Here is a 57,671-nt window from a genome sequence, read left to right on the forward strand (position 1 = left end):
TGTCATTGAGACGGAAGGCTACGCCAATGCCAAGGAAGTCTGGGATGAGCTGCGCAAAAAAATGAACGATGTCCAATCCGCACTGCCTGCAGACGCGCAAAAGCCTGTCGTTTACGATGATTTGAACAAGGTATTTATCCATTCTTATGCCATCACGGCGGATTCGGCGAAGCAATTATATCAATTAAATGATATGGTGAAATCCTGGCGAGATCAGTTAAAAACGGTCCCCGGCGTGTCAGAAGTGATTATCAAGGGATTGCCGGAGCAAGAGGTGCAGATTCAAATCGATGCCCAAAAGCTCCAGCAGTACCATATCAGCTGGGAACAGCTGATGAATGCGGTACAAAAGGAAAATGAGCAAAATCCGATCGGTAATCTGGATTACAATGAACGCACATACCGAATGAATGTGTACCAGTCCAAGAATGCACAGGATTTGAATAAAGTCATCATTTCCAGAACCGAAAGTGGAGCGCCTGTCTATCTCCAAGATGTCGGGACCGTATTGCTTACACATAATACCAGCAGCTATATGGCCTTTTTTAACGGTAAACCGGCCATTACCCTGACGATTAACGGTAACACCGGCTCGGACGTTGAGACCATTTATGGCAAAATAAATGAAGAAATGAAGCTGTTACAACCGGAACTGCCGAATACGTACCAATTGAATACGTTATTTTCACAAACCGAGCGGATCAATCATATTTTTTCAAACTTGACCCGTGAATTGCTGTTTGCGATTGCAGCTGTTATTCTCGTATGTACCCTGGGCTTGAATCTGATGACCTCCGCCTTTGTGGCGCTCGCGATTCCGATTTCGATCGGCATCGGCTTTATCCTTCTTCCCCTGCTCGGTGTGACGCTGAATCAGGTTACGGTCATCGGCTTGATTATCGTAATGGGGATTCTCGTCGATGATGCTGTAGTGGTCAATGACAATATCGAACGCAGAATGGTAACGATGGGAGAGAGTCCCAAAATCGCTGCAATACATGGAACCAAGGAAGTGGCCGTTTCGATTCGGACCGCCACTCTGGCCACTGTCGCCTCCTTCGCTCCGCTTTTCTTTATATCCGGAGATGCCGGTTCCTTTGCCAAACCATTGCCTTTTTCTGTTATCCTTACTTTGTTGTCTTCCATGCTTATGGCTCTTACTGTCATCCCGATCTTTAGAGAATGGTATGGACAGCGAAGTCAAAAAACAAACGGCTCCACAAAGCCGTCCGGACTTTTGGGTAAACAAATTGACGCTCTACGTAATGTATATGCCGGCAAGCTGATTCCCAAGGTGCTGAAACGTCCTGCCTTATATGCCGCCTCGGGATTGTTGATCAGTACCACATTATATGGTGTGCTTGCGTTTATTCCGGTCGACCTGTTCCCCAGAACAAACGATCCGCAATTAAGCATTAATGTACGCATGCCGACCGGAACTTCTATAGAAGAAACCAGACAGGTAACCGAAGATATTGCCAAATGGGTGAAACAGCAGCCTCATGTGCGTACCATCAGCTATGCCGCCGGCGGGGATGCTCCTCCGTTGTTTCAGGATATGACCGCTGATGCCAAAACAGGCACAACCGTGGGGCAGATTGCTGTCGTCGGTGAAGAAGGCGAGTTTGATCCGGATGAAATGGCGGAGCGCTGGTCCACTGTTTTAAAGGATCGCTATCCGGGGCAATCCATCTCCGTCAAAATAGCCAAAGTCGGGCTGCCGCTCGGCAAGCCAATCTCCATTCGGATTTTGGGTAATGATGTGAACCAACTCCGTACCTTGTCCCAACAGCTTAAAGAAGCCGTTATGGCTACAAAAGGAACCCAGGACGTTAATGACAATATGGAGAATGAAGGGTATACACTGGATTTCCAATTGAACAAACAAGCCATGGACCAGTATCTGGTAAGCAATAATGATCTGACACGGACACTCCTGCTCATGGGCAATGGGGTCAGCTTCAGCAGGTTTGATACCGGCAATGATTTAATTAATATTAAGTTAAAGGTCGATCAGGCGGACCAGAATCCGGAAATATTGTTCCAGCAATTGAATGTGACCAATGCCAACGGGGTTCAGATTCCCTTATCCCAACTAGCGGAGTTAAAGCCATCATTTGCAACGCAAAAAATGAACCATTATAATTTAAAGCGTTCCATTGCGGTAGAAGCGGAAGTTCACGGACGGACGGCTTCCGAAGTTATGAAGGATGTCGAGCTGAAATTGCAGGACATCAAATTCCCTCCGGGATACACTTGGGAAATCGGCGGAGAGCTTTCAGAACAATATGATATCTTGGCAGAATTGGGATCACTATATGTGGTCGTCCTATTTTTAATCTTCATGCTTATATTTCTGCAATTTTATTCCTTCACGACCCCGCTTATCATTCTGACCACGGTATATATGGCGGCTGCAGGCGGATTTCTCGGCCTGTTCCTCCTGAATATACCGATCACTTTTATGGGTGTGCTGGGCTTGATGACCCTGGCGGGCATTATCGTGCGTAACGGCGTTGTACTGATTGAATTTATTGAGGAGGCCAGACGCGAAGGGACAGATCTGAAAGAGGCTGTAATTGCGGCGACCAAAGCACGTTTTCGTCCTATACTGCTTACGTCAGTGACGGCCATTGTCGGGCTGCTCCCGATTGCCCTTATTGGAGAACACATGTTTAGACCTCTGGCGTATACCGTTATATCTGGATTAATGTATTCCACAATCCTTACTATGTTTGTAGTACCTTCCCTGTATATGGTTATAGCCCGGTGGAAATTAAAAAGACAGAGCAAAGGGGGATACAATGAAGAAAATAACGAGTGAGGATATCATTTATGCTGCCCTTTCCCTATTCTCGGAAAAGGGATACGATGCCACCTCGGTCGATGAGATTGCACGTAAAAGCGGAATGGTGAAGGCTTCCTTTTATAAACACTTTCAAAGTAAAGAAGAGTTGTTATTGGGGACAATCGTCCTGATTGAAAAACTTCTTGATACAGATATTAAAGAGCTATATTTGAAGCATCAGCTATCCCCGCGTGAAAAGTTGAGGCAACTATACTTGATTGCTTTGGGTCGAATTTATAAAAACAAGATTCATTTGCTGGTGTACTCTGTTCCCTTAATCGGTTCAAAGGAAGTAACAATCGCCCAAGCCATTGATCGTCTTGAACATCATTTTTCTAACCTGATCGTTGAATTCTTAATTGAGGCTTATGGACCATCTATACGCGTCTATGCGTACGATATTGTTTTTATCGTTAAAAGTATCATTATTAATGCCTTCCGAATGAGCAGCTCAGAGCTGTCCCAGACGGAGCACCAAGCACTGGCTGAATTCATCGTCAGTATTGAGGACATGATGGCTCAAGGAATGCTGAACCCGAATCATCAGCACCAGATTATGTGGAGCCCTGACACCAGCCTATATGAAGGCTCCGACCAGTTCTGGACCAAGGGAAAACAAATCTCCTATGCGCTGCAGCGTATGGATACGGTTCTGAAACAAACTGAATTAAGTGAAGCTACCCGAAATGAATATGTGCAAATCCTAAGCAGATTACAGAGTGAACTCTCGGAAGAAAACGTGGAAATAGCTCACGTGAAAGCCCTCCTTCTATTTTTGGGGCAGCTGCCCGAGTTACAGGAAGACTGTACCAGGCTGAAGGCTATATTGGAAGTTTAGCACGCCGAAATGCATAAAAAGAGGTTCATGATCGTCAGATCTACTGCCATCATGAACCTCTTTCTTTAATATGCATATTGTACGATCAAAAGCTTCCTCCCACGCTCACCGTAATGGCGCATACCCAAGCCGATTCAGCTCTTCTGCAATCACGCGATAACCACGACTGTTCGGATGTATCCGATCCAGCGACAGCAGCGCCCGTTCATTACCCTCAAACGCAGGATAAATATTCGCCACCCGGTAATTCGGTCCGCCCAACGTATGGAGGAACGAGTTGTACTGGCGCACATATACCCCCGCTTCCCTGACTCCTGGAAAAGGATTATACAATCCTACCATTCGTATGATAAATGGCTCACGCTGACCGGACTTTATCTGATACAGGGCATGCACTATTTGGCGTACATGCTCTTTGGTGCGGTTCAGGGCTTGCGGAATGGAAGAACCCGACGAACCGGGGCCTCCAGCAAGTGCGCTGATATATGGTCGCAAATCATTTCCACCGATCGTTACCGTTATGAGTTCAGCTCGGCTGAGCGCCGACCGAAAAAGCGGATTGTTGCGGATCAACGACAGCAGTTCCTGCGATGTCAGTCCGTTGATTCCCAAATTCTCGTAGCTGACTGGCGTATAGAGATGTCTTTCCGCCATTCGTCGATAGATGGATGTAAATCCGCCGCTCAGCAGTGTGCCTGCACCTGTCGTTAAAGAATCTCCAATTGCTGTGTAGTGGTACGCCAATGAAACCTACCTCCCTCCGACATAATCTATCTTATGTGGAAAAAGGGAGGCGCGACCCGGAGATTCGCTTATTCTTCGTCTATTTCATATATACAATGGAATTGCCCACCACCCGGCAAATCCTCCGCTCCATACACAGCGAATCCCACATTGCGAAAGAAATCCGCCCCTTCCGCATCTGTTTCTACCGTGAGTCGTTTCGGGTTACGCTCCTTAATGAGCGTAAGCAGCATGCCTCTGCCATAGCCTCGATGACGATTTTCAGGCAATACAGCCAGATGATGGAGCACGATCGTTCCATCCTCCCGCTCCTCAAATCCGACAACACCTACGATAAGTCCTTCATCTTCCACACCGAACAGCTTCCATTCATCCGAGGTTTGGTAGAAACGTAAAGCTTCCTCTCCCTGTTCAGGACGATCCAGCACCGCATAAGTCAGCAGCTCCAGAACCTCCTCTTGATCCAAATCATTTTTTATATCTTTAAACATTGTTAATCGTCTCTCCTTATCCTGCTGGCTCATAGTATCTAATTCTCCACAATAAGCAAAGGCCAGTTATCCAGCCACTGCTTCTCAAATACACGCTGACGAAAAGCCGTCGTGTGACGGAACAATGGACTTTGACGTACCCGCATATCCAGCAGATCGTTTAATCCATGCGGACAAATGACCTCCATTTGGTCCTCGTCATTCAGTCTAATGGCTACTGCCGTCGCCGTCTCTGGCCAGTGGCTCATGGCATCCTCTATTGAGGAATACGGGGCTTCCCCGTTGCGGATATGCATCCGCGCCTGATTTTTGACAGACCAGTTACGCCCAGCCTGCTTACGATTCAAGGACAGCTCCAGATGCTCATCTCGTTCCTCCAGCGTATTTTTCGAATCAAAATAAATGACATCTATATCATTGAGAGGTGTAGCGGTCGTATAACCATGCAGTTTATCCCACACCCGATTACGTACATAGCCTGCGGCAATACAGCCTTGAGGCAGCCTCAGTGACCGTACATAGCGCAAGTCTTCAAGAACCTGCGGATCATTCATCATGTGTATGATTCGCTGTATATCTTCTTCCAGCTTCATGCTGCACTCAGCTCCTTAGTTTAAGATGACAGTTGTTGTACGGGCTCTCCAGTCTCAGCCGCAATCCGGGCTGTACGCTGAGCCAGACGGCGGTGGGCTACCAGCAAAAACGGAATGCCCAATACGACCGACAGCGTAATCGGAACAAAAACGGCAAGCGGTGCCGTTTGGCCATAGCTATCCAGCAACCAGCCGCCAAACAAAGGAGCCAGCACACTGCCCAGATTATTAAAGCCAATCGTACCAAAGTAGGTCCCTTTATATTGAGCATCTGCAATCTGATCTATCAGCACATCCAGCATCGTGAACAACAACACTTCACCTATTGTAAACAGCACCATATCCAGTATAAACAACCAGCCTGAATTTAGCATACTGAACAGCAACAAACTGACCGCAATGCATAGATTTCCTGCAATCAAGGAATTCACTGGGGAAAAACGGCTTGCCAGCCGCACCAGCGGATATTGGAAAGCCAATACGCAAATCGCGTTGGCCGTAAGCATGTATGTAAACCACCGGGTTCCTTCCGCGAAGGATAACGATAAAAATTGAGGCATCGTGGAATTGGAATGAGCATAGCCCATCACGCAAAATACGGTTCCCAGCAAAATCGGCATAAATATTGGATCACGGCTGGCTGTACGGAACGCTTCCCCCATCCGCAGCGGAGCTTCTCCCGTCGTGGTTCCTACATGCAGATCGGAGGCATACCGGGCAAATTGAATCAACAGCAACACCCCATACAAGGCGTATACACCAGCTGCTACCATAAATGGCGTTCCCGTAGATGCAGAGCCCAGCAGCAAACCGAGCAGCGGTCCTGCCACCACACCTACATTAATGGCCGCATACCTCATATTGTAGATAAGCAGCCTTTTTTCCTTGGGAGTCACATCCGATAACAGTGCCCGCGAGGTTGGCTCGAACAAGGACTTGCACAGTCCATTTAGGGCATTAATGACAAAAAAGGCCCAAGCCGCTTCAGCCAACGCAAACGCAACGAAAACAAGCGCCCAACTGGCGATGGACACCAGCATCACTTTACGTCGTCCGATGCGATCCGAAATATATCCACCGTAAAAGCTGGCAAAAATACCGACCAGCGAGCTGACCGATACGATCACACCCGTATGAAAGGGAGATACCCCCAGACGAGTGGTCAAATAAATGGACAAAAACGGTATACTCATCGATGTCGCCATCCGACCAAAGATAGTACCAGCAATAATCGTCCATGCCAGTGGGTGAATCGAACGTAGCTGTTCTTTCATGTATGTCTCTTGTGCCCCCCTTCTCTGTCCCGACTCCTTAAAAAAACCTGCACACCACATAGAAGCGTTGTGTGCAAGTCCAATAAGGGGGAATGATCTCAATTTTGGCCGATAAATCGTTCCAGTTCTACACACGTTGCCTGATAGACAGACTGGAGCGCAGGAGCTGGGGAATACATCCGAGCGTGACTATTAGATAATTATACCTGATTTGCGTCTCTACATTAACCCTACTTCCCCAAAATGCGACAAAAAAAATAAAATACCGGAAATACGGTATTTTATCTAAAAGCATAGCATACTTAACCTGCAGTCTGAACGTGTACAGCTTATGATTAGTCGTTACTTTTTTTGTCTCTCAGCTCTCTCTCAGCTTTGCCCCTCAGCTCTCTCTCTCAGCTTTGCCCCTCAGCTCTGTCTCTCAGCGGTTAGTCCAAGCTTTTTTAGCAAACGAATGGCCTGTTCCTTCTCTTCCACAGACAGACCATCCACCGTCTCCATAATAACACGATGATGCTGTGGAAATATTTGCTCAAAGAAATGGCGTCCTTCGTCGGTCAATTCTGCATAAATCACACGTCGATCATCTTGTGACGCACGCCGGGTGAGCAAGTTTTTTTTCTGGAGTTTATCCACGACATACGTTATATTCCCACTGGAGATGAGAACCTTTTCTCCGATTTTTTGCAAGGGCTGCGGTCCGCGATAATATAACAGATCAAGTACACCAAATTCTGTTGTATTCAATCCATGACTATGAATATCGCGATTTGTGCGGGACGTGACCGAATTATAAGCACGGGCCAGCACAACAAACAAGTTAAGCGCCAAGTCCTGATCATCTGGTTTTACAGACATAGTAACAGCCTCCGTTAGTCATATCTTTATTCAAAGATATCTTAATTGCAAACTTTTGTCAAGTTTAAGCGTTTATCCCTACCGATCATTACAATTCATTATGTAAAAAAGCCCACTCCCCACCAGTCATGTGGCACTGGCGCGCGGAGCAGGACTTTTATGATGCAATCCCTAACCTGTTTCGTAAAAGCACATAGCCAGCTCGGCCACAACATACACCCACAACATTCAGGATGATATCGTCCACATCCATTGTACCTGCGCCGAGAAGCATTTGGGACACTTCAAGAATGACCAGCGCGGCCACCACCGTTAACAGCAGCCTGCCTATCCTGCGCATGGACACCCAAATGATCGGCAAAAGAACGCCGAAGGGAATGAATACGCCAATATTACCCAGCAAATTAACACCCCATACCCGAAAAGGGAACGACTGCATCGCCCGCCAATATTGTCTAATTGTATCAAACGGAACGATATTGTACGAATACGGAGGTCCCGGTCGCAGGGTACGCCCAAACCCGAGAAACATCCAGTATAACAGAAGCGCTGTATATAAAATGAATAGCACAAATGCCACATTACGAAGCAGTCGGGTACCTGGCATTACTTGTTACGAATGTCGATCTGTCCATTAGCTCGTGCGATAATGACCTGATCCGCCATATTAATGAACAATCCGTTTTCGACGACCCCCGGAATTTGATTCAAGCGGATTTCCAGCTCTTGCGGGTTCTCAATCGTTCCATAGCGGCAATCGGCAATATAATTACCGTTATCCGTCAGATAACGCTCTCCGTCTTGGATACGCCATTCCGCTTGGCAGCCTGTCTGCCGCAAGGCCTCCAACGTCCATTCACTGGCAAAAGGTACGACTTCAACAGGCAGAGGAAATGCGCCTAGCACCTTTACATCCTTCGACTCATCCACAATAACGATTAATCGGTCGCTGTTGCTCTCCACGATTTTTTCTCTCAGCAGAGCTCCGCCCCCGCCCTTCACCAGCACCAGTTGCTCATTCACTTCGTCTGCCCCATCAATGGTAACGTCGAGCCTTCCAATCTGATCAAACGGAATGATGGGAATTCCCAGTTCTCTGGCCAAATCCTCCGAGGCTTGGGATGTAGCTACAGCCTGTATATGTAATCCTTGCGCTACACGCTCACCGATTTTTTGAATTGCCCAATAAGCTGTCGAGCCTGTGCCAAGTCCTACTTTCATGCCATCCTGAATCGCCTCTACTGCTTTTTCAGCCGCTTTTTGCTTCAAATTCATGCTCATCTCTCCTGCTATATAGGCTAGTATTGATTCACTATTCATTGTATATGAAAACGTTTTATAAAGACAGAGGCAGGTTTTTACCATAACAAAGACTGTTAACATCGTGTTCATACTCACCGAATCGTTCAATCGGCTCGTAACCCTGCTTCGTATAAAAAGCAATCGCTTCAGGTTGAGGCGCGCCGGTCTCCAGCTTAATCCTTACGATTCCCCGCTTTCGAGCCTCATCCTCCAAAAAGGATAACAAGCTGACAGCAATTCCTTGCCTGCGATAAGAGGGGTCAACATAAAATCTTTTAAGCTCCATCTCTTCTGCATCTATAGGTCTAAGCCCTCCACAAGCAACAGGTTTTGCATCCATGTACACAACAGCGAAAATCATTTCCTTCACTTTCGGATTGGAAAAATCAACCAAATATATTTCGTCGGCAGGATACCTTTTCAGCAAATCCTCATCCAGCTTTTGAATTAATTCATGCAGATCCGCATGGTCACTCTGAACCTTTACAATCGTAAGCTTGGACATTCTTCTCCTCCCTCTTCCCTATACATAGATATATTGACTCATTTCGCAAACAATTCACAAAAAACGCGACAATTCGAGCATTTAGGACGCCTGCTATGAAAAATGTCCCAAATTGACAAGTGCAATTAACTCTATTATAAAGTATGATGGTTTCTGTTGAATAGTCGCTTATGGACTGAAACAAATTCGAATTTCAAGTTGAAGTATAAATTGGAAAATACTGAAACACACACAGCGTTTACCTATTAAATTTTATTTTTTTATGGTGTGAAGTATTCATTTCATGGGCTTTTTGTACGACATATATATAAGGATACATACTTGTTCGAAGAAGGACTAAAGACCTAATACATAGAATTCAAGGGTCTATTTTCTCTATTATTACGTTTGTAAGGGGAACTTGATTATCTCATTAGATAAGCGGTTCAACACCATATACAAAAATACAACCAGGGAGTGAGCATTTTGAAAAAGTGGAGTAGCTTATCATTCTTCACCAAGAACTTATTATTATCATTCTTCAACATCGTATTGATCGGGCTAGTCCTCATCGTGTCCAGCTATCTGATCCAACGTACGATTTTGATAGACCAACTGCACGGGCAAGTAGAGAAAATCACATTGAAGTGGGCCCAAGGCATTAAGGCGGATGAAGTATCCCAAGCCGTTCAAGAAAAAAATTATGACGGACCCGTTCAAGTCAAACTCCGTGCCTACCTGGATAATATTATGGCAACGAATCCGAATATCGCTCATGCCTATATTTTCGGGACGGAGCTGGAAGGCGGCGATCAGACATCCATTGTTGCGATGCCGACCGATCTGAGAGAATCATTTGAAAAAGATAAAATGGGTGTTGGCGCTATGTACCAGCAGCCTAACGTCGTAGCAGTAAGCCTGGCCGATATGCTGGACAGCGGCAAACCAACCTTCACCAGCTTCTACGATGACTCTTTTGGTACATGGACCACTTTGATGACTCCGATTAAAGATCCAAGTGGCAAAATCTTTGCATATTTTGCTGTCGATGCAGATGCCGGTGCTGTACCTGCCGGATTGACCAAGCTGCTCATTAGCGGTGCAACCATTTTGGTCATTTTCCTACTGATCTGTCTGGGGCTTCAATATTGGGTTGTAAGACGTACGTTGACGCCGATTAAGCAACTCATGTACGGCATCAGCGAAGTAAGCAAAGGAAATCTGGACGTTCAAATTCATGCAGGCCAGGATGATTTGGGATTGGTGAATCAGAACTTCAATGACATGGTGAGCCATATTAACAGCATCATGACCAAAGTGAAGCAGACAACGGATGAAGTCAATGAATCGGCGAAGGAACTGCTCGCAATCTGCGAACAAAACGGTGTTAATTCAAACATCATTAATCAGAATATCAATGAAATTACGGATAACATCCGTGCACAAGAAAAAGCAACAGGGGATAGCGCACGAGCCATGTCTGAAATGGCTTCAGTCATCCAAAATATCGCAGCCAGCTCTGCTACTGTTGCAGAAGAAGCAAATTCGGTCGAGAAGCGCTCTAACGAAGGTAACGAAATTATAGGCAAGGTTTCTTCGCAAATGCATTTAATTACAGACTCTGTTACCAATACATCCCGTATCATCAAGCTGCTGGATAGCCGTTCGCAAGAAATTGGCAACATTATCGGTACGATTTCAGGTATTTCCAGCCAGACGAATCTGCTTGCCTTGAATGCTTCTATTGAAGCAGCGCGTGTCGGTGAAGAAGGCAAAGGCTTTGCCGTCGTTGCCAGTGAGGTGCGCAAGCTGGCAGAGCAATCTGCAGAAGCAACCAAACAAATTACAACCCTAATAGAAGAAATCCAAAGTGAAATCGGGCAAGCGGTAATTTCCATGGGGAAAGGTAACGTTGAAGTTCAGAATGGGATCGTTGTAGCTGGGCAAGCTGGTGAGCTGTTCAATGACATTTTGCATGCAACTAAAAATGTAGCATTGCAAATTCAAGAAGTATCCAGTGCTACGGAGGAAATTTCTGCAGGTACACAAGAAATGACAGCAACTGCAGACGATCTCTCTTCCACTGTAAGCAAAACAGCTAGCAACAGCATTCATATTGCACAAACGGTTGATGAACAAAAAGCTTCTCTGGACTCCATCATAGATTCGTCCTATAAATTGTCATCTATGTCTGAAGAGCTTCAGGAAATTACTTCTTATTTTAAAATTAAGGACACCAACCGTACCAAATCATAACAACCATTCTATCGACTCCAATGCTTTTTCATAAGCAAGTCGCTCAGTAATGCCTCCCTCCTGTTCATGCATTTGAAGGGATGGGAGGTATTGCTGACTTTGCCCATATATGAAGATATCAAACATTCAGGAGGTAAGCGTAATGGCTTCAATACTACAAAACAGTTCACAAACAGCGCCGTCCCCGTTCCTGGTTCCCTTGGATTTTGCACGTATACAACGCAAGCATACATACTCTACTTATCGAGTAGAGCTAGAACCGTCCATCTCTGAGCTGCTGAGCCAGCAAACAGCAGCGGAAGTCAAACACGCGTTGCTATTATCAGCGTATACCGCATGGGTATACCGTCTGTCCGCAGAAGAAGAAGTTTCTTTTTCTACTTTTGTGCCTCAATCGGGTCTGCTTACAGCCTCACTGACGATCGAAAAGGAAACGACTTTCCATGGACTGACAGGCTTGTTTCAGGAAATGCTTCGTAAGTCTGACGCTTACCTGGCAGAACCGCAAGCCGATACGTCATTTTCGGCAAATCTGCCTACAGACGGCGGTGCAGAATCCCGTATTCTGGACTGGGCTGTCAGCGAAAACAGCGGCTCTTATCAAATACAGATACGGTATGATGATTCACTCCTTCTGGAAACAACGATTGTCCGGTATGCAGAATATTTCGAAACCCTTCTGCGTGGCGCACTAATCAGCAGCCATGCTCTTGTGAATTCAATTGATATATTATCTGATGCCGATCGAGCTGCTCATGAAGCTTTAAATAATACAGTCGTGAAGTATCCTGAGCATCAAACCATTCACGGAATGTTTGAGGAGGCGGCTTCACAATATCCTGATCGTCCGGCTATCGCTTCCCATGCCGGAGAGTATACGTACCGGGAGCTGAACGAACGTGCTAACCAGGTCGCACGTGTGTTATTGTCCAAGGGTCTTGCCAAAGGCGAATTCGTGACCATCTTCATGGAACGGAGCCTGGAGACCGTTATTTCCCTGCTCGGCATCCTGAAAGCCGGTGGTGTGTACGTACCTGTCGATCCAGCCCATCCCGCTGACCGGAGTAGCTACATTGTTGAGGATACGCGTTCTCCCTTTGTCCTAACGACTTCCGCACTGATGGAGCAAGCGACTGAACTGTGCGGTTCCATTGATACAGTAAAAGAAATTCTAGCCATTAACGGACCACTCGCGGGCTATGCCGCAAGCAATCCGAACGTTAATGTAGGTCCGGATGATCTCGCTTATGTTATCTATACATCCGGCTCGACAGGCAAACCGAAAGGTGCCTTGATCGCTCACCGCGGGGTCGTTAACCTGGGGGCTGTTGTGCAACGCGATTGCGATATCACACCTCAGGATGTATTGACCCAATTCGCGACCTATAGCTTCGATGCATCCGTTTGGGATACGATTGGAGCCTTGTTCTACGGTGCAAAGCTGTACCTGCTGTCTTCCGAAGAACGCGTATCCGTTGAAGAATTCGCAGAAGCCATCGCACGTACCGGAACGACGATTATTACCATTTTGCCGACGGTATTCTTTAATCAGCTGTCTACGTACTTATCAGACGAAGGCTATCGCAAACTTGCCAAAGTACGGATTGTTACCGTGGCAGGCGAAGCGCTGTACGGCTCACAGGTTCGAGCGTTCCAGAGCAAGTTCGGCACAGATACAGACATTGTCAACGTATATGGACCGACCGAGTGCACCGTGGCGACGACGACCCACCGTGTTCGTGGTGCTGTGCCTGAGCATGTCGTTAACATTCCGATTGGCAAACCCATTTACAATTACAAAGTCTACATCGTCAACGAGGGTAACAAGCTGTGCCCTGTCAATATTCCAGGTGAAGTGTGCATTGCTACTCCTGCGCTGGCCCATGGCTACCTCCATCAGCCGGAGCGTACAGCCCAATCGTTCGTGGACAACCCTTTTGTTCCGGGTGAAAAAATGTACCGCTCGGGTGATATCGCCAAGCTGCTGCCAGACGGCACGATTGAATACGTAAGCCGGAAGGATTCGCAGCTCAAAATTCGGGGAAACCGGATCGAAATCGGGGAGATTGAGGACCATTTCTCCAAGCATCCGGGCGTTCAGGACGTGGCTGTCGTAGCCGTTAAGGATCATACAGATCAAAATATGCTGGTGGGCTATTTCACCACTTCAGACGGACAATCCATCCCGCAGGATGTGATTCAGTCTTATATCGGGAGCAAGCTGCCTTCCTATTTTGTACCGAGCCATGTCGTGCATCTGGAAGCCATGCCGATTTCACCGACTGGCAAGATTGACCGAAAAAAACTGGCCCTGCGCCCGCTTCCCGAAGTATCTGACCTTTCATTTGGCGGAGAGCCTGTCCGGGAAGGGACCGAAACGCTCATTGCGGGAGCATGGGCACAAGTGCTTGGCAAAAACAATATTGGCGCAACCGATGATTTCTTCCTGATCGGCGGCGATTCGCTTCGTGTCATTCATGTACTGGCTATTTTGAAGCCGCGTTATGGCGCACTGCGTATCGGAGATTTTTTCCGCTATAAAACCATTCGCGAGCTTGCAGAATACGTAGAGCAATTAGGGACAGAACAAGTGCCACAACGCAAAGCAGGGACGGTTCCTCAAGAAAAAACAGACCTGAATGAGCATCCGATCGAGCTGTCCAGCAATTCGGATATCGCTGAAGTGCGCGACATGCGTGTTATTTTGTTGACCGGAGCTACAGGCTATCTTGGTTCACACATTCTGTATGACCTGCTTCAACGGACAGAAGCCCAAGTATACGCGATGGTACGCCCTTCCCAGGACGGTCCATCCGGTATCGAGCGTATTCAATCTGTCATGACAGGATATTTCGGACCCGGTATCTCTGACTTGATCGAGGGACGAGTCAAAGTCGTATATGGAGATCTGGAGCAGACAGGCCTTGGCCTCTCTTCTGTAGACCGTCATATGCTGGAGCATCAAATCGACGGCATCATTCACAGCGCCGCTGACGTCCGCCATTTTGGCGATTCAGCAGCCTTTGATCGTACGAATGTGACCGGGACGCTGGAGCTGCTGAAAATCGCCCAAGCGAAGCCGGGAGTATCCTTCCATCATGTCTCAACGATGGGCATACCTGAGGATCTGGCAAACGAGGGAAAATGGGAATCCGTATTGGATCTGTCTTCCTTCACGGATAATCTGAACGTGGACAACCTGTACACGAACAGTAAACTGGCGGCAGAAAAGCTGTTGTTCCAAGCGGCTCAGGCAGGTACGCCTGTCTCCATCTATCGTGCAGGTAATTTGACGGCCCACTCGGCGAACGGACGCTTCCAGCGTAATATCGACAGCAATGCTTACTACCGTATGATGAAAGCGATGCTGCTGCTGGGCAAGGCGCCGCAGGCTGATTGGCATACAGACTTCACGCCGATTGATTATGCCAGCCGCGCGATCGTAGAGCTGTCCGTTCATCAAAAAAGCGCGAACCGCATTTTCCATATCTGCAATCCGAACCCACTTCCGTATGACGAACTGATTGCTATGGTCAACCAGCTTGGCTATGTTGTGGAAACCCTGCCTTTTGACGATTACAGTGCTTGGCTGCTGAATCCGTCTTCCGGTATTCAGGAGGATGCGCTTCATCTGGCTATGGGGCAGCTTGAAGGCGACGGAGCCAAGGATTCTGCTTATAGGTACGGATGCACTGTAACCGCGGCGCTGCTGGAGCAGGCGGGCGTCCAATGCCCGGTAACCGACCTGAAATTTATTCGAAACATGATCCAGCATGCCGTTGAGATCGGTTATTTCCCGGCTTCATCATCGGTATCCGCAAAAGCAACACAGAGGTAACAAAGTTGTGATATTTCCCCCGCGTGTATTAGGTATGATAGACTAGATTTTGCTAGTTTTAAATTTAGCATTAACCTCTTATACTCAGAATTTTTGCATGCGGGGGATGTCATTCAAATGAAACACATTTTTTTAAAAAGAACGCTGCTGATCATAAGCTTGATGGCTGTTCTGGGAATTTTGGTGTATGAAGCACGTACCATATATCACACACCTGTGGCTAAAGGAACTCACCGGACACGCACGGCTCATGCAGACCGACTGGTACGCCATTTGTTCTCACTTACACCTACGCCGGATAAAGTATATTACCAAAACAAAGTCATTGTCCTGATGTATCATGAGGTGACCAAGACTCCACCTGATCCCGGTGCTCTTAAGCTAAGTAATTTTACGAAGCAATTGGACGAAATGAAGGCGAACGGCTTTCGCTGGATTACCATGAAAGAGTACACGGACTTTATTTTACATAAAGCCAAGGTCCCCGATAATGCGGTGCTTATGACATTTGACGATGGTTATGAATCCTTTTATACGGACACCTTTCCGGTGTTGAAAAGATACCGTGTACCGGCGACCAATTTTCTCATCACGTCCACCATCAGCAATCCCAAGCACATTGGTATTCGAAAGCTGACATGGGATCAAATTCAGCAAATGCATGCCGAGGGGATTGATTTTTATAATCATACCAATGACCAGCATGCATACGGATATACCAACACAGCACGCACCAAGCAAAAACCGCTGCTGATGGGTCCGGTGTATTCGAAAAAGCTGGAACGAATGGAAACCGAGGAAGAGTTTAAACAGCGGGTATACACCGATCTGGATACGGCTGACAAGAAGCTGTTCAAGCATCTGCACAATGATCAGAACGTTCTTGCCTTCCCTTACGGCGGATATACCGAGGAAACGCTGAAGATTTGCCGTTCCCTGGGCATTAACGTCACGTTCACGGTGAAGCGTGGCATTAATTCGCCCGGACAAATGAACGGCTATCGCGTCAATGCAGGCGGAATACACAACATTCCGGAAGTCTTGGTGCAATATATGAAGGAGGGCGCTCCCCTTCGGCCATTGCCTTTTGCCCAAGGTCCCAACAAGGTATCATAAATGTTGTCCAGTTCATTTTAAGATAAAAAAAGAACCTTTAAACCATGTATGGGGCCAGTCCCGTCCCTATGCTCTGGTTTAAAGGTTCTTTTGGGTTGATGAGATTAAAATTAGAGCCAAATGCGAATCGCCGCAATAACAGCCAAATGCACCGGGTAAAAGCTGCGCCACAGCCAACGCGGAACCCGACTATAAAATCCGCTCTCTCCAGTTGCAAAACATGCGATCAGAATGCTGGACAGCAGACTAAAATGCTGGATATTCGCATGATGCACCAGATCATACACCACGTTCAAAGCAAAATGGGCAGCAACCATCATATATGAACGTGTGTACCGATATATAAGGACAAGCAGCAGGCCATAGGCTCCGTAATCCATCATGCTAAGCTCCATGATCAGAGCTGTCAGGACATACAGGCACGTAATTGCCGCCCAATGCTTCAAGCGGGACGCGGCAGTCAGCGCCAGCAATGAAACCAACAGCGTCCAGATCACATTCGGTCTGTACACATCAAATGCCAGCATATAGGGTAATTGGGAAATCAGAGCGAGCCCAAGTAGACGGAACATGTAGCTTCGCATATCTTTTGTCCGGGCATACCCCAAATACAACGCGTACGCATAGATGGGAAAAGCAAGCCTGCCGGCAATTCTCCAAGCCGGATCTGCCGGGAAAAATACAAGTCCGACATGGTCAATCAGCATCGTCAGCATGGCCAACCAGTACATATAAGGCCCCCTTATTGTTTTATGTCCTTTCCTCCGTCAGGCTCAAAATGGCGTTCATGATGTCCGTTTTTGTAACCCGTCCCACCAGCCCCTGAATTTGAGTTGGGAAGGCACATTGCTCGTCCAGAACCGGAAGGCAATTGACCTGATGACGCACCAGCCTCGATATGGCCTCCAGCAAGGAATCCCCCGGAAGCAGCGTTGTCATCTGTGCCCGTCGCGTCATAGCCATAGTCACGGGAACAGTGTGAAGATCCGTATGTCCCAGCATGACCTTCAGCAAATCCTTGCGGGTAACAATGCCAATGAACTCCTGCTCCTCCCCTGTAACCATTAGCGTCCCTGTATTTTGCTGAAATAGCATCAACACGGCATCATAGGCGGTAGCATCGCCGGATATCAAGATCGGTTCACTAAGTATATCAGCCACAGTCAGCTTTTTCAGCATACTGCCGACATGGCTATCATATTTTGGGTAACGCCCTGGCAAGTACCCTACCTTGGGCTTGGCATCCACCAGCCCGAGCATCACGAGCAATGCCAGATCAGAACGGAGTGTCGGTCGTGTCAGCCCCAGCTCTTCGGCAATTTTGTCCCCCGTAACAGGCGCCAGGCGCTGGACAATATCAACGATTTCACGCTGTCTTTCGGACAGTTGAATCATGATTACCTCCTTATAAAATGGGGTAGTATACATTATAGATGAGCATAGATCGGCAAATTTCAGCATTTTCCGACAATTCATCAAATTTTAATCATGTACCGCTTGTTTTCAAATTTAAAATGTGTCACAATTAAAAATGTAATACATACTAATTATAAGTTTAACGTGTGCAATAAGCTACATTTAAATATGTTCATGCACATCGTGCTTGATATGTATTATGTATGATAAAACCCTGAGGAGGAAATCAAATGAAATTTTTCCTGGATACTGGTAACATTGAAGAAATCAAACGTATTGAACGTTTGGGTCTGGTTGATGGTGTAACAACGAACCCTTCGCTGATCGCCAAGGAAGGCCGAGTGTTCAAGGAAGTCATTCAGGAGATTTGCAGTATCGTCGAAGGCCCTGTAAGCGCTGAGGTTATTGGCCTGAAGGCTGAAGATATGCTCAAGGAAGCTTATGACATTGCGAAATGGGCACCTAACGTCGTTATCAAGCTGCCTATGACCGAAGACGGCTTGTACGCTTGTAACGAGCTGACCAAGAACGGAATCAAAACGAATGTAACACTGATTTTCTCCGCAGCTCAAGGTCTGATGGCTGCCAAAGCTGGCGCTACTTTTATCAGCCCATTCGTAGGCCGTCTGGACGATATTGCTGTTGACGGTATGAAGCTGATTCGTGATCTGAGACAAATTTTGGATTTCCATGATCTGAAATCCGAAATCATCGCAGCTTCGATCCGTAACATCAAGCATGTGGAAGATGCTGCTCTGGCTGGAGCGCATATCGCCACGATTCCAGGTTCCTTGCTTCCTTCCCTGTGGAAACACCCACTGACAGACAGCGGTATTGAACGCTTCCTGAAGGACTGGGAAACTGTACCTAAAGCTTAATTCGCCATTCATGGCAAACTATATTGCGTTACACGAACAGCCCGTATATTGCGGGCTGTTTTTTGCTCATTTCCCCTCCCTCTTCCTCAAGGCGGCTACAATGGCAACATTCATCACTTCCCTCCTTACACAAATTTTTTTGACAAAACAATTTGTTTTACATATAATTGTTTTAACAATTAATTGATTTCGGAATAATTTATTTAGGGAAAAAACAGAAAGGGGTAGCTTAATGCATAACTTGCCTCCCGATTGTTCCATTGGCATGCTGCTGGGGATTACTCATCGGAAAATGAGTCAACAGCTCACAAATCGCCTTAAACCTTATGATATTTCCCCAGAGCAATGGTCGGTTCTGTACCAAATCTATCAGGCCGAGGGTTTAAATCAGAAAGAAATTGCAGCCAAGGCCGTAAAGGATCAGCCTACTACGACTCGAATTATTGATTTGCTCGACAAGAAGGGCTGGGTGCGACGTGTGAATAGTCCCCAGGATCGCCGGGCTTATTTGCTTCATTTGACTGTGGCGGGACGCCAGTTGGTTGAGAAGACGCTTCCTTTGGAACGTGATGTGAACCTCGATTTTGTAAAGGGAATTTCTTCTGACGAGCTGCAGCAATTCCGCCAAACGCTTTTACAAATTCACGCCAACATAAGCGAATCAGAGAAACAAGGAGAGAACGATTAATATGCAACAAGGCAAGCAACCTCTTTGGACCAAGGAATTCATCGTTCTTACGGTTTCCAATCTATTTTTGTTTCTGGAATTACAGATGATCGTATCTTCCATTCCTTCCTATGTGAAAAATGCATTCCACGCCACCTCCATTCAGGTCAGTCTCGTTACGACATTGTTCGCATTAAGCGCAATAGCAGCAAGGCTTTTTTCTGCCCGCATGCTGGAAAAAGGACACCGCAGCACCCTGATTTTTGTCGGACTGCTGTTTGCTCTCGTAGCAACGCTGGGATACAGTGTTTCACCAACGATTGCGGTACTCCTGCTCATGCGTATGCTGTTTGGGATCGGCTTTGGCATGAGCAGCACCGCCTTTCCAACGATGGCCTCTAACGTGATCCCGCCCAAACGTCTTGGTGAAGGAATGGGATTTTTCAGTTTGTCCACCAGCTTATCCATGTCCATTGGACCGACTATAGGCATATCCATGCTTCAAAACGGCAGCTTTAACCTGCTTGTATTTACAACATCAGCCGTGATTGTTGTTATTTTTCCACTGGCTTACTGGCTGGTTCGTACATTGCCCAAGGGGCATATCGAACCGCCGATGGTTCCTTTGGAAGAGGGGCGAAAACCTGCATTTAATCGCAAATTATGGATTCCCGCCTTGCTGAATATGCTGATGTCGATCACATATGGCGGATTAATCAGCTTTATGGCGCTTTACGGGGATGAAGCTCATCTTTCGCACCCGGCTTACTTTTTCCTGTTCAATGCGCTATCCGTACTGATTGTCCGCCCCTTCTCAGGCCGTATTTATGATAAAAAAGGGGCAAAAGCACTGCTCATCCCCGGCTCCCTGTTTCTGATTGGCGGGCTGATCCTACTTTCCTACGCTCACAGTGACGCCTTCATGTATCTGTCTGCTCTTTGCTACGGTATCGGCTTCGGTGTTATACAACCGACCCTGCAAACCTGGATGATTCAAGTCGTATCTCCCAAGCAGAGGGGCATGGCAAACGGTATGTTTCTCAATTCCCTCGATTTCGGGGTCGCTACCGGAGCGCTGATCCTTGGCATTATCGCCAAAGCAAGCGACTATGCGTGGATGTACCGTCTTTCCTCTCTGTTTATTGTGCTGTTCCTGCTGATCTATGTCATGCAAATCATCGCAAGCCGCAGGTCTAAAACGCATGTACCTCTTGAGGGGTAATAAAAAAGCATCCGTTACCATGCTTTATGGTTTCGGCTGCTTTTTTATTTGGAAACATATGTGCTTTTATTTGGCAGGAGTTTTACGTCTTCGCTTGGAAGAAAGTGGCTTATTTGGCGTCACTCCTGTCAGCCCTTCGGTCGTTTTCACATGATTAACGGATGCGTCATCTGCCGTTTCATCCTGCTCCGGTTTGACCGCAAGCAGCATCAACAGAGCGGCCACCCCTCCCACTCCGGCCATTACGCCAAAAAGCAGAGCATGTCCGCTGCGACCCTGCAGTAAGGATACAACCGGCGGACCTAACGACACCCCAACAAAGCGCATGCTGCTGTACAAGGCAGTAATGGTTCCGCGCTCCTCTTTTTCAATCCCCTTTGTAATCAAGGCATCCAAACAAGGCAGTGCCAGCCCAATTCCCCCGCCCCCTAGTGTGAACAATCCGATCACCACATAGATATGTTCAAAAAAGCCGAGAATACCAAAGCTAATCGTCAATATCGCCAGACCGCTCAAGCCAATCCATTTCATGCGCTTTTTATGCTTGCCAATGATCTTGCCCCCCAAATAAGAGCACAGACAAAGGGAAATCAGCGGGATAGCCAGCACAAAGCCTTTCCAGACTCCATGAAGGTGGTAACGACTTTCCAGTATGTCGGACAAGTAGAATAAGACGCCAAAAATGACGAACATACAAATACCGCCCATGGCAAAAATGGCATAAAGCCAGCGTCCTTTTTCGGCAAGCACCTGCTTTACTTTTCCAGCAAATTCTCGAAACGTAATCGGTTGATTCTTGCGCATAGGCACATGGATCAGCCAAAGCACTAAAATAAGCGAAATCAGACAGAGGACTGGAATCACCGCCAGTGGCAAAAACCACAGAACTGCTCCCAATGCGGCACCGAGTATCGGACTTAACACTTTTCCAAATGTATTATAGGTCTCGACCACACCCAGGTTCTTGCTGGCCTCATTCTCGTCCTCATACAAATCACCCACAAGCGGAATGACGATTGGAAAAGCTCCTGCCGCTCCCGCGCCCTGAAGTAGACGACCTCCTATAATGGTCCAATACGCTGCCAGATCTTGAAGCAGCCATGCTCCCACCGCAGAAATTCCCCCTCCAATAACCGTCAGTATCAGACTGGGAACGATCACTGCTTTGCGTCCAAATCGGTCGGAGAGATAACCTGCAATCGGGATCAGCAAAATAGCCACAACTGCATATACTGTAATCAACATGCTTATGCGAAAAGAATTTACATGCAGCTTACGTCCAATTTCCGGCAATACAGGAATCAGCATTGAATTACCTAGCGTCATCATCAGCGGGATGGAACCTAATGCAAGCAGAATTCTTTTATTTTGTTGCATCCCGTTACCACCTTTGTACAAGTAATAACACAGCTGTACAGATTCTTGGAACAGGTATTATTGTGTTTACATAGGTGTGGATTTATGCGGCTATACCTTAAATCCTCCGACCCTTGCATTCAGAAGCTGCGACATATCCGCCAGCGTGTGAATAGATGATGCAATTTCCTCCATGGAAGCCATCTGCTCTTCAGCCGCTGCGCTGACGCTCTGCGTTCCCCCTGCAGTCTGCTCCGCAACCTCGCGAATCCGTTCTACGGCTTCCACCATCCGTTCTGATCCGCTGGACATCTGTTCCACAGACCGATTTACACTGTGAATCTGTTCGCTGACCTGGTGAATGGAACTTCCAATCTGACGAAATGCTGTTTCGGCGGATTGCATGACCTTTACACCGGACTGCACTTCAACCGTCCCGGCCTCCATACTGGATGACACATTTCCGACATGATCCTGAATATTTTGCACAAATTGTGTGATTTCCGCTGCCGAGACTGTTACCTGCTCAGCCAATGTTCTGACTTCTGAGGCTACCACAGCAAATCCTTTGCCCTGCTCTCCCGCTCTTGCCGCTTCAATAGATGCGTTAAGCGCGAGCATTCCTGTCTGCTTGGCAATTCCGGTAATGACGGAGCCGATCATTCCAATTTGTTCGGCCTGTTCACTAAGCAAACGTACTGCACGTGCAGAGCTGTCTACGCTCTCGCTTACTTTTTCCATCTGGCGCATGGCCTGACCTATCGATTGTTCCCCCGCTTTCGCATCTTTGGCAGCTGAATCAGACAGCTCATACACCTGTTGGCTCGTCACTGCAATATGCTCCAGTTCATGGGCCAGTTCCTTCACAGTATCTGTGGTTTGTGTAATATCATTGACCTGATGCTCCATACCAGTCGCAAGCTCTTCCATGACACCGGACGTATGACGATTAGCCTGGTTCATTTCCCCGGTACTTACGCTAACCCGCTCAGCGGTGACGGATAATGTACGAGCCGTATCCTGAGCATCCACTATAATATTGCGAAATCCCTCGATAAGCTTATTGTAAGAGCTGGCAATCATGCCAATCTCATCTTTGGACGTAATATCAAGTCGGCCGCGCAAATCTCCTCCACCTTTTGACATTTCCAACAACTGCTCATTCATATGGTGTAACGGACGAATAGAACGAATCAAAATGATGGATTGAGCAATACTATAAATGATAATAAGAAATCCTACGATGCTCGTAATCAAGGTTGTGTTCGTCATCGTTCGATGTGCCTGTTGCACTTTCGCCGTCACCATGTCCTCTTGAGCTTTGACGAAGGCTATCATCTTTACATCAAGCTGCTTGCGCAGAACCCGTTCATTTTCAAAATCGCCCAGCAAATCGGAAAATGGCGGGAACGTGTCTTTTGTACTCCGATATCCCGCTGTATTCATTAAGCTATGAACCTGGTTCATATAGCCATTAATCCCTGTCTTGAGATCAGCCATTTTTTTCTTCATATCCTCACTGCCTGTATCCAGCAAAGTTTCTGTCTCCTGCAGCAGCTTTACAATTTCACTCTGCTTGTTTTCAATCCCTCGCCCGTACTGCTCGTCCCGAGTCAGCAAATATCCCCGCTCATCATTGGATATTCCGTTCAACAAAAATTGAAGCGACTTTGAGTTATATGCAATCTTCTCCTCACGGTTCAAAATATGCTTGTACTCGTTCTCGCTATGTACGCTTAAAATGTAATTTGTCAGCAGCATGGCCGCAATCACACCTGGAATAAGCAGCGCGCTAAGAATCATCTTGGTCTTGATTGTTACATTCATAAATCTGTCCCCCAGTTATGTCTGATTAAAATGTCAACTTATTATATATCGTTTAATTCCGTGTTTTTTTGAAGTTTTCAGGCTTTTATTTGTCGGATTTAAATGATTAAAATGATATACTATGTATTTGTATGCCATAAGCCTCAAGGAGGACCTGCATGAAAAGTTTGGAGCTTACCTCGCTTATTCACGAGCTTCACGAGTTGGAAACCCGTAGTTGCCTGATTGAGCAACAGGGGAAGATGATATTGGAATACTATCGTGAGCCTGAAATCGCAAACGAACTCTATAAAATAAATTCCTGTACTAAAAGCGTGTTGTCGGCATTAATCTGTATTGCCATGGACCAACAGCTCGTACCGCAATCGGACACACCAATCCTCGAATTTTTCCCCAGTCTTGCTGCGGACATCGACCCTCAAAAGCGTGATATTACGATTGAGCATCTGCTAACGATGTCGGCAGGCTTTAGCTGGACGGAATTTGGCGGACAAAATTCTTTTCCGACCATGAGCAAAACGTCAGATTGGGTGCAATTTGTACTTTCGCAGCCATTATCAGATCTACCGGGTACACGAATGGAGTACAGTTCTGGCTGTTCCCAGCTTTTGGCCACCATACTGCGTCATGCTTCCGGACAAACGGTAGCTGAATTCGCCGAGCAGCAATTATTCCAACCACTCGGTATCGAAAGCTATTATTGGGAAACCGACCCTCAAGGCACTCATACTGGAGGCTTCGGGCTACGTCTCAAGCCGATGGACATGCTCAAATTCGGACGGCTTTATCTGAACGAAGGAGGCTGGGATGGACGCCAGCTCATCCAAACGGAAACGGCCCGTTACTCCACCCGTCCGTTCCTTCCGGCCGCCAAACCACAAAAAGCATTCTACGGCTGGCACTGGTGGACTTCTTCCTTTTTGGACGATACAGGTTTAGACAAAAAAGCAAAAAATACTGAAACAGCGTATTATTACGCACTCGGCTTTGGTGGTCAATATATTGTTGTCGTCCCATCATATGACATGGTAGTTGTCGTTACCGCTGATAAATTCAAAAAGAAACGGACCCCTGTGGATATTTTCCGGCAGTATATTGTACCGCTGCTGCTCCAGCAAGCATAGACGGCAACGGCAATTCAAAGTCAAAGTTGAAAATCCCCTTATAGACAACCCAGGAGCAAAAAAGGGCCTGCCCGTATAATCAGGCAAACCCTTTTTTGCGATCCAATCGCTATACTATGCAAGTTATACTATGCAATTTTTACCCGCAAACGAGCGCCTTTACCTAGCCCAAGTGAATGATAAGCTCCTGCTGTCCGCTGGAGGCGGGTGTAATGATTAACCCTTGGTCCCCCGGACGGCTGGTGCCATCTTCCACTTGAACAGCCCCATGGATTCCGCGCAGAACTAATGACCAAGGCTTAACGGCACCCTCTGCCTTCACCGTAATGGTCGAATCCTTGCGGCTGGCAGTGACCGTCAGCTCTTCTTGACCTGACGTATTCACGATAACAGTCCGAGCCTGCTGGCCTTCACCGAGCTCAAACAAATGGAGTGCCACTTGCTCCGCGTAATCATAATCCGGACGGCTGTCTTCATGACCGATCGCGAGCAGCGTATTCGGCTTCACAAGTACAGGCAGGGTTGTAAAATCGTGATGCTCGTTGACCCAGCGTCCACCCGTTACGCTTTCATTCGTCAATAAGTTGGTCCACTGACCCTCTGGTGCGTAATACTGTACGTCTCCTTGTTTATTAAAGATCGGGGCCACCAGGATGGAATCTCCCAGCATATATTGCAGATCCAGTGTTGCACAGGTTGGGTCCTGCGGGAACTCCAGTACCATAGCCCGCATCATCGGCAGTCCCTTCACCGAAGATTCCACAGCCGACGAGTACAGGTACGGCATCAGCGAGCATTTGAGTTTGGTAAAGCTGCGCACCACATCCACCGATTCTTCATCAAACAGCCAAGGCACACGGTACGACTCATTCCCGTGCAGACGGCTGTGGGAGGACAACAGTCCAAACTGTACCCACCGTTTGTACACGTCTGGCGCAGCCGTTAGCTCAAAGCCGCTAATGTCATGGCTCCAGAAGCCAAAGCCGCTCAAGCCAAGCGATAAGCCGCCCCGCAATGATTCTGCCATCGACTCATACGTCGACGAGCAGTCGCCGCCCCAGTGAACCGGAAACTGTTGTCCCCCGGCTGTAGCAGAACGCGCAAATAACGCTGCTTCATTTTTGCCCAGCTTTTCCTCCAGTACATCAAAAACAGCCTTGTTGTACAAATGTGTATAGTAGTTATGCATTTTCATCGGATCGGAGCCGTCATGATAAACCCCATGCGTAGGAATACGCTCACCAAAGTCGGTTTTGAAGCAATCCACGCCCTGATCCAGCAGCACCTTCAGCTTATCCTGATACCAAGCTACGGCAGCCGGATTCGTGAAGTCAACCAGCGCCATTCCTGCCTGCCACATATCCCATTGCCAGACGCTGCCATCGGCGGTTTTGACCAGATAGCCGTTCTCCATGCCTTCATCGAACAAAATAGATTTTTCCGCAATATACGGGTTGATCCATGCGCAAATTTTGAGGCCCTTGGCTTTCAATCGTTGCAGCATGCCTTCCGGGTCTGGGAACATATCTTGATCCCACTGGAAATCGCACCATTGGTATTCCTTCATCCAGAAGCAGTCAAAATGGAAGACCGAAAGTGGCAAATCCCGCTCAGCCATTCCGTCTACAAAATGATTCACTGTCGCTTCATCATAATCTGTCGTGAATGAAGTCGTCAGCCACAAACCAAAGGTCCAGGCAGGCGGCAAAGCAGGTTTCCCCGTCAGCTTGGTGTAATTATCCAGCACCTCTTTAGGATTGGCTCCGCCAATAATAAAATACTCCAACGATTCGCCGGAGACGCTAAACTGTACCTTCGAGACATTTTCCGATGCTATCTCATAGGATACCTTTTCAGGATGATTCACAAATACACCGTACCCTTTGTTAGACAGATAAAATGGAATATTTTTATACGCCTGCTCACTGCTCGTGCCGCCGTCTTCATTCCATATATCGACCACTTGTCCGTTTTTCACAAACGGAGTGAACCGCTCCCCAAGGCCATATATATACTCCCCGATACCCAACTCCAGCTGCTCCCGGAAAAAAGGCTGCTCCTGCGGGTCTGTAATATAGCCAGGTCCTCGATGTCCACTGCCTGTGATTTTGCGATCCCCCACATAAAAGCCTACGTCCCAGCTCTTTCCACGCCCGACCCGCACGCTCAAGTCGCCGCTTTTCAGCACTGCTTCGTTCTCATCGACCGCAATGTCCACTTCTGTCGGCAAGGTGTGAATCTCAAAATCCGGTCCTAGATGCACCCGTCCCTTATGGTGGTTCAGACGCACCCGAATAACATTCGGCATAGGCGAGCTATAGGTCACTTTCAGCAACGCCCCATTCAGTGTATCTCCTTTATGCTCGATCCGGTGGGTCGCCGCGTATACCGTCATGGAAGCATCATCCGTCACAATATCACGGATTTCAGCAGGATTTTGTATTTCATAGCCCTTGCGAACCAACCAATAGCCATCTGTAAATTTCATCTGTTTGTTCCTCCGTTCCCATCTTTAAAATTGTTGACTTCCAATCGCCTGTTGGATTTTTTCAAAATCCTTACTATAATAATATTGATTTATGTAAGGGTTTACTTCTTTTATTTTGACGTATTGTATCAATATTTTGATATTTGAGGTTTTTACAAAAATTAGAATTTCGTTATAAATCATTGAACAGCATAGGAGGGATTGAATTGAAAAGGGAAATGCTGCGGGAAAACCGCATTCACGGCAATCCCATGTATCCAGTCAGCGTGTATCCGAGCGTAGAGCAGTTAAACGGAAACAGTGTGCTGGAGTCCCATTGGCATGAGGAAATGGAGTTTATTGTCGTGGAACAGGGCAGCGCCGTATTTCAGACGGATATGATTTATACGGAGGTTTGTGAAGGCGAGGCTCTTTTTGTCAATAGCGGCGAGCTTCATGCCGGATATTTGAAGAAAAGTCCCCGCTGCGTGTTCTCTGCTGTGGTGTTTCACCCAGACTTGCTGCACAGCCGTACACAGGATACGGTGCAGACGCAATTCATTGATCCATTGATCAGCAAAAAGCTTGTCCCTCCCGCCCACATTCGCGGAGTGAAGCCTTGGGAGCAGGAGGTGCTGACTGCGTTGCGGCGCATCATCACCAGCCATGAACAGAATACACCTGCCCGTGAGCTGACGACCAAAGCACAGCTGTACAGCATGATCGCCAGCCTATATCCACATATGAGACCCGCCAACGGAGAGGACGTCATCATGGCAGGTCAGCGCAGCAAGGTTGAACGGATCAAAAAAGCGCTGGCGTACATCAACACTCATGCCCATGAACCCATTCGTTTACGGGAAATTGCCGATGAGATCGGGATGAGCGAGGGACATTTTTGCCGTTTCTTTAAAAAGATGGTGCAGAAAAGCCCGGTTGAATATATCAATTATCATCGGGTTCAAAAGGCTTGCAGGCTGCTGGAGCAAAGTGACCGCAAGGTGGTCGATATTGCACTCGACGTGGGCTTTGACAACCTGAGCTATTTTATTGCGACCTTTAAAAAATGGAACGGTCTGACTCCTTCGCAATACCGCAAGCAGCACGAAACAGATCAGACATTTACAGTAGCTCCCTATGTAACAGACATGAATGAAGCCAGCGCAAAAAGGTAAAAGGTGAACTTAAAAGTCACCTAGCGTGCCACTCCGCAGGCAGATGGTGCTTCCCATCGCCACCGCCCCCGGATTTCTTGAATTAAACATATTATCAGGGAAGAAATCCGGGGAAGTGATGCTTCCGAAGCGAGCTTTCCTACGGAAAGCTTTGAAAGCGACCGCTTCGCTTGTACAGCACCATTCCGCCTACTTCGTTTTTGTGTTCATTTATCAATTGTAAAGGTCGATGCTTCACACTTGACTATAGCCCCGTAAGAGGTTACGTAATCATCCTCTAGCGAAAAACCAACATTATACGCTCTGCCGTCGCCCAATGTATAGAACAAACGGAATAGCCCCTCCCTCAAAATACGTATACAGATCAAGGCTGATACAGAAACAGGGGCTATCCCTCAGGTCTTAACAGACCTTGTTGGGACAACCCCCGCAAGCGTATATGATCAGGCTTCCGCTGCATCCTCTTCCACGAAAAGCGATACCTTACGGATACCATCCGCTCCAATCACGACAAGCCCCTGATCCGACAAGCGGATTTCAGGGATGACGACCAGCGCGAGCAGTGACAGTGTCATCAGCGCGTTGTTCAGCATGCAGCCGGATTGCTGAAGTGCCCGGCTAATGCTCTCGGACTGCGCAGCCACCTCAGCAAACGGGGCCGGGGACATCAGCCCCGCGATAGGCAGCGGGAAGCGCGTCTCGCCTGAGGCCGATACGACCACCACGCCACCACGCATGGCAACAGCCTGCTTTGCCGCCTGAGTCATAAGCTCGTCATCGTTGCCAATGACGAGCAGGTTGTGGCTGTCATGCGCCACGGTCATGGCTATCGCGGCCGGCTCGGTGAAGCCGACGCCGGTCACAAGTGCCACCGCGTGGCTGCCACTGGCATGATGCCGCTCGAAAACGGCTATTTTGCACAAATCCTGCGCGGGATCTGCCGTGACTTCGCCTCCGCGGACCGGAACGGTCATCCGTACTTCCTTCGTGTCCACGTGATTTTCCGTGACACGAATCACCCGGACAGGTACATTCCCCTCCTGTACTGGAGCCGCAATGCGGAAATCTACAGTACTCAGTTCGTGTCCCAGATTGATCGTGTCCATCACTTCTGCAGGATACACGAAGCTCTCCCAGTCAGCGACCATTTGGCCGTACTCGGCTACCAGTTGGCCTGCTGCAATGGTGGCCGTCACGTTCACCTCGGCCAGTCGGCCATCCAGCAAAATAATGTCGGCAATCGCCCCCGGAATGATCGAGCCGATGTCCCGGGCTACGCCGAAGCGTTCTGCCGTATTCAGCGTCGCCATTTGAAATGCGGTCACGGGCTTAACGCCCTGCGCAATGGCGTGACGCACGACAAAATCCATCTGCCCCTCATGGAGCAAGGATTCCGCGCTGCGATCATCCGTCACCAGCATCATGCGGCGCGTATCGAGGCCCATTTCCGTGCTGGCGCGAATCGTCTCGGCCACATCATGCCATGCGGAGCCCTGCCGCATTTTGGCATACATGCCGAGCCGGATACGCTCGGCTACATCCTCGGGCGTAACACATTCGTGATCGCCCGTAATTCCCGCGGCTGCATAAACCGGCAGCCGCCAATCATCGGAGGCCCATGTAAAATGGCCGTCCGCTACCTTGCCCGCGCGCAGCGTGGCCTGAATTTCCCCGATCATCACATCGTCTCCATAGACGACGCCAGGGAAATTCATGACTTCGCCGAGCCCGATCATATCCGGGCCCCAGCTTAACGCCTCTGCGACTTCCGCCGGGCCGAAGGAGGCACCTGTCGTTTCCAGCTCCGGCCCAGTGGATGGCACGCAGGAAGCCACCTGCATGTAAGCAGCCAGCGGTGTCGTACGCGCTTCGTCCAGCATCAGACGAAGCCCTTTTAGACCCAGTACATTGGAAATTTCATGTGGGTCAAAAAAGCCGCCCGTCACACCCAGCGGCAGTACAGCCTTCGCGAATTCGGTTACCGTGAGCTGCGTGCTTTCGATGTGACAATGTCCGTCCAGCAATCCGGGTGCCATATAGCGGCCTTCCGCTTCAATGATTACGGTGTCCTCGCCGATCGTATGACTGACGTCCCGACCGACGTATGCAATACGAGAACCTTGCACAGCAATAGACATGCCTGGCAGCAACTCGCCCGATACCACATTCACCAGCGTTCCTCCGCGGATAACCAGCGATGCCTTGCGTTCTCCTCTAGCTGTAGCCACCAGCTCGGGTACACAGTCCGCCAGCGGCGGGCGTTGAAATATACTCTTCATGTCCATTACGTTTGTAACCTCCGTTTTTACTTCTTGCCTGTTTTGCTTATTTGCTTATGTTACTGGAATACACACAATTATGCCAGTCGGCCCTGATGAATCCAAGCATCGCATGGTATTTTACAGGCTCACTTCTCTTCTTTCAATGTGTACATATACGTATTCGATGCCTGCGAACTTACAAAGGGGGTAATCTCGCCCAGTGTATAAACATGCAGCAAATGCATCGCTCGTGTACAGGCGGTGTAGAACAGCTTGCGTTCACTTTCACGTCGATATTGCTCAGCCGATCCGTCATAGATCAGGACCGCATCAAACTCCACGCCCTTTGCCAGGTAGGCCGGAATGATATGAATCCCTTTTTCAAAGGCAGGGGTTGTTTTCTTGATTAATTTTGGCTTCACTGGCAATAGTCCTTCCAGCGCTTCGTGGGCTGCTGCGCTTTCACCGGCATTTTTACAGATGACTGCGATGGATTCATAGCCTTCCGCCAACAATTCCGTGATATTCCCGGCAATCCGTTGATGCAATTGTTCACGCGAACGCACCTCGGTTACACGAGGCTTCTCCCCCTTGCGGTTGAACGGTATGATATGCTCGCCCCCAGCTACCATTCCCCGAGTAAACTCCACAATTTCCTGTGTAGAGCGATAGCTGCGTGTCAGCGAAATCATCTCGGTTTGTTCTGCTCCATACAGGTCATACAAAGGCTCAGCATCCTGAAGCACTGAGGCATGAGCATAGATCGCCTGATTAAAATCGCCCAATGCCGTCATTTTCGCCTGTGGAAACAAGCGCTTGAAAAAGGCCAGCTGGAAGGGGGAATAGTCCTGTGCCTCATCAATAAACACGTGACGGATGTTGCTATTGGAACGGAAGCCCAGCATCAGCTCGCGCAGGTATAAAAAGGGCGTCACATCCTCATACGCCAGTTCCCCGGCCTGAATACGCTCCAGCGTTTGCCGACTAATTTCACTCCAGCTGCCAGGCAGCTCTGCATGATCCGCCAGTTGACCGAGCAGCGTCTCATTCAGGAACAGCTCACCGTATAAACGGGTAGTGTCCACAAAGCGAAGCGCCTTGATCCATTTGCGCAAGGGCTTCAAGCGGTCACTAACCACTATACGCGCCAATATTTCCCGCTCACGTGTAAAATCGTCGAACGTATCGCCCTTGTTCTTCGATTTGCGACGCATACGATTATATGCACGCTGATAATCCTCCGGCTCCATCAAATCCATCTGCTGATCCACCCATGGGGCGGAGCATTCCTCCTTACCGAAGCGGGCCAGCTCCTTGAGCATCCATTCCCTTAGCAGCTCCAGTCGGTTCGCCAGCCGTACAGCAGGGTCAAACTCATAAAACTTGCGGGCCATTTGCTCTACAGAAATCACCTCGCGCCCCTGGAAGCGTACGGGTTTAAAATGCATTCCTTCCTGTTCCAAATATGCCTTGTATCCCGTGATCACACGTAAAAACGTCTTGGACGACTTAAAGCGAATACCTTCCATTCTCGCTTCGTACCCAGGCTGTGACGATGCTGAAAGCACATATTCCAGCTGCACAAAAGGATCTTCCAGCTGAAACTCCCGACCCAGGCGCCGCTCCAAGTATTCTTGAAAAGTAGCCTGGAGCATATTTTCCTCACCCAGTTCAGGCAATACCGTCGAAACATAGCTGTTAAACATCGGGTTAGGCGAAAATAGCACGACCTGATCCGCTCGCAAGCGATCACGATACTTATACAGCAAATACGCTACTCTCTGAAGCGCAGCGGATGTTTTACCGCTTCCTGCTGCTCCCTGTACAATGAGCATTCGGCTTCGATCATTACGGATGATGCGATTCTGCTCTTTTTGGATGGTAGCAACAATACTCTTCATTTGGGCATCCGAGCTACGGCTCAATACCGCCTGAAGAAGTTCGTCTCCAATCGTTACTCCTGTATCGAACATAAAACGAATCTGTCCATCATGGATCGAAAATTGGCGCTTGAGCGTCAGTTCTCCTTCCATCTCGCCTGCCGGAGTCTTATAAGAAGCGGGACCCGGCATATGATCGTAATAGAGATTGGAAATAGGCGCACGCCAGTCATAGATCAGAAATTCCTCGTCCTGATTATCCAACAGGGAGGCGATCCCGAGATAAATACGTTCCGCCGCCTGACCTTGCTCAGCAAAATCAATACGTGCAAAATAGGGGGATTCGAGCAGCTTTTTTAACTGGCCTAACGCCTCGGTGGAATGCTTGTGTCTGCGCTCCCGTTCGGACAAAATCTCAGACTGCTGACGCAAGCTGGTGGACGTCTCGCCCACATCATCCGCCTCACTAAAATTGATCGTTACCTCATCCCAAAAATCCTTCCGCATATCTACGACATCTCCGCGCACAGAGCCAACCTCGGTCTCCAGCTTCCGAATACGTCCGCTGATGACTGCGGTCACATCTTCTACTCTTCGTTGCTCCTCATTCCATTGCTGCTCAGTAGCCAATTGGATTCACTCCTGTTCCGTTTCCTCCTGCTCCACGCAGGGCTCCCTTGCGTCAAACTATGCACTATTATGGACCCGGGCATACATTCGTCATCCCCCTGATCCGAGAAAATTGACTAACTCTTTTAAGTATGCTATACTGTCATAAGAAGTGTAGTATGCAATTTAGAATCATGTTTTCATCCTAAAACATAGTATCCTCTATTGTAGCAAGTTCAGTCCCTGTTCGCAACCAGCGGGCTTTTTTTGTATTCTTTTTATGCGCTGCGCTTCGATAAGCCGTGTAGCCTTTTCTTCAATATCTGAATTTATTACATAAAAAAGCGACCGTTCATCTGATTGATGCATACGGTCGCTTTTGCTTTGGGTTCATCACGATCTGCTCTCTTCCACAGGATGAATATGATCGGCCAGTCTGCTTAACCGCTCCAGCTGGTGACCATAGTCGTACATGGCCGCAGCCACAATGGAGAGACGCAGCATGCCCTCCTGGCAATGGTCAAAACGTGTAATCGCATGCTTCATAAATTCACTGTTCGCCTGCTGGAACATCTCACTCTCGTCCTCGTTCGGTTTGAGCTTGTTTTCAAATTTCAGCAGCGCATGCTCATGAAACCGAATTAGCTGCTCCAGGTGACCATCAAAAAACGCATCCGTTCCCTCTGGTCGTAAAGACTGAAAGTAGTGCCTTTCCACCGCATCCAGTACCTCGTACCCTTTGTGCAAGCTTTCGAGCATTTGCTTGTATACTACCATCTGTCTCGTCTGACTGAACCGGGAGCGCTTGAGCTTCTTCTGCTCTTCCTCGAACAAATGATATTTATCCGACAGCGTTTTAATAGCCCCCTCCAGATTCCCTTTTTCCTCTCTAAAGACAGACTCCTTAATTTCATCGGAAATGGCGGTACGCAGCAGCAAGGACATGGTGTTAAATACACTTTGAATCTGATTGATAAACTGTCTTTTTGGTTTTGGAGGAAACACAGTAATATTAATAACAAAAGCAGAAACAATCCCGATTAAAGTAAGCACAAAACGGGTCACGGCAAATTTCCAGTCGTCCGAGGCTTCCATGACAGAAACAACGGTAACCAGTGTTAGTCCTACCGTATCAGCCATATTTAATTTCAGACATATCATAAGTACCAGTACACATACCAACCCGACCGCAATTGGCTCATTCGAAAATACCATTCCGCCCAGCAAAGCCATGATTGCACCTAGTGTGCTTGTTTGGAGTTGATCCAGAAAATAACGCCACGACCTGTATATCGACGGTTGCATGGCAAAAATAGCGGCTATCGCTGCCCCCACAGGCGAATGGGTGTTCAAAAGCATGCTCAGAAAAAGGGCAAGCGTCACCGCAATTCCCGTTTTTAACACCCGTGCTCCAAAAGCCAAAGCCATCCCTCCTGCTTACCCTTCAAATTTATTCATACCGAATTACTATAATGAAATTTCAAAATAAAGTCTATGCCTTATTATTACCCAAAACAATCGGCGACAAGGAATATTTATGAAATGTATGGAATGTTCCGAGAAAAACGCCCGTCCGCGGGCCAGCTTTTACAAAACCCGGCAAGCCCGTAAACAAAATCATGACATAATTAAAACCGGAGCTTCCAAGCGGACTCCCCTGAAACGTCATAGGATAAATGAGAATGGCGGAGGAGGAATAAAGGCATGCTTCGAGTCGCATTATTTACCGATACGTATGCGCCTGACGTCAATGGCGCTGCCCTGACACTGGAACGATGGATTGACTATCTGGAGACACATGGGGTATCTACACTCGTCTTCGCACCGGAGGCAGACGGTCATCTGCCCTCGGGGCCGGGTGTGGAGCGGCTACGGAGCATTCCCTTTTTGCTGTACCGGGAATGCAGACTTGCGATCCCCAACGCCAAACAGATCAATGAGCGTTTGTCAGCCTTTTCACCACATCTGATTCATGTCGCTACTCCATTTAACCTTGGCCTTTACGGAACTAGCTACGCGGCCAAACATCATATTCCACTTGTCGCCTCATACCATACCCACTTTGATAAATACCTCGAATATTACAAGCTTCGCTGGCTTGAACCTGCCTTATGGAAATACATGCTTTGGTTTCACAGACATTGCGAAAGAGTGTATGTTCCTTCTCGGTCTACCATGGAGTTGTTGCGTAATAAGGGAATGAGTCAACTCGAAATCTGGGGCAGAGGAATTGATACCGATCACTTCCAGCCAAAGGTGGATCGTCATGCGGTATGGGACAAATGGGGCGTTCGTGCAGATGCATTTGTTATTTTGTATGTCGGCAGGCTTGCACCGGAAAAGGGAATAGACACGCTACTGGATACCTATCTCCAGTTGTCCGACGATGTCCGTGCCGCCTCGGTGTTGGTCATTGCAGGAGATGGTCCATTACACAAGACAAAGACGGCCGCAGACATGGGGCTGGCAGAGCATGCAGTCCACTGGCTTGGCTTTGTAAAGGGGCAGGAACTGGCGGAATTATACGCCGCTGCCGACGTATTTCTCTTCCCCTCCACCACCGAAACCTTTGGCAACGTCGTACTGGAGGCCATGGCAAGCGGTACTCCCGTGGTCGGTGCCGATGAAGGCGGAGTAAAAGATAATTTAATTCACGGAAAAACAGGTCTATTGTGTCCTGCCGGGGATGTTGCTGCCTTCGCTGAAGCTGTACGCCTGCTGTACGAGGATGCCCCGCTTCGCCGCTCTATGTCCATAGTAGGCAGAGCCTACAGCCTGGAGCAGACGTGGGACCGCATTTTTGAGCGGCTGCTGGACAGCTACATGGATGCAGCCACTCTTCATCTCAGCAGCCAGCCCATAACACGAATATAGCCCAGAACCCTACTAATGCTTTAGCTGTTTGAGATGCTTGTTATGTACCCCACTTAACAAAATTACAGCTGTCAGGGCACCGATCAACGCGAGCAGCATATCCCATTGGGTATCCCATACATCTCCCTGTGTCCCCAAAAAAGCTTCTGCTGCCGTTCCGGTTGCCTTGGCTACCGCAAACTCAATCAGCTCGTACGCCGCACTGATCGCAAGACACACACTAACGATGAGGAAAGTGAGCCAGCCTCCGCTTCCCAAGGTCGTTTTACGCAGCAGCACTTCCCTTACAATGAGCGCAGGCACAAAGCCTTGCGTAAAATGACCAAGCCGATCATAATAGTTGCGCTCCAGCCCGAAAATGTCCCGAATCCAGTTGAACAGCGGCATTTCGGCATAGGTATAGTGTCCGCCGACAATCAGGATCAATGCATGCAGCCAGATCAGGGTGTACACCAGGTTTGTAAACCGGAATTGGCGGTAAATAGCCACCAACAGCACAGCTCCCACAACCGCCGGGAGAACTTCCAGTATCCATGTAAAATAATCCGCTGGACGAATCAAGGACCACATGAGAGCAAGCCCCAGCAATACAAGCAAAATAAGCGGGTAACGATCATTTTTGGAGCTTACCGTTGTCTGATTTATACATCATCCCTCCTTTGCCTGTAGCTCTAGCCATCATTCGTTACAATATGTTTGACCCGCCCAACCTGCCCATCTGTCAAACGCACTTTGATTCCATGCGGATGACGCGGGGAATTGGTCAGGATATCCTTCACCGTTCCTCGCGTCAGCTTACCGGTGGGCTGATCTTTTTTAAGCACAATATCCACTTCAAGACCAGCACGGATATCGGATCGGTTTTGTCCGTTCATCGTAGCTGTTCCTCCTTTGCTTTACATTTTAAGATATCTATACAACATGCAGGCGCATCCAAATTACCAGCTGCGCCATTCGTCCCGGCGGCCGTTACCCATCCAGATGATACACATCGTGGACATATAGCTGACCAGCAAAATAACGAATACCAGCCCACTAAACTCTATAAAGTGAGTGCGCTGCAGGGAGTCCGCCCATATAGAAGACACCTGTTCATACAGTTGGGAAGGTGCAGAAACAATATCCCACGTATTTCCGCGAAAGAAACGGCCAATGTATATACCCAGGCTGCTCAACAACAGGACTATCAGCACAAACAGCCAGCTTACAAGCCCGCCACGTGCACGTTGTACCAGCTGTCGTATGGATTCGAGCGATACAAAGCCCATCGTCAGGCCAAGGACAGCTACCAGCAGCATCCCCAGTACATGATTCCAGAAATATGGATTTCCCCAGAAGCGTGGCTCCTCAAGAAACGGATAATTGGCGAATACATGCAGCAAATCTGTAATTAAATAGGGTGTATTGGGATAAAACACGAGCCAGGCTACCCCTGTCACCCATAGTAAAAACGTCCTCATCCCCCTTCTCCAGGAACAATGAATGACATCCAGCAGCAATGTCAGAATCATGGGAATCCAGGCTAGCATCATATTCCACCATATAAAAAAATAAGGGCGTCCCCCTGAGGGCAACTGCACATTAATGATCCATAAAGTGCTGATCACTGAGCATACGGCCAATACCATAAAAACATACCCTTTTACAGGATAATTTAACGATCTTAAACGGACATACATGTGTGTCTTTTTCCTCCTTTGCAACCGTCCAGCCTTCCTGACGTTCCAATTTACACCTGTTCTGGACAGTGTACACCACAATGGCTTCAAGCTCAATGGAAGCGCTCATCTCTGTGTAAATAAAGACACGCACAAAAAAACATCTTTTCTCCGGGAATTGGCCATATCCCCGGAAAATAGATGCTCACTGTACTTCAGGCTTCACTCACAGGCAAAGGCGACAACCGAATGCTGATCGTCTTATCAAACGGCGCCATCCAGTTGACCAGCAACGTATAGCAATACATAGGGTGAGCAGCTCCCCGAACCGAAGTAGCCATATGCTCCATGGCTGTTCCCGTCAGTTCAAACCATGCATTCCCCGATTCATAACGTGCTGTGCCGCCAGTCCAGCATTGTACCGTTTCATTCACCTGCCTGTACTCTCCGCAAGTAAATCTTCCTTCACGTCCAAAAATAAAACTGATCTGGGTCATACAGTCCGCCGGACCCTCTGAGCGAAAACGCAGTCTCCATACATCTTCCTGACGATCCACATCGACCCGTATTTCATGCCGCTGTTCATGGGTTAGCGGACGTTTGTGATGCGGGAGCAGATACCATGGGCTGACTTCCTCCTGTGAAGTTGACGGCAGATCTGCAGCAGCTACAGGACCATAGTAGCCTTTGGCCTGCTGGCCTGACAACGTCCAGCCCGTTTCATAAGCTGTCAGCTCCTGCATCGGTACAAAACCGGGCGAGAAGTAGGAGGCGGCCTGTACTGCCAGCAGCCGTGCATCTCCATGCCGCAGTGACAGGAACGATGAAACCTCGGTCATCAGGGTCGCACTGGTGTCCTCCTGTCGATAGCGTACGACTGGAGCACCAAAGTCTGTATGCAGACGGCTATGATAGATTTGTTGATGATGCCCTGCCTCCTCCATCCGGCTCAGATAGTCTGCCCTTGGAAAGTCTCCATTCAGCAGCTTGTTATAGCTGACTGGTAATGAGGCTGGCGATACCTCGCGAGTTTGCAAACGCGGATCTAGCAAAAAGCGTACAGCCGCATTGATTGGAGCACCACCCGGATGATCCATGACTTGAATAGCGGCGACAGCCATCGCTTCGAATATGGCGTCTTCATCCTTGGTAGCCAGCATGGCATACGGAAGAAGATAGGAGGATAAGTTCAGTACCACACCGAAATCCTGTCTCCCTGAATACTCCGTGACCACTTCGCCATCCGGATGGACAAGATACACCATCATGTGCAAATTGCGACGCACTGGCTCCAGCAGCTTCGGATGCTTCAATAAACGGGCAGCATGAATCAGCATAATATCGCTGACGGCATTGTAAATCCCGTTGCTGCGCTCCGTCCATTCGCCATCCGGCGTCCCATCCAGCCCTTCGGCCAGCCATGCTTCGGCCCGCACAAGCGCCTCAGGCAAATCAAACAGCTCGTGCAGAAAGCCCAAGGCAGCACACAGTACCCAACGGTGGTTTGGCGTGTGGCAGCCTCCGGTCAGCATGACCGGGATCGTCCGCTCCAGAAACAAGCGAATCGCATCAGTCACCCGGCGCAGCTCCAGCCAGTCGTTCCCAGCTAACAGCTGATGGACCTGAGCGTAGCCCACAACCACGAACGCTGTATCCGGCGGCGAGTGAAAATTGGTCCAGCCTGGCGAAATAGAGCCGTCCTCATGCTGTACTCGCAGCATGTACTGCGCTGCCAGCTCCAGCCGGACAAGCACATCCTCATTCCGGTAGTAGACCGAATCCGGGTTGACAAGCGCGGCCGCCCAGATTGCCATCGCGGCAGGTGTACCGACCGAATGATTAGGCCAGGCGATCCCGTTCTCATCATCGGTCACCCCGCCGTAATAGCGGCTGTCGGCATCCAGCACCTGATGGTCCATGCCCGGTTTGACCCAGGCATCGTTGATCGCTACAATTCTACTGTACATACATCTCAACCCCTGTAATATGCATAATCATTCATTAGCCTTGCGGCTCAAGCTTCGCAATCTTGCCTGTCAGCAGCTCATGACTGCGTTCAATGTCTTCCGGCTGACAAGCTGCTTTCAGCTCATAGACCTTAATCGGGGCCTGGCGGATGATATTTACGAAACGATCAAAGAACTCCAGGTCACCACTATGAATAAAAGGGCACCAGTGATCGGATAATCCTATGGTTTCATGAATGTGAACACCCAGGATATAGTCGATCATTTCATTGGCTTCCTTGGCGTTATCGTACAATCCCATACGGTCCATGATCATACCGTGTCCAATGTCATACCACAGGTAGACAGGCGCCCCCTTCAAACCATCTATGATCCTCTTCGCCTCCTGCAAGGTAGGCATCTGATAGCAGCGTGAACGCGTTTCAATCCCAATGGCTACATCATATCCCTTGGAGGTAATGCGGTCGCACACCTCCTCCAAACTATCGCGAATACGCTGCGCATAATGTCCGCTCAGTGAATTCCGTCGCTCCAGCATTTGTGTCCACAGCGTTTGATATGCAGCCGAATCCCTGCCCTGCTCACGGTAAATACCAGCCAATTCCTCACTGATATCGTATGGAAATGGAACCTCGCCAGGATGCACAACCACTGCCTTCGCCCCGTAGCGATGCGCATATTCCGCAGATTGCACCAACAGCTCTATCGCGCGTTTTCGCTTCACCTCATCATCAAATCCGAGCAGAACGGAATCCGTGCCGTAATCCGGGTCTGGTGTATGAGGAAACGTATTATGCACACTCGATATGCCGATTTCTCCCCGTTCAATCATGGGCTCAATCGTCGTCAGCATTTCCCGGGTAATGTTATAATTCAGCTCCACCCGGCCAAAGCCCAGCTCGCGGATTTCCTCAATAAGCTCTCGGCCGACTGTATGCTTTTTAATATTCCAACAGGTGGAAAAGGAGTATTCCCCCTTCGCCTTCATTGTCATCATCCTTTCACCGCTCCGACCATCACGCCGCTAACAAAATACCTTTGCAGCCACGGATAAACGAGCAGAATCGGAACCGTAGCGAAAATGACACTCGCCGCCTTCAACCCTTCAGGCGTAATTCTTGCACCACTGGCTCCTTCCAGTCTGGTCAGCTCGGATACCATGTTATTTTGAATCATTTGATACAGCTTGAGCTGTAACGGAAATAAATCGGGGTTTTGAATATACATCAGCGTATCCTGAAATCCGTTCCAGCGTCCCACACCGTAAAACAGACTTAACGTCGCCAATACGGGCAGGGACAGCGGCAGTACAATCCGAATCAAGGTGCCGAATTGACTGGTGCCATCAATCTCCGCCGCTTCTCCCAAGCTTTCCGGAATCCCATTAAAGAAAGAAATCAGAATAATCAGATAAAACGGGCTGATCAGACCTGGTAAAATAAGAGACCACATATTATTCAACAAATGCAGATCGCGCACCAGAATGTACTCGGGAATGATGCCACCGCTGAAAAACATCGTCACCACAATGATAAACATCATGGTTTTGCGCCCCTTCAGGTTTTTCTTCGTTAAAGGATATGCCGCTATGACCGTCATCAGCATACTCAGCACTGTCGTGATCACTGTCAGCATAACCGTAAACCCGAGCGAACGGATCATGCTCATATCGGAAAAGACCTTTCCATATGCCTTCAAATTGAACTCAACTGGAAACAGAGTCACCTCCCCGGACGTAATCGCCCGGTTTGAACTGAAGGAAATGGACAAAATGTGAATAAACGGGGCCAGGCACAGCAGCACAGCCACAGCCACCAGCACAGTGGTTACGATATCAAAGGTGCGATTTGCAGTACGTTCACTCATCAGATGTCAGCAGCTCCTTTACATAATACTTTCATCCGTCAGCTTCTTGGATGCATAGTTAGCACCTAGCACAAAGATCAGACCAACCACGGCCTGAAACAGGCCAACCACCGTTGCCAGCGTATATTGCCCGGATTCCATCCCGATGCGATACACGAATGTGCTGAGCACATCGGAATAATCCCGAACTGCCACATTGCCAATCACATAAGGACGATCAAAGCCAATCGTGATCATATTGCCCAGATTGATGATAAGCAGCGTAGCAATGGTCGTTTTCATACCTGGAATCGTAATGTACCAAATTCTCTTCAAACGTCCTGCTCCATCTACCTCGGCAGCTTCAAACAATTCCCGGTTAATGCCGGTCAAGGCGGCTAGATACAAAATCGTTCCCCAGCCTGCGCTTTGCCACACACCTGTAAGCAGATATGTCAGCACCCAGTCATTTTTATCTGTCAAAAATGGAATCGCTTGAAAGCAGAGCGAGGTAAGTACATTGTTAATCATGCCGGACTGCGTACCAAACACCTGATACACAATCCCGCCGATAATGACCCACGAAATAAAATGGGGGATATACAATATCGTTTGCGACAGCTTTTTAAACCAGACCACTTTCATTTCATAGAGTAAAATCGCCAGGATTAAAGGGGCTGGAAAAGATACCAGCAGATCAAGCAAATTCAGCACGATAGTATTACGCAGCGTTCTATAAAAATCGTCCATACGGAATACTTCCCGAAACGCATCGAATCCGATCCACTCGCTTCCCGTAATCCCTTGAAAAAAGTTGAAATCCTTAAACGCAATTTGTACGCCCCACATCGGACCATATTTGAACACAATGAAGTAGGCCAGGGGCAGCACAAGCAACGCGTATAATTGCCAATATCTGCGGAAGTAAACGTTCCCTTTCATGCGCTGTCTCCTCCTTTACTTTCCGCCTTCTTACTTGCCCGTCATGGCCTTGTAGGCTTCAGTACGCTCATCGAGTATCGCCTGACCGCCGCTCACCATATAATCCTTTAATGATGCATCATAGACTGCATCAAACTGTGCCGGAGGTGCCATCACAGATTTGACGACCATTTCATCAAACTTATCCAGCAGTGAGTTGCTGTATTTGGACTCGGACTTAATCGGATGGTCAAATTTCACCGGAGGAACGGTATCTGTGCTGGATATATCCATGGCCTTGCGAACATCCTCCTGGAACTGGGAAGGCATGCCCAAAATAAAGGCTTCCTTGTTTTTCTTGTCATCCCCTGCAATCTTGCCGTTCGCAATAATGACCACATCACCCTGATTGTAGATACGGTCCTGCGCTTCTTGTGTCGGATTTTCCTTGGCAACCGGAATGCCGTTTTTCAACGTATAGTTCTCGCCTTCCACCCCGTTCTGCATATCACGCAACACCTTTTCGGAAGACATCCAGTCCAGATACTTGATCGCTTCAATCGCATGCTCACTGGATTTAGGCACCATAATGTAAAGGCCGTTGGACGCAAATTCCGGCTTGGCATGCTTGCCCTCACTGTTGGTGTACGGGTCCATTGGCGTCAGCTTGGCTTTGGGCTGGTTGGCCAACAGATTGGAATAAGCTGCATCGTTATAAAAAATGTTGTCATAATCTTCGCTAAAAAAGCCGGTATTGCCACTTTGAATATCCTGAAAGAGCTGTTTTTTGTCCTTATCCAGACCGAAATCCTTGCTGATCAGGTTTTCATTGTACAGCTTGTTCATAAACCGGACCCCATCCTTGAATCCGGGCAGCAGCGTCGGATAATCACGGGAACCCAGCTTTTGGGTCAGCGTATATTTCTGCTCATCCGTTACCGGCTTAACAAAAGACCACAGCAGCGGATCATATTGCCCAGGCTCCATCGTCATCCCCATTGGAACGACCTTGCCCCCCGTCTTGCCGGGATCTTTTTCCTTAAACGCTTTTAACGTGTTATATAGCTCATCTGTCGTTTGAGGGACAGGCATTTTCAGCGTATCAAGCCAATCCTGCCGTATAAAAGAAGAGTATTTTCCTAAAATCGTGCGTTTGCCCGGAATAGCGAACTGCTTGCCCTCCACCTGTCCGTAGCTCAGCGTATCCTCACCAAGAAACTTTTTGAGATTGGGACCATACTCATCCAGCAGTGGGGTTAAGTCCGTCAGGCCACCTTGCTCCGCGTACCGTTCAAAGGTGCCGGAATCATAAGTAAATACAATATCAGGTACATCGCCGCCGCTGGCCATCAGGACATTCAGCTTGGTGACCTCTTCCGAGCGCTGAACGGGCACGTATGTTAAATCAATGTTATTGGGTTTGCCAAAGTTTTCTTTTGCATAACGGGTCAAATAGCTGTCAGTAATGGTATAGCCTTGAGGTGTGTTGCCTCTGTCAAAAATTTCAACCTTCAATGAACCACCCTTGTCTCCGGCAGCGGTCGAACTCTTGTCCGCCTCACCTGACGAGCACCCACTCAGTACAACCGACAGTGCAACTGTAGCTGCAAGCAGCAGACGCAGCTTCTTCAATGATCCTCCAGCCTTACTTCTTCTCATTCCTGGACACCCCTTTGTCTGCTTTTTCCCGTTCGTCGCCTCTTCTTATGGATGAGGTACGGCATATCATGCATTGCATGAGTCTGTTTCTTTGGTTCGGGATGTGCCTTAGTATGACATGACCGCAGGAAAACTGACAATAAACTAGTTTCCCGAGCATAAACCGTTTAATTGAAAGCGGTTACTGAATATGATAAAACGCTTACTTTTATATAAAACCACTGTTTTCCTGTGAATAAACCATTTTCATTGTTCGATTCGTGTGAGATATAATTCCATGTGAAGTGGCTTAAAAGTTGTTTTTGCAAAAAAAAGAGCACCCCACCCTCATCGGATGCGATGCCCTCTCTGTATTTCACAAAGCTTCAACGATGTACGAAGCTCGCTATTCCTGCTGTGAAATCTCTGACGGGAGACTCATGGATAACTTGCGTACCTTTCCTGTTTTCCCATCCTTACGACTGCGTGATACATACACCATCATTAGCGCACCTAAGGTCGCGCTGATCATACACGCCAAATTCATGAGCTGCGGCCCTCCGGCATGAAGAAGAAACCCATTTAACAAATTGCCTACAATCCCTGCCAGTCCGGCAAACACCATATTGAACACGCTTTGTCCGGTCGCCTGCATATCCTTTTCAGTAACATGCGATACATATTCAACCGCTGCAATGTAGAAGAATCCGAACGATAGCCCGTGCAGCACCTGTACAGCGATCATAACGGCAGGATCGGGAAAGGCCCACTGAATTCCCCAGCGGAACATATAAGCGACGGCCCCTAGCAATAGGGTCCTCTCCAACCCGATTTTTCGAATCACCCGTGAAGCGAGCAGCATAGAAGGGACGTTCGTAATGGAGGCGACCAGTAGAGCAATCCCGACTAAACCCGGAAGTCCTCCTGACATTTTAAAGGCCAGTACAAAATAGGTATTGAATGCAGTCAATGTCTGATTCACCAAAAAGCTGCCGCCCAAAAATATTAAAAATGTCCTGTTGCGGAGCAATTGACCAATCCCGTCCGAAAGTGATTTGCGCAGTACGAGATCTTCTTCCGTTTTTTTCGGCAGCGTCAGCGCCGTCAAGGCCGCAAGGCTGTTCAGCACCAAAAAAGGCACCCAGAGCATCGTCACAGATAAAAGGGACACAAACAATCCCCCGGCGTAGCCACCCACCGCATTGCCTATACTCGCCATAAATCGTATGCTGCCGTAGGTTGTGCCTGCCTTTTTAGCCGCCACAATCGCATAGGAATCCGCAATCGGTGCCTGTGTTGCCGTAAATATGGCCATGATGGAATAAACTAAAGCCATCAGCACAAAATGCTCTGACTGATAGCATACGGCCATAACTCCTGGGACGGCTACACTCAAAATGAGAACCAGTCGCATTTGACGATATTGATCCACAATAATTCCCCATATCGGCTGAACCAGTATGGATATGAGCGTACCGATCGCCATCAAAACACCAACGCTGCTGCTCGTCAACCCATTCTGAACCAGCAGCAGGGTCAAATAAGGGTTAAACATGCCCCCTGCCAAACCAATAAACAAATAGAAGCTACGCAGCTTCAGCATTTGTGAGCCAACCATCTGGAAACCTCCCTGTTGTTTAGCGTACCGCGCTGCCCAGAATTGTCGCCAGACCTCCGATGGCCCCGGCTTCATTACCCAGCTCAGCAGGTACAATGGTGCAAGGAATGTCCGTCCATAAGGCTACTCTTTGCCGAATTTCATCCAAATAATACGTGTTGTCTTCTGCCACTCCACCACCTATAACGATCATTTCCGGGTTCAGCAGGCTGATCACATTCGTTAAAGCCATCGCCATATGCGCCAGCGCAGGCTCCAAAATCGTCTGTGCTTCAATATCCCCTTCAGCCGCCGCTTGTAAAACATGGCGAGCCCCGACCTTGTCCCTGTCTCCCTCCGCCAGCCGAATCATATGCATACCAGGTATGCCGAATGCGAGCGCCGATTTTACACTGCGTGTAATCGCTGTACCTGATGTTAAAGATTCGAACACACCAAACTCGTCTGTCCCTTTCTGTTCTGCCGCTTGCCGTGCTTGTTCCTCGCCTGCAATCCAGTACGCCATTTCTCCAGCTCCGCCTGCGGCACCCTTGTATAGTTCCCCATTTAAAATAAGGCCACTACCAATGCCTGTCCCTACCGTTACCATCATGACATGGCGTAATCCCCGGGCTGCCCCCAGCCATTGTTCTCCGAGCGCAGCCATGTTCACATCATTATCAAGCACCAGGCGACCGCTATATCGCTGTGCAATGATAGACCGTATATTTTCATGCATACTATCTTCAGAACTCCATTGAATCGCTGGAGCGTGAGTGATCGTTCCGCTATCGTTATCCACCATGCCAGGAAAGCCGATGCCAATACCTTTCAACTGTTCCAGTGACAGCCCTGCCTGTTCCAGACAATACTCCAGTTCTCCGAACAGACGCTCAAAGAAAAAATGAGCATTCTTCGTATGCACTGTCGGGAACTTATGTCTTACCACCACTTGCCTTTCCGCTGTGCCAATACAGATCAGTGTCTTTGTCCCGCCAACATCAATGCCTCCGGCCCAGCCGGAAACCTTCGGCTCATCCCTGTGTTGCTTTTGTACAAATATGTCCGCCATAGCCATCCTCCGTCATTCCGGTTCGCCATTATACCTGCCAATCTATCGGCCATTGACGCCCTGTAGGTTCAAGATATGGACATAAGTATGGCATTTGCATCCCTCTACCGCAATAAACTAAATTCCGCTCCATAAACCGACTCCTTCCACCCGACATTTAAGCAAAAAAGGCGAGCGCCTATAGCGCTCCCCCTGCTAATGAATCCTCCGGTTTTAATCTCAGCTTGCGATAATCTCCTGGCGTTACGCCAACGACACGCTTAAAAACCCGCCCAAAGGTAATTGAATTGGCATAACCAACCTGTGTCGCAATATGCTGAACCGTCTCCGTGGTGTTACACAGCATTTGCTGCGCGTGGTTCATACGAAGCCGTGTCAAAAAATCAACGAATTTCATGTCAAATTCGGTTTTAAACAGATGACTGGCATATTTGGGCGACACATCAAAACGCTCACTCAAATGATTTAATGACAAATCCGGATTCGTATAATGCTCTTCTATATATTGCTTCATCTCGCTGACCATGGCCCGATAGCTTTTGGTTTCACTGGCTGCAACATAAGTCCGATATACCGTGGTCATATGCTCCAGCATTAGCGTATGCATCATAGCCAATGAAGAAGCCGTTTCAACCTCAGTTTTCCATCGCTGTCCCTCCGCCCCGTTAAAATAACGATCCAGTGCGCCCGATACATCCTTCATTTCGCGCATTTCCCGTTCCAGCAGCTCCTGTAGCCACCGCACTACCGTTAAAATATCCCCATCCTTCAGCTTATCCGTTTCCATCGCCCCGAATAGTCCTTCCAGCTGTATACGCCAATCATGGTTTGCCAGTCGAAAAGAACGAATCGTCTCCGAAATCAGCGGCAGATACGAATACAACGGGATTTCACTAGCCCGCGGAACCTGATCACTGGTCACAATATCGCGTACCCCGAGCGTTAACCGATACCGCAGAGCAGAAACAGCGGCCCGATAGGAATCCTGAATATGCTCCAACTCGTGAGTTTGGCCGCCAATTCCAATTGTAAGCTGTACACCCAGATGGCCCTGCAGCCACTCACAGCCCGTTTGCGCCATCTCTTGCAGCTTCGCCCCCAGCAGCCCCTCCCCATCGCCTTCCTCTTTCCGCAGCAAAATGGAGATTCTTTCACGGCTCATCCATTCTGCCCAGCCCTGCCATCCATAGGTGGCTGCAAGCTCCTGTATCACACCAAGCAGCGACAGACTCAAACGTTGATCTTCATCTTCATCTCCATGCTCCTCCGAATGTCCGCTACCGGTTGATTTCCCGTCCGCTGTCTGCGGCAGGTCCAGATCGTGCAGCTCTACCACCATAACAGTGTAGATTGGAGAAGCCTCCCCCTTCCCTGCATCTGCAAAAGGAGAAAGATGATCCAGCCGGAATTCTACCGTTTCGGCGGCTGTACCTTCCATAAGATCAAGGAACAGCTGCCGTCGCCGAATGAGTATATTCGCATGCTCCTGCTGTTCATAATCAACCGTTTGCCGAATCAGACTTTGCAGCGCATGATCAATCATCCACAGCTCATCCTTATTGTTTTCCTCACCGGGACGGCCTGGCAGTTGCTGGATACGCTGCATCATCAACTGAATTGGCCTGTAATTTCTGCGGGTCACATAAATAATGTAGACCACCGCCAATATAACCACCGCCAATCCGACCGCAATCCAGACGTAAGAGATCACAGACACCCATTCGAACAATTGCCCGGCACGAATGCCGCTATCAAAGCTCCATCCCAGCCGGGGGGAGAGCAGCTGAGTCAGCTGCTGCCCGTCCTCTGCTTTTACAGCATCCTTGGTACCGGATGCAGCCGGATAAATCGCCTGTCCGCTGCCATCATGAATCACCAGATAGGAAACGGCCGGGTTCGTCATTTGAGCGATCATTTGCTCCAACGGATACACACCAATATTGATCACCAGCAGTCCTTGTCCCCCAAACGGCAAGGGGAGCCTCTTATGCATTGAAATCACACGTTCTGATGTATGCTTGCCCGGCTCCTTCCATTCCCGCACAGGCGACCACTGCCGATCCTCCGACCGGAGCGCCTGCTCAATGTACGGATAATCGACAAAGGCCGAAGCATCCTGAAGACCACTCATGGTTAATACCTTATGATCCTTCGTTCGGTAAATATAAATAGAGTGTACCAGCTCATGATTATCCTTCAGCGTACGCAGGCTCCCTACCAGCTCATATAACATCATGCTGCCGCTTTGAGCTTGTCCGTTCAGGAAAGTGCTGTAGCTCTTGTTCGTCTCAGCCTCGTTTAAAACGTCCATTTCTACCTTCGTCAGTGAATTTTCCACACTGTCCATCACAAATCCGGTCGTGATCCGATTCGCTTTGCTGGTTTCATTGCGCGATATCTCGTTCACGATCAGGAAGGATAAGAAAATGAGAATCGACACTGTCAACATGAAAATTGGGAAATAGGAAAAAAGCAATTTCCTGTACCAGCTCTTTCGCATCATTTTTCCCCCTTGCCGCCTAATGCTTTCACGACCCTCTCTATAGAGTTCATTCAACAATAAGCATACTTATGATGTCAGTTTTAATACACTCTCGATTATACTTTGAACCTATTCTACCAAATTCAGATACCAAATAGATAGAATTCTTACAAATTATCCGTTAACAATTCACTTTCAAGTCGTTTATTGTTATATATATTAACATAATGAAAACGCTGTACATATCATGAGAGAGTGAGAGTAGAATCTAGTATCAGAATAGATTTGTGGAATAGCTCTAAGTTTTATATTTAATATAGATGTACTTGAGGGAGGGCTGTCTGAGAACGAAGCAGCGCGGAAGTATGGGATGAACCATGTAACGGTTAATGAATGGGTAGCAGCATACTCAAGCATGGGGCTGCGGGATTAATCACAAAGGGAACACACAGGACTTTTACTGGAGAACAAAAGCAATACATATTAGAAGATATGCATGAGAATCGGTTGAGTTATAAACCTGCGGCTAAAATGAAAGTGCTGTAGACGAGCTGATTAAGGAAAACCAACGCCTTCGTATGGAGGTATCGTACCTAAAAAAATGGAATGCCTTAGTTCAGAAAAAAAACTCAGGCATTCCTCAAAGCACTTACTACTATCACGTGAAAAAGTGGAACAAGCCTGATAAGTACGCCGATGTAAAAACAGAAATGAGGCGTTTATTTAATGATGAATTAAAATGTCGAGCAGGATACCGAACTATGACCAGGGAGATCCGCAAAACGACTCCAATCAATCATAAGACAGTTCAGCGCTTAATGAAGGAGTTAGGGCTTCTGGGTTACTGATGTCACAGAATTCCACTTGTTTGGACAAAAGATATATCTGTCTCCGATTATGGATCTGTATAACCGTGAAATCATCAGCTATACCATATTTAGAAGACCGACTCTCTCTATGGTCACAGAGATGCTCGAAAAAGCCTTAGAGAAGCTACCAGAGCAACACAACCTCATCCTGCACTCTGATCAAGGGTGGCAATATCAACAGAAACGCTACCAGTATATGCTCTCCGAAAGAGGAGTCGCACAAAGTATATCACGCAGAGAAAACTGCCTGGACAACTCCGTGATAGAGAATTTCTTTGGGATCTTAAAGACGGAACTTCTATATATTCAAGAATTTGAATCCATCGAACACTTCATTCAGGAATTAGATCAATATATACATTATTACAAACCATCGAAGAACCAAGCAAAAGCTCAGAGGACTGTCGCCGGTAGAATACCGCATCCAGTCCTCTGTAGCAGCCTAAGTCTGTCCTGTGTCTAACTTTTTGGGGTCAGTTCACAGATCAGTGGGGCTTTCTTACCTATTCCGTTTAGAATCCATAGCTAACCAAGTAGTTTTTCCTTCAGTTCAACACTCCTATTACTCTCGGCCAGCTTTTCAAGCACTTCTCGAGCATCCCACTCATGAATTGGATGCTCTCTAAGTTGATAATCTTTTATAAGTTTTTCAAACACCTCGTAACTCAACTCAAAGTCATTAACTTTGAAATGTTCTTCAAAGTTTTTAGTGATTTTTTGAACATCGGGTTTGCTTTGATCAGGATGTAATCGTATGTTAAATAACATGCAAAGATTCGCTATAAAATGTTGATCTTCCCGACTAAGCTCTTTTTCAGCACACCATTTATCATATGGTGACAATTCATCTTCTGCTAAACGCAACAATACAGTTTTCCATTCAAGCAAAATATTTATACGTTTCTCAAGCTGGGTTAAATTCGGGTTTTCCATGATGCACCTCTTTATTTTCAGATCATTAAAGTATTACTTTGCTACCATAATAAATCAACCACTCAACAACCATCCCTACTCCTTCCGCGATTCCTTTACCAACATACCCTCTCAATTCCTGAACGATTGCAGACCTTGCGCCTGCGGCTATTTCAGCAGTAGTCAATTCTACAGCTCCTAAATATCTTTCAAGAACACCAAAAACTTTATTGTTATATTTGATAACAGCCGCCACTGTCTCTGTATCAAAAAATTTTTCCAGAGTCCAGCGCGACACCGGGTTATCGATAACATATCTTAATGCTTTAATAGCAGTTTCTACAGCCTTAACTTTTACACCCTGGGTACTAACTTCTCCATCAGGCTGTACAGTAGGAGCAGGCGGAGTTACAGCATTAGCATCTATTGTTGGTGTTGTTCCGTATGTAGTAGCAGTTACTGAAGATGATTCTGCAAATGCCGCGAAAGGCGTTATAACTGAGAACAATAAAGCAGTTGCCATTGAACTTAAAACAGTTTTTTTCGCTAATTTCCATTTCATTCACATATTCCTCCAATATTTATATTTACAACAATATAATACAGAAAAGCGAATGTCGAAGTAAGGGGAAACTTGTCCTGCTAAAAAAAGAATCTACCAGCTTTACACCAGTAGATTCTTCATTTTTGTCTTTTATTTAACGATAAATTTAACCTTTGTGCCATCTGCACAGTCGTCCAGCTTATGACCTACCCACGAACCTGCCCCACGATTATCCTTTGGATTTATGTACTTAATATCTGCACACATTGCCATAGGCCATTCATAGTGATCTTTACCCTTGCGTGTGGGCACGCCTTTAAGAGACAACTCACGGTTATGATCGGCTCCCTCGCGGTCTATAAGTGCATACAGATGAGTGTCCGGCTGCTAGGGCCTCTTTAATGTGCTGATTTGTAAATGATTATAGAAAAATATTCCTAGTTTTGATAGTCTATATTCAAAACAATAAAGCGTGGATGAATATGTGGCTTATTTGGACATTGCTTATAGTTTTAGCAGTAGTTTTGTTATAGGATCAATGTTGGGTCACAGAGACACACGGCACAAACAATTCCCTAACTACATAACACCCACTTTAATGCTATTTATGAGTTTGGGAATTTTATATTTATTTATCATCCGTAGTGATCCAGAAACAATTATTAATACAGATTCAGAATATGAAGAGGATAATGTTTACTACCAGAACTGCGAAGCAGTACGTAGTACAGGAGAAGACCCTTTGTATGCTGACGAACCTGGCTATCGTCCAGCTTTAGATCGGGATAATGATGGAGTAACCTGTGAAAAATAACCGTTGAAAACAAAAAAGCTCTGCCGACCAATTAAGATTAGCAGAGCTTTTGTTTTAGAATCCTCCTATTGGATCATGGAGTTCCTGATGACCATATGAGTGACCATATGACTGAATAGGTACTGTACCAATAAACAAAAAGCTAACTACGGCGGCTAGAAGGAATATTTTTCTTAGCATTGTTTAACCACACCTTTTCAATAAATTTTGAGAATTTTTCTTTTGCTTCGGGAACTACATAGGCGCGAAAATGCTCAAACATCCCTATACAATTTATATAATAAGTCTCATTATTCAGTGTATGATAATTTTCTATTGAATACATCAAGTATTTGAACCCATCGTTATACATCCCTCGATACAAATAATAATAAGCCAGTTCATAACTCAATCGTGCAAACTGTTCTGGAATAACTTGATTTGTATATATGTCATATGATGGCTCACCCTGTTGCATAAAAGAGTCAATAACAATTTCAAAACGTTTGATTACATGATCCACGTCTAGCTGATACTGGTTAGCAGCAAACATTAAGTTCAGAAGCATAGTAACCAATTCTTTGTCAGTCTCATTGGTTGCTGCAGCTATATATTCAATATAATCGTTAAGCACATTTATATCGCCTGATAAAAGCTTATAGTAGTAAATATTACCTTCAGACCAGTGCTTGAACAAATTAACCCAATGTTGGGTTTCTTCGTCCTCCTCTAAGACCCAATCCAAATCCGTATAGGCGTATGTATATTGTAAAGCTTGTTGATAATCGCCTTGAGCCTCCGAGACACCTGTTAACAACAAGTCAGCATACGCAATGTATCCAAATAACGCCCCCCTGGTTTCCTTTTCATGCTCCCTGATCTTTCGATTCTTCTGTTGATGCCTCATGGAATATTGTACTTCCGCTTTTCCTCTCATTTTTCTCGCTGCTTCATCAACCTTGTCCCATTTACGCATAGACCTATATATATTAGCCAAATCCTTTAATGCATCAAGCTGGTCTATTTCATCCAGGCGCTCAACAAAAACTTCAAATACCGTTGCTGCCCTGAGATTTTGGCTTTGATCATCTCCAACCTGAATAGTGAATATACGATATTGACAGACTGCCAAGCGCTCAGAGTGCTGGTACTTCTCCGTTTGTGCTACATTCTCATATAACAGCAGCGCCGCTTCATGTCGTCCCTCTGCGAATAGGTTTTCCGCAATATCAAATAGTTTGGGCGAATAGAGTAGATTGTCCATGATGGCTCCCACCACTTTGCGGATCGTATCCAACTTGTTCAACTCCACACAACGATACAAAAATGGCTCGATTCGCCTCATATTCGGGGGTACGTCTATGATGTAGTTTTCTATGAACAAGTCGTAAAAGTGGCCTTCCGGTAAACCCATACCCTCAGTAATTCGGTCAAGCTGGTTTACAGACATAGACTTATTTCCTGTCACAATACTACTTACTATTCCCCGATTCATCCCTGCAATATGTCCAAATTGTATTAGACTCAATCCCTCTTGTTTGAGGTATCTGTCTAATTCCGCCCGAATCGTAGGTGTTTGCTTCATGCCATAGCCACCTTCCGCATAAATATTCCATAATTTTTAAAAACACACTTCATTTTTCACCAAAATTAACCATCTGTCAATATACTATGCAACTAATATAAGTATTCAATTTTTGGCATAAAATGAAACAAAAAAACTCCGCTAACCTTTGCGGTCAACGGAGAGTGTGATTCTCTATATTTTTTTCTCAGTGTTGTTGTTCTTATTCTTTTTCTCAGCAAGAAGTATACCTACCTTTTACTAATGTAATCGAATAGATTAAGTTGATAAGTTCATTTCGTTCAAAAGCAGAAAAAAATCCCCGCTAACCTTAACTGGTCGGCGGGAATTTTTGGTTCCTCAGAAATTTCTCCACGTATCTTGCTCTAGCCTTGTATCCAATCTACCAACGAATGCACCGTCAACGTGCCCGGTGAAACGGCCTCAAATGTTGAGGCACCGTTACTCAAATCCAAAAATTCCACAATCTTCGGAATACCTGGGGCCAGATCCAGATGGTTATCGCTGAAAATGCCTTCCCGTTCCGCTGACAGCCACACATGTCTGGCAAGCACATCCGAACAAAGCATAAAGCTACCGTCTCTGCTTCCCTGTACCTCGGTTATCTTAATATTCGTCTGCGGTAAATCCATATCTTTGGTATCTGCAAAATAAACTTCACAGGAGGCCACCTGTTCACCATTTTGTATCAGACACGCGACCAGCATATGCTCTGCACGGTTCAGGCCGTTCAGCCATTGGTCGGTGGGCAGTATATGTACGATCCCTGCACCGCCTGCCTGCTGCTCTACCCGAATCTCCTCTTCACGAATTGCTTTCGTGCCGCGAATATGCAAAAGCGTCAGCCGCAGTGTACCTGCAACCGGCTTTAGCTTATCGTTGACGATGTACAGCTCCTTATTGCCCTGCTCTGCATCTGCCACGCTCAACAGCACATCGGCAAAGCTGCGCTTAGCCGTATATTGAAGTGCCTTCCAACGACCGAAATAGTCCATACTCGACCAGGATGCAACGGGCCAGCAGTCATTCATTTGCCAATATAGTGTTCCCATGCAATAGGGCTTGTGACGTCGATGTGACTCTATGGCCATTTTCATCGCCTCTGCCTGTAAAATCTGGCTCATAGGAAGAAAACATATAAAATCCCTTGGTTCCCGCATATACCGTTCCATATATTCTTTAATCAGGCGATTGCCTGCCCCGTTCTTCTGATGCGCCAGCATGACCGCAGATTCCAGCTCCAAATCCTTTTCCTCCGCATAAGCACGCACCGACTTGTATTCAGGAAAGGACTGAAAACCATATTCGCTCATAAAATGTCCCACATGTACATGGTAATTTTCAAACGGCTCAGATGCGTGCCACACCCCCCAGTAGTGAACATCCCCGGCCTTCGAGGACGGATGCGCATGCTGGTTTCGATCTGCAGTCAGGCCAATGAGCGGGGAGGAGGGCCAATAAGCCGTCTGCGGGGTCCAGGTGTGTACCGCCTCTGGTAAAATCCGGTGAAACAGCGTTTCATAATCTGCCCACAGGCGCTCCCGTTGCTCAGGCGTGTAATCCTTTTTCCAGCCCCAGCCTCCGTTCTCCTCATAATGCGCCCATGCCGAATCTATCTCATTATTGCCGCACCATAACGCAATACAGGGATGATTCCGCAGCCGTTTGATGTTGTCTTCAGCCTCCTGTGCCACATTCTCCAAAAAAGCCTCATCCCCCGGATACATGCTGCATGCGAACATAAAATCTTGCCATATCAATAAGCCGTATTCATCGCAAAGCTCATAAAATACGTCTTCTTCATAAATGCCACCACCCCAAACCCGCAGCATATTCATATGGGAGGCGGCCGCGCTGGCAATTTCATGCCGATATCGTTCCTTCGTAACCTCAGTGGCAAAGCTGTCATTCGGAATATGGTTGGCTCCCTTGGCAAACACCGGAACTCCGTTCAGCTCAAAATAAAAGCTCTCTCCCTCCGCATCCGGTTCACGTACAAGACGGATCGAACGCAGACCTGTTTTCACCGTTTTTCTCGCCATCACAGCTCCCTGCTCCCGCTCCGCAAGTTCGACTGTAAACGTATATAGATGGGGCTCTCCCAGCCCTCGGCACCACCACAGCTTCGGTTTACTCATATCCAGCTCCAGCTCTACGGTTTGCTTTCCCTTCAGCAGGTGAACAGGCTTCGACCACACCTTGCTGTCAGCGAGGATACGCAGCTCGGCCTCTGCTGCCTCTTCTGCATTCTCGACTTCTATTACCGCCGTGAGCCTGCCCTCTTCTGCACTTACCTCGTCCTGTCGAATAAACAAGTCTCTCACGATCATACCGGACCAAGCCTCAACACGCACCTCTCTCCAAATGCCGCTTGTCACCAGCCTCGGTCCCCAATCCCAGCCATAATGATAGGGAGCCTTACGTGCGAAAACGCTTACCTTTTTGTCTGCCAAGCCACCAGCTTCGGACTGATCATTCGGCGCAGGGAGTGCATAACCTAACCGTTCCAGCTTGGGCATATCTTCAGCAATCGGTGAACGGAAATAAATTTCCAGCCGATTTCCCCCTACTTGAATAAACTCCTTCACATCCTGTCTCCATTGCCGAAACATATTATTGGCCGACAACACATGTTGCCCATTCACTTTTACATCTGCATAGGTGTCCAGTCCTTCCAACACCAATTCTATCCGTTGACATTGAAGCTGTTCCGCATGGATCTCAAAACAAGCTTCATAGATCCAATCCTGCTTGTCAATCCACTGTACCTCCTCCTCGTTCATACCGATAAACGGATCAGGAATTTGGCCAAGTCGTAAAAGATCGGTATGCACACAACCCGGCACTTCCGCATGAAACCACTCATCACTTTGCGCTTCCCTAAATCTCCAGCAATCCAGTCCTATCACATTGAACATTATCACAAGCCTCCCTGTAAGGATGATTGGGAACATCTGGGTCTCTTTTTCAGCATAACAAAAATAACATTAAGCTAACAAAGTAGTCAAATTGTTTTTTCGCAAAACCATTGGCATAGCAACCAAAAAAGTCGCTCTCTGGCCTTAAACAGGCTAAAAAGCGACATCTTTATCTCTCCACATCAACGGAGTACATTTAGTGCTATCTGAACATCAACTATATCTGATTGTGCTGATTGGAAGCTCAGGGCCATCATTCTCCCGACTGATTTGCGGCGCATGTCGTTCCCGTACAACCAGTTCTGCGTGCAGCAGCTTTTTTTCGACAGGCGAATCCGGGTTGGTTATGCGCCATAGCAATTGATCCACCGCACGCATTCCCAGCAGCTCCTTATCCACTTTTACCGTGGCATAAATCGGCATCTGTTCATTCGTATCATCAAATCCAGTCACCCCGCAGCGCCTCGGGACG

General features: G+C 47.7%; 46 protein-coding genes and 1 pseudogene (2 of these 47 running past the window's edge). 14 read left to right on the plus strand and 33 right to left on the minus strand.

The features are described from left to right. Together BAZ21_RS01850 and BAZ21_RS01855 are read left to right on the plus strand one after the other, a co-directional pair. Window positions 1-2,824 carry the 3' portion of an efflux RND transporter permease subunit gene (locus tag BAZ21_RS01850; RefSeq protein WP_068496501.1) on the plus strand. It extends 266 nt beyond the left edge of the window, so 2,824 of the gene's 3,090 nt are visible here — the last part of the coding sequence; its start codon lies beyond the left edge, outside the window; the stop codon is at window positions 2,822-2,824. Next, the gene (locus tag BAZ21_RS01855) at window positions 2,805-3,686 is read left to right on the plus strand and encodes a TetR/AcrR family transcriptional regulator (protein WP_068496503.1); all 882 of its coding nucleotides are present in this window, start codon (window positions 2,805-2,807) and stop codon (window positions 3,684-3,686) included. The genes BAZ21_RS01850 and BAZ21_RS01855 overlap by 20 nt, the downstream gene beginning before the upstream one ends. Before the next feature lie 105 nt (window positions 3,687-3,791). Here the strand turns inward: BAZ21_RS01855 and BAZ21_RS01860 are convergent, their stop codons facing one another. The 8 genes from BAZ21_RS01860 to BAZ21_RS01895 form a co-directional block, all read right to left on the minus strand. After that, entirely contained in the window at window positions 3,792-4,430 is a 639-nt protein-coding gene (locus BAZ21_RS01860; RefSeq protein ID WP_068496505.1) for a GDSL-type esterase/lipase family protein, read from the minus strand. A gap of 68 nt (window positions 4,431-4,498) precedes the next feature. Next, on the minus strand, window positions 4,499-4,921 hold the full coding sequence (locus BAZ21_RS01865; RefSeq protein WP_068496507.1) for a GNAT family N-acetyltransferase: 423 nt from the start codon (window positions 4,919-4,921) through the stop codon (window positions 4,499-4,501). A 38-nt stretch (window positions 4,922-4,959) separates the two neighbouring features. Continuing rightward, window positions 4,960-5,514 carry a nucleotidyltransferase family protein gene (locus tag BAZ21_RS01870; protein WP_068496509.1) on the minus strand — a complete coding sequence of 185 codons (555 nt, stop codon included), beginning with the start codon at window positions 5,512-5,514 and terminating at the stop codon, window positions 4,960-4,962. Window positions 5,515-5,534: 20 nt separating this feature from the next. Continuing rightward, window positions 5,535-6,788, minus strand: a complete 1,254-nt coding sequence (locus tag BAZ21_RS01875; RefSeq protein WP_068496512.1) for an MDR family MFS transporter — start codon at window positions 6,786-6,788, stop codon at window positions 5,535-5,537. A gap of 408 nt (window positions 6,789-7,196) precedes the next feature. Beyond that, on the minus strand, window positions 7,197-7,646 hold the full coding sequence (locus BAZ21_RS01880; protein ID WP_068496514.1) for a MarR family winged helix-turn-helix transcriptional regulator: 450 nt from the start codon (window positions 7,644-7,646) through the stop codon (window positions 7,197-7,199). A gap of 157 nt (window positions 7,647-7,803) precedes the next feature. Continuing rightward, complete coding sequence (locus tag BAZ21_RS01885) at window positions 7,804-8,253, minus strand: VanZ family protein (protein ID WP_068496517.1); 450 nt, start codon at window positions 8,251-8,253, stop codon at window positions 7,804-7,806. After that, a complete protein-coding gene (rpiA, locus tag BAZ21_RS01890) occupies window positions 8,253-8,921 on the minus strand; it encodes a ribose-5-phosphate isomerase RpiA (protein WP_068496519.1) in 669 nt (222 codons plus the stop codon). Before rpiA ends, BAZ21_RS01885 begins: the two co-directional genes overlap by 1 nt. Before the next feature lie 61 nt (window positions 8,922-8,982). Continuing rightward, window positions 8,983-9,453, minus strand: a complete 471-nt coding sequence (locus BAZ21_RS01895) for a GNAT family N-acetyltransferase (protein ID WP_068496521.1) — start codon at window positions 9,451-9,453, stop codon at window positions 8,983-8,985. Window positions 9,454-9,918: 465 nt separating this feature from the next. Between BAZ21_RS01895 and BAZ21_RS01900 the strand changes: the two genes are divergently transcribed. The 3 genes from BAZ21_RS01900 to BAZ21_RS01910 all read left to right on the plus strand — a co-directional run bounded on the left by BAZ21_RS01900 (window position 9,919) and on the right by BAZ21_RS01910 (window position 16,642). Continuing rightward, complete coding sequence (locus tag BAZ21_RS01900; protein WP_068496523.1) at window positions 9,919-11,688, plus strand: methyl-accepting chemotaxis protein; 1,770 nt, start codon at window positions 9,919-9,921, stop codon at window positions 11,686-11,688. A 142-nt stretch (window positions 11,689-11,830) separates the two neighbouring features. Beyond that, window positions 11,831-15,526: a non-ribosomal peptide synthetase family protein gene (locus tag BAZ21_RS01905; RefSeq protein WP_068496525.1), complete on the plus strand. Its 3,696-nt coding sequence runs from the start codon at window positions 11,831-11,833 to the stop codon at window positions 15,524-15,526. A gap of 117 nt (window positions 15,527-15,643) precedes the next feature. Next, on the plus strand, window positions 15,644-16,642 hold the full coding sequence (locus BAZ21_RS01910) for a polysaccharide deacetylase family protein (protein WP_068496527.1): 999 nt from the start codon (window positions 15,644-15,646) through the stop codon (window positions 16,640-16,642). A gap of 110 nt (window positions 16,643-16,752) precedes the next feature. Here BAZ21_RS01910 and BAZ21_RS01915 read toward each other — a convergent pair whose 3' ends face one another. Continuing rightward, the gene (locus tag BAZ21_RS01915; RefSeq protein ID WP_068496529.1) at window positions 16,753-17,373 is read right to left on the minus strand and encodes a TraX family protein; all 621 of its coding nucleotides are present in this window, start codon (window positions 17,371-17,373) and stop codon (window positions 16,753-16,755) included. 19 nt (window positions 17,374-17,392) lie between these two features. Further along, window positions 17,393-18,103 carry a CBS domain-containing protein gene (locus BAZ21_RS01920; RefSeq protein ID WP_068496531.1) on the minus strand — a complete coding sequence of 237 codons (711 nt, stop codon included), beginning with the start codon at window positions 18,101-18,103 and terminating at the stop codon, window positions 17,393-17,395. Between the two features lie 185 nt (window positions 18,104-18,288). On the opposite strand from BAZ21_RS01920, the gene fsa reads away from it, so the two are divergent. The 3 genes from fsa (at window position 18,289) to BAZ21_RS01935 (ending at window position 20,825) form a co-directional block, all read left to right on the plus strand. Next, a complete protein-coding gene (fsa, locus tag BAZ21_RS01925; RefSeq protein WP_068496533.1) occupies window positions 18,289-18,936 on the plus strand; it encodes a fructose-6-phosphate aldolase in 648 nt (215 codons plus the stop codon). A gap of 232 nt (window positions 18,937-19,168) precedes the next feature. Then, window positions 19,169-19,624, plus strand: coding sequence for a MarR family winged helix-turn-helix transcriptional regulator (locus tag BAZ21_RS01930; protein WP_068496535.1), 456 nt, complete (start codon window positions 19,169-19,171; stop codon window positions 19,622-19,624). A gap of 1 nt (window position 19,625) precedes the next feature. Further along, a complete protein-coding gene (locus BAZ21_RS01935) occupies window positions 19,626-20,825 on the plus strand; it encodes an MFS transporter (protein WP_068496537.1) in 1,200 nt (399 codons plus the stop codon). A gap of 66 nt (window positions 20,826-20,891) precedes the next feature. On the opposite strand, the gene BAZ21_RS01940 is transcribed toward BAZ21_RS01935, so the two are convergent. Both BAZ21_RS01940 and BAZ21_RS01945 read right to left on the minus strand, forming a co-directional pair. After that, window positions 20,892-22,202, minus strand: coding sequence for an MFS transporter (locus tag BAZ21_RS01940; protein ID WP_068496539.1), 1,311 nt, complete (start codon window positions 22,200-22,202; stop codon window positions 20,892-20,894). 90 nt (window positions 22,203-22,292) lie between these two features. Then, window positions 22,293-24,008 (minus strand): methyl-accepting chemotaxis protein, encoded by a 1,716-nt coding sequence (locus BAZ21_RS01945; protein WP_068496541.1) that lies wholly within the window; start codon window positions 24,006-24,008, stop codon window positions 22,293-22,295. Window positions 24,009-24,166: 158 nt separating this feature from the next. Here BAZ21_RS01945 and BAZ21_RS01950 point away from each other — a divergent pair, with 158 nt between their 5' ends. Beyond that, the gene (locus tag BAZ21_RS01950; protein ID WP_068496544.1) at window positions 24,167-25,132 is read left to right on the plus strand and encodes a serine hydrolase domain-containing protein; all 966 of its coding nucleotides are present in this window, start codon (window positions 24,167-24,169) and stop codon (window positions 25,130-25,132) included. 163 nt (window positions 25,133-25,295) lie between these two features. Here BAZ21_RS01950 and yicI read toward each other — a convergent pair whose 3' ends face one another. Further along, the gene (yicI, locus tag BAZ21_RS01955; RefSeq protein WP_068496545.1) at window positions 25,296-27,620 is read right to left on the minus strand and encodes an alpha-xylosidase; all 2,325 of its coding nucleotides are present in this window, start codon (window positions 27,618-27,620) and stop codon (window positions 25,296-25,298) included. A 206-nt stretch (window positions 27,621-27,826) separates the two neighbouring features. Here yicI and BAZ21_RS01960 point away from each other — a divergent pair, with 206 nt between their 5' ends. Beyond that, window positions 27,827-28,774 (plus strand): AraC family transcriptional regulator, encoded by a 948-nt coding sequence (locus tag BAZ21_RS01960; RefSeq protein WP_068496547.1) that lies wholly within the window; start codon window positions 27,827-27,829, stop codon window positions 28,772-28,774. Between the two features lie 443 nt (window positions 28,775-29,217). On the opposite strand, the gene BAZ21_RS01965 is transcribed toward BAZ21_RS01960, so the two are convergent. From BAZ21_RS01965 to BAZ21_RS01975, 3 genes are all read right to left on the minus strand, one after another. Further along, on the minus strand, window positions 29,218-31,059 hold the full coding sequence (locus BAZ21_RS01965) for an adenine deaminase (RefSeq protein WP_068496549.1): 1,842 nt from the start codon (window positions 31,057-31,059) through the stop codon (window positions 29,218-29,220). A gap of 122 nt (window positions 31,060-31,181) precedes the next feature. Continuing rightward, window positions 31,182-33,545, minus strand: a complete 2,364-nt coding sequence (gene helD / locus BAZ21_RS01970) for an RNA polymerase recycling motor HelD (protein WP_068496551.1) — start codon at window positions 33,543-33,545, stop codon at window positions 31,182-31,184. A gap of 372 nt (window positions 33,546-33,917) precedes the next feature. Then, a complete protein-coding gene (locus BAZ21_RS01975) occupies window positions 33,918-34,952 on the minus strand; it encodes an FUSC family protein (RefSeq protein WP_176718085.1) in 1,035 nt (344 codons plus the stop codon). Between the two features lie 276 nt (window positions 34,953-35,228). Here BAZ21_RS01975 and BAZ21_RS01980 point away from each other — a divergent pair, with 276 nt between their 5' ends. Then, entirely contained in the window at window positions 35,229-36,398 is a 1,170-nt protein-coding gene (locus BAZ21_RS01980) for a glycosyltransferase family 4 protein (protein WP_068496555.1), read from the plus strand. Between the two features lie 12 nt (window positions 36,399-36,410). On the opposite strand, the gene BAZ21_RS01985 is transcribed toward BAZ21_RS01980, so the two are convergent. The 11 genes from BAZ21_RS01985 to BAZ21_RS02035 form a co-directional block, all read right to left on the minus strand. After that, window positions 36,411-37,043 (minus strand): DUF2238 domain-containing protein, encoded by a 633-nt coding sequence (locus BAZ21_RS01985; protein WP_068496557.1) that lies wholly within the window; start codon window positions 37,041-37,043, stop codon window positions 36,411-36,413. Between the two features lie 26 nt (window positions 37,044-37,069). Continuing rightward, window positions 37,070-37,273 (minus strand): YwbE family protein, encoded by a 204-nt coding sequence (locus BAZ21_RS01990; RefSeq protein WP_068496559.1) that lies wholly within the window; start codon window positions 37,271-37,273, stop codon window positions 37,070-37,072. 63 nt (window positions 37,274-37,336) lie between these two features. Further along, complete coding sequence (locus tag BAZ21_RS01995) at window positions 37,337-38,077, minus strand: DUF1361 domain-containing protein (RefSeq protein WP_068496561.1); 741 nt, start codon at window positions 38,075-38,077, stop codon at window positions 37,337-37,339. 194 nt (window positions 38,078-38,271) lie between these two features. After that, on the minus strand, window positions 38,272-40,023 hold the full coding sequence (locus BAZ21_RS02000; RefSeq protein ID WP_068496563.1) for a hypothetical protein: 1,752 nt from the start codon (window positions 40,021-40,023) through the stop codon (window positions 38,272-38,274). Between the two features lie 34 nt (window positions 40,024-40,057). Beyond that, window positions 40,058-41,020, minus strand: coding sequence for a sugar phosphate isomerase/epimerase family protein (locus BAZ21_RS02005; protein ID WP_068496566.1), 963 nt, complete (start codon window positions 41,018-41,020; stop codon window positions 40,058-40,060). Then, complete coding sequence (locus BAZ21_RS02010; RefSeq protein WP_068496568.1) at window positions 41,017-41,889, minus strand: carbohydrate ABC transporter permease; 873 nt, start codon at window positions 41,887-41,889, stop codon at window positions 41,017-41,019. Before BAZ21_RS02010 ends, BAZ21_RS02005 begins: the two co-directional genes overlap by 4 nt. Window positions 41,890-41,907: 18 nt before the next feature. After that, window positions 41,908-42,810 carry an ABC transporter permease gene (locus BAZ21_RS02015; RefSeq protein ID WP_068496570.1) on the minus strand — a complete coding sequence of 301 codons (903 nt, stop codon included), beginning with the start codon at window positions 42,808-42,810 and terminating at the stop codon, window positions 41,908-41,910. A 30-nt stretch (window positions 42,811-42,840) separates the two neighbouring features. After that, on the minus strand, window positions 42,841-44,448 hold the full coding sequence (locus BAZ21_RS02020) for an extracellular solute-binding protein (RefSeq protein ID WP_068496573.1): 1,608 nt from the start codon (window positions 44,446-44,448) through the stop codon (window positions 42,841-42,843). A gap of 385 nt (window positions 44,449-44,833) precedes the next feature. Further along, window positions 44,834-46,045, minus strand: coding sequence for an MFS transporter (locus tag BAZ21_RS02025; RefSeq protein ID WP_068496575.1), 1,212 nt, complete (start codon window positions 46,043-46,045; stop codon window positions 44,834-44,836). A 19-nt stretch (window positions 46,046-46,064) separates the two neighbouring features. Continuing rightward, on the minus strand, window positions 46,065-47,096 hold the full coding sequence (locus tag BAZ21_RS02030) for an ROK family protein (protein WP_068496578.1): 1,032 nt from the start codon (window positions 47,094-47,096) through the stop codon (window positions 46,065-46,067). Window positions 47,097-47,274: 178 nt separating this feature from the next. Next, window positions 47,275-49,545: a helix-turn-helix domain-containing protein gene (locus BAZ21_RS02035; protein ID WP_256019364.1), complete on the minus strand. Its 2,271-nt coding sequence runs from the start codon at window positions 49,543-49,545 to the stop codon at window positions 47,275-47,277. A gap of 611 nt (window positions 49,546-50,156) precedes the next feature. On the opposite strand from BAZ21_RS02035, the gene BAZ21_RS27580 reads away from it, so the two are divergent. Both BAZ21_RS27580 and BAZ21_RS30160 read left to right on the plus strand, forming a co-directional pair. Then, window positions 50,157-50,426, plus strand: a complete 270-nt coding sequence (locus tag BAZ21_RS27580; RefSeq protein ID WP_084011488.1) for an IS3 family transposase — start codon at window positions 50,157-50,159, stop codon at window positions 50,424-50,426. Window positions 50,427-50,442: 16 nt separating this feature from the next. Beyond that, window positions 50,443-50,910, plus strand: a complete 468-nt coding sequence (locus BAZ21_RS30160) for a DDE-type integrase/transposase/recombinase (protein ID WP_084011489.1) — start codon at window positions 50,443-50,445, stop codon at window positions 50,908-50,910. Window positions 50,911-50,972: 62 nt separating this feature from the next. On the opposite strand, the gene BAZ21_RS02045 is transcribed toward BAZ21_RS30160, so the two are convergent. The 3 genes and pseudogenes from BAZ21_RS02045 to BAZ21_RS29345 all read right to left on the minus strand — a co-directional run. Beyond that, complete coding sequence (locus tag BAZ21_RS02045) at window positions 50,973-51,380, minus strand: hypothetical protein (RefSeq protein WP_068496581.1); 408 nt, start codon at window positions 51,378-51,380, stop codon at window positions 50,973-50,975. 25 nt (window positions 51,381-51,405) lie between these two features. After that, complete coding sequence (locus tag BAZ21_RS02050) at window positions 51,406-51,921, minus strand: hypothetical protein (RefSeq protein ID WP_068496583.1); 516 nt, start codon at window positions 51,919-51,921, stop codon at window positions 51,406-51,408. A gap of 132 nt (window positions 51,922-52,053) precedes the next feature. After that, window positions 52,054-52,318: pseudogene (locus tag BAZ21_RS29345) on the minus strand (NucA/NucB deoxyribonuclease domain-containing protein); the annotation flags it as partial. Between the two features lie 57 nt (window positions 52,319-52,375). Here BAZ21_RS29345 and BAZ21_RS30165 point away from each other — a divergent pair. Beyond that, window positions 52,376-52,717 (plus strand): excalibur calcium-binding domain-containing protein, encoded by a 342-nt coding sequence (locus BAZ21_RS30165; RefSeq protein ID WP_373441504.1) that lies wholly within the window; start codon window positions 52,376-52,378, stop codon window positions 52,715-52,717. A 142-nt stretch (window positions 52,718-52,859) separates the two neighbouring features. Here BAZ21_RS30165 and BAZ21_RS02060 read toward each other — a convergent pair whose 3' ends face one another. The 3 genes from BAZ21_RS02060 to BAZ21_RS02070 form a co-directional block, all read right to left on the minus strand. Continuing rightward, a complete protein-coding gene (locus BAZ21_RS02060) occupies window positions 52,860-54,281 on the minus strand; it encodes a helix-turn-helix transcriptional regulator (protein ID WP_068496587.1) in 1,422 nt (473 codons plus the stop codon). A 365-nt stretch (window positions 54,282-54,646) separates the two neighbouring features. Beyond that, window positions 54,647-57,199: a beta-mannosidase gene (locus BAZ21_RS02065; protein WP_068496590.1), complete on the minus strand. Its 2,553-nt coding sequence runs from the start codon at window positions 57,197-57,199 to the stop codon at window positions 54,647-54,649. Window positions 57,200-57,412: 213 nt separating this feature from the next. Beyond that, window positions 57,413-57,671 carry the end of a LacI family DNA-binding transcriptional regulator gene (locus BAZ21_RS02070; protein WP_068496592.1) on the minus strand. Its footprint extends 809 nt past the window's final position, so only the last 259 of its 1,068 coding nucleotides appear in the window; its start codon lies off the right edge, out of view — the gene reads right to left on this strand; the stop codon is at window positions 57,413-57,415.

Origin of the sequence: Paenibacillus kribbensis (assembly GCF_001705305.1) — a bacterium.
Classification (GTDB): domain Bacteria; phylum Bacillota; class Bacilli; order Paenibacillales; family Paenibacillaceae; genus Paenibacillus; species Paenibacillus kribbensis_B.

Excerpts from the sequence above, each read along its gene's own strand:
- BAZ21_RS01855 (WP_068496503.1), top strand. The coding sequence starts at position 2,805 with ATGAAGAAAATAACGAGTGAGGATATCATTTATGCTGCCCTTTCCCTA.
- BAZ21_RS01865 (WP_068496507.1), bottom strand. The coding sequence starts at position 4,921 with ATGTTTAAAGATATAAAAAATGATTTGGATCAAGAGGAGGTTCTGGAG.
- BAZ21_RS01870 (WP_068496509.1), bottom strand. The coding sequence starts at position 5,514 with ATGAAGCTGGAAGAAGATATACAGCGAATCATACACATGATGAATGAT.
- BAZ21_RS01875 (WP_068496512.1), bottom strand. The coding sequence starts at position 6,788 with ATGAAAGAACAGCTACGTTCGATTCACCCACTGGCATGGACGATTATT.
- BAZ21_RS01880 (WP_068496514.1), bottom strand. The coding sequence starts at position 7,646 with ATGTCTGTAAAACCAGATGATCAGGACTTGGCGCTTAACTTGTTTGTT.
- BAZ21_RS01885 (WP_068496517.1), bottom strand. The coding sequence starts at position 8,253 with ATGCCAGGTACCCGACTGCTTCGTAATGTGGCATTTGTGCTATTCATT.
- rpiA (WP_068496519.1), bottom strand. The coding sequence starts at position 8,921 with ATGAATTTGAAGCAAAAAGCGGCTGAAAAAGCAGTAGAGGCGATTCAG.
- BAZ21_RS01895 (WP_068496521.1), bottom strand. The coding sequence starts at position 9,453 with ATGTCCAAGCTTACGATTGTAAAGGTTCAGAGTGACCATGCGGATCTG.
- BAZ21_RS01905 (WP_068496525.1), top strand. The coding sequence starts at position 11,831 with ATGGCTTCAATACTACAAAACAGTTCACAAACAGCGCCGTCCCCGTTC.
- BAZ21_RS01910 (WP_068496527.1), top strand. The coding sequence starts at position 15,644 with ATGAAACACATTTTTTTAAAAAGAACGCTGCTGATCATAAGCTTGATG.
- BAZ21_RS01915 (WP_068496529.1), bottom strand. The coding sequence starts at position 17,373 with ATGTACTGGTTGGCCATGCTGACGATGCTGATTGACCATGTCGGACTT.
- BAZ21_RS01920 (WP_068496531.1), bottom strand. The coding sequence starts at position 18,103 with ATGCTGAAATTTGCCGATCTATGCTCATCTATAATGTATACTACCCCA.
- fsa (WP_068496533.1), top strand. The coding sequence starts at position 18,289 with ATGAAATTTTTCCTGGATACTGGTAACATTGAAGAAATCAAACGTATT.
- BAZ21_RS01930 (WP_068496535.1), top strand. The coding sequence starts at position 19,169 with ATGCATAACTTGCCTCCCGATTGTTCCATTGGCATGCTGCTGGGGATT.
- BAZ21_RS01935 (WP_068496537.1), top strand. The coding sequence starts at position 19,626 with ATGCAACAAGGCAAGCAACCTCTTTGGACCAAGGAATTCATCGTTCTT.
- BAZ21_RS01940 (WP_068496539.1), bottom strand. The coding sequence starts at position 22,202 with ATGCAACAAAATAAAAGAATTCTGCTTGCATTAGGTTCCATCCCGCTG.
- BAZ21_RS01945 (WP_068496541.1), bottom strand. The coding sequence starts at position 24,008 with ATGAATGTAACAATCAAGACCAAGATGATTCTTAGCGCGCTGCTTATT.
- BAZ21_RS01950 (WP_068496544.1), top strand. The coding sequence starts at position 24,167 with ATGAAAAGTTTGGAGCTTACCTCGCTTATTCACGAGCTTCACGAGTTG.
- yicI (WP_068496545.1), bottom strand. The coding sequence starts at position 27,620 with ATGAAATTTACAGATGGCTATTGGTTGGTTCGCAAGGGCTATGAAATA.
- BAZ21_RS01965 (WP_068496549.1), bottom strand. The coding sequence starts at position 31,059 with ATGGACATGAAGAGTATATTTCAACGCCCGCCGCTGGCGGACTGTGTA.
- BAZ21_RS01975 (WP_176718085.1), bottom strand. The coding sequence starts at position 34,952 with ATGGCTTTGGCTTTTGGAGCACGGGTGTTAAAAACGGGAATTGCGGTG.
- BAZ21_RS01980 (WP_068496555.1), top strand. The coding sequence starts at position 35,229 with ATGCTTCGAGTCGCATTATTTACCGATACGTATGCGCCTGACGTCAAT.
- BAZ21_RS01990 (WP_068496559.1), bottom strand. The coding sequence starts at position 37,273 with ATGAACGGACAAAACCGATCCGATATCCGTGCTGGTCTTGAAGTGGAT.
- BAZ21_RS01995 (WP_068496561.1), bottom strand. The coding sequence starts at position 38,077 with ATGTATGTCCGTTTAAGATCGTTAAATTATCCTGTAAAAGGGTATGTT.
- BAZ21_RS02000 (WP_068496563.1), bottom strand. The coding sequence starts at position 40,023 with ATGTACAGTAGAATTGTAGCGATCAACGATGCCTGGGTCAAACCGGGC.
- BAZ21_RS02005 (WP_068496566.1), bottom strand. The coding sequence starts at position 41,020 with ATGATGACAATGAAGGCGAAGGGGGAATACTCCTTTTCCACCTGTTGG.
- BAZ21_RS02010 (WP_068496568.1), bottom strand. The coding sequence starts at position 41,889 with ATGAGTGAACGTACTGCAAATCGCACCTTTGATATCGTAACCACTGTG.
- BAZ21_RS02015 (WP_068496570.1), bottom strand. The coding sequence starts at position 42,810 with ATGAAAGGGAACGTTTACTTCCGCAGATATTGGCAATTATACGCGTTG.
- BAZ21_RS02020 (WP_068496573.1), bottom strand. The coding sequence starts at position 44,448 with ATGAGAAGAAGTAAGGCTGGAGGATCATTGAAGAAGCTGCGTCTGCTG.
- BAZ21_RS02025 (WP_068496575.1), bottom strand. The coding sequence starts at position 46,045 with ATGGTTGGCTCACAAATGCTGAAGCTGCGTAGCTTCTATTTGTTTATT.
- BAZ21_RS02030 (WP_068496578.1), bottom strand. The coding sequence starts at position 47,096 with ATGGCGGACATATTTGTACAAAAGCAACACAGGGATGAGCCGAAGGTT.
- BAZ21_RS02035 (WP_256019364.1), bottom strand. The coding sequence starts at position 49,545 with ATGTTGACAGTGTCGATTCTCATTTTCTTATCCTTCCTGATCGTGAAC.
- BAZ21_RS27580 (WP_084011488.1), top strand. The coding sequence starts at position 50,157 with ATGGAGGTATCGTACCTAAAAAAATGGAATGCCTTAGTTCAGAAAAAA.
- BAZ21_RS02045 (WP_068496581.1), bottom strand. The coding sequence starts at position 51,380 with ATGGAAAACCCGAATTTAACCCAGCTTGAGAAACGTATAAATATTTTG.
- BAZ21_RS02050 (WP_068496583.1), bottom strand. The coding sequence starts at position 51,921 with ATGAAATGGAAATTAGCGAAAAAAACTGTTTTAAGTTCAATGGCAACT.
- BAZ21_RS02060 (WP_068496587.1), bottom strand. The coding sequence starts at position 54,281 with ATGAAGCAAACACCTACGATTCGGGCGGAATTAGACAGATACCTCAAA.
- BAZ21_RS02065 (WP_068496590.1), bottom strand. The coding sequence starts at position 57,199 with ATGTTCAATGTGATAGGACTGGATTGCTGGAGATTTAGGGAAGCGCAA.